This is a genomic window from Deltaproteobacteria bacterium, assembly GCA_016874775.1.
Classification (GTDB): Bacteria; Desulfobacterota; Binatia; order Bin18; family Bin18; genus VGTJ01.
Map to the genome: position 1 here is coordinate 1 of VGTJ01000006.1, position 57,671 is coordinate 57,671.

The window sequence follows — 57,671 nt, forward strand, 5'->3', positions numbered from 1 at the left end:
CCTATGTCGCTCTTAGCTCCATCGCTGCTCGCTCACAAGACCTTCTTTGCTTGCTCCCGCGGAACAAATCGGGTGTCGCTCTTTCCTCCTTCCTGCCTCTCGTGTTTCCTCTTCGTTCATCAGGCCAGCCCAGCACCCTATCAACACGAGTGTCCCTATCCGTGAAAGAAGCAACTGGCGCGTTTGCGGACTGATCCCCTCCGCGGCAATGTGGGGGAAAAAGACCGACGTAATCACAACTGGAACAAAAAGTGACGAGAATACAAATTGATAAGCGAGTTGATAATGCCCAACATGCAAGTAGTCAGTCAGAAAACCAAGCAGTAGTGTATCGCTCCGATTGCGTATGGCGACAAGCACATGCACGACCGCAAATGGCCATCCTTCAGCGATCAAGGCCCGATCCCACCTCACGCGTAAAGGAAATAACCAGAAGTGAGCCACAACGCAAGCAGCAACGACCAGCATCCCGTTCCGCAACAGATTCACGTTCAAAACGGTTTGCAGCGATGGCATCTTCCGCACAGCCAAGAGAAACGCGAGAAGAAATACGGCTTGTACCCACACGCCGATACTCACATTATAGAGTGTTTTCTTGAGCGCCACGAAGAGCGTACCAAACGAGCAATAGAGCGCTTCACACAACGTAAAGAGCGCCGCGATCACCACAGCCTGCCACACCTCGTACGCAAAAAAGAATGCCGCACCGGTTACCACCGCCAGAAACACAACTCCGCTCACCAAGCGAAGCCCTAAAACCGCCCCGAAGTGGATAGCAGCAGAGGCAGGATCAGCGGCTACCCGCCGCATCAACAGCGGCCCAATATGAACCCCCGTCAGCGTCAAGCAAGATTCTGCAAATGAAGTCGCGAAGAAGAAAACGCCAATCTCAGTCGGTGATAAGGATCGGGACAACAGCATAATAATGAAAACGCCGGTCAGCTTATAGAAAACTTGTGCGCAAAGCAGGAGGAACGTATCGCGCTGAAGCCGATCACGCCACAAAGAACGGAGAATATTCAAGACGGTCGATCTCCACACCAGTAAGCGTTATTGACGACGACGTCTAAACTATGGTCCCGAATGTTCCCTGTCAAGTGTCACCATCAACGTCAACCCGTGAAAGATTGATACACTCGCACTGTCACCCTAAGTGAAACGAAGAGTCTTGTAGAGAGATTCTTCACTGCGCTCAGAATGACGCGGCTCGGCGTCTGTAGCGTACAGTGTACGAATGTCCTCAGGTCTGACTGAGTTGTCAGAAGGTCAACATTCATTACGGCTCATCGCTGTTGTTTTGCTGGCTTTCCAATTGCCGTGAGAAACATCACGCTTTTTCCTGTCGCATGCGGAGAGAAAAACTCCGTCACATCGTCATCAAAGAATGTGAGTCCAGTTGCACCGAGCTGTTGGGCATAGGCTGCCAAATAACACTTGCCACCAATGATCGCTCCTTCAAGCTGTGCCGCACGATAGCCGCGATTGCCGAAGCGTTCGAGAATCGATGGTAAATTCGCTAAACAGTAGATGTTCACACTCGCGTCAGCGGGCAGTTCCTGGCCGAGGCCAAGATAGCCCGCTTCTTTACGAAAGCTCCCTTCACGCAACAACCCCAATACGTGCTGACTACGATGGAAGACATACGCTCCCGAAGGGATACCCTCAACTGCATTCACAAGCAGATAGATCTCTGTTAGAGTCGTCCCGAACGGAGTTAAGAAATCGGCTTGGATTCCTTGTGTCGAACGCACAAGCAACGTTGACAGTTGCGCAAACGAGATCGGCTCGCGTGCAAACCTGCGAGTCGAGCCGCGGTGACGAATGACCTGTTCGAGTGGAGCAGCTGGTAGCTCAGCATCACCCAGCGGCGTGAGTGGGAACAGTTTCCCAGTTGGTGACGATTCCGAGAGCTGAAGTACTCCGTCCCGCCACGTACGGACCTCTTCATCGGTCTGCAATGAAGAAGCAGCGTGCATTGCCCGAATCGCAGGATAATCAACTTCATGATCTGACAACGGCACAGTCGCCAGGTTAAGCGGAGAAACTGAGGCAACTGCACCAGCATGCGCTGAAACAGCATAGCCAATCGGCAACAGCGCCAGAGCAACTTCACGATCGGTATCGAGATCGAGCAACTGATTGACGGCGGCATCGACGAAGCCTGTAACAACTTGTGTATGGGTCTTCAGTGCGGCCGCAGCAGCAAGGAAGTTTGCGAGCAAAGTGCCCGCATCCCAAAAACAGTGACGATAGGTCCGCGCTTGATATTTCCACGCGTTACGCCAGTAGGTACTGATACAAATAAGTGTCGCCGGAGCCTGGTTCACATGTTGTTCGTCTCCACCGGCCTGCACCAGAACCCTACGATAATCCCCCTGACGCAAACAGCGCAAGGAAAAGTCATGCGGCCCGAAGTGATAGACACCAGCTGCGAGGTCAGGAAGCTCGCCGCACACAACGTACACATCGATATGGTACAGCGCGCCGGTGTTAGCAGCGGCACGAAAGTAGACTTCACCACCAGGATAAGTGCGGCGTTTGGTAATCCCTGCTGAGAGGTACAGGAGAGATGTCAGTGTAGCGAGGTCAGGAATCTGTTCGCTTTCGCTTTTCGTTGTCCCACGAATGGCTGAGAGCGTTGGTGTCTCTAGCGGTGGAACGTTGATTGGCAACTGCAGAGGATCAAGTGAAGAATAGATCTTGAACGGTAGCGGCTTGTTGTCCCAGTCGAGAAAGTGACGATTGCGGCGAATACTTTCGAGAGAGTGTTTGGTGCTGTTGTGGTAGGTCCACGTGGCGGCGAGTTCATGATTTGGGTTCATACGTCACGCTCCATATTTTTCATCTCATTCCACAAAAGTGGGGGATGGTAGTCCACGATATCGGCGACGGGGAAATGCCATGCTCATCTATGCTCCCGCGGTTGACACATGGGGCAGTACGGTATTGTCTCGTATAATGTAACCGTACACTGCTCTTGTCTTCTTCGTCTTTGTAGTACACTGTTACACAATATTGATCCAAAGAAAGGATACTCAATGCCCGAATTCAATGGGCAATCCATAGTAGTCCGCACCAGCCGTGGGCTTTCGATCGCTGGTACGCGTATCACCGTCTATGCTTTGCTCGATTATTTCCATGCCGGTTGGCCGACAAAACTTATTCAGGATTGGTTTGGTCTTAGTGATGAGCAAATAAAGGGAGTGCTCGCTTATCTAGAGGAGCACCACGATGAGGTCGAGCAGGAGTATCAAGAGGTTCTGCAACAAGCAGAGGCTCATCGCTGCTATTGGGAAGCTCGCACCCGTGAACAGTTGGCGCTTCGCCCTATCGTCCCTGGATCACCAGAACAAGAAGCTCTCCGTGCGAAGCTGCAGGCGTGGAAAACTCAAATTGAACAGTCGTGATCACGTTATTGGTAGATCTTAACGTTGAAGGGCATGCGGTATTGCTGTCGGGAACCTTAGCCGCAGCAGGCTGGTTGGAACTGCTACCGCTGCGGTTTGTTCGCCTTGTCGAGATGAATCTTCCTTATGACAGTACGGATCGAGTTATATGGCGTTTTGCCCAAGCAAACCAGATGTATTTGCTTACCGACAATCGAAATATGGAAGGGGACGACTCCCTTGAACAAACGATCCGTGAAGAGAACCTCGCAACTTCTCTTCCGGTGCTCACAATTAGTCGTAGCGACCAGATGATGAACCAGAGTTATCGTGAAGCCTGTGCAACCCGATTGCTTGAGGTTCTTCTGTATCCTGAACGATACTTCGGAGTCGGACGCTTGTTCATTTGAAGTCGTTAGATATTCGTAATCCCCAATCTGCTCACCCTCACCCTCACCCTAGCCCTCTCCCTCTTTCAGAGGTAGGTTTTTACGCTGAGAAGAGACGATACGTCATTCCCACGCAGGCGGGAATCCAGGAGGAATCAGCACAGGGTGCGGCTTGTAGCCCCTGGATGCCCGCCTGCGCGGGCATGACAAATGCCGACACGCATGCGAGCGGCAAACCCGCGAGAATTGCGGAGTATACGAAAAACCTACCCTTGAAAGGCCCTCTCCCTTCGAGGGAGAGGGAATGAATTTCTTGCTCTCCATGGGGGAAATAGGAAAGCTGCCCCTGCTCGTGTACATTATGCCACATATCGAATTCTTTCTATAGAAATGTCCTCATACGAGTTTGATCTATGCCCACAGTACACATCCTTCCTTCCATTCTCTCCGCAGACTTTCGCTGCTTAGGTCAACAGATCGAAGAAGTCACACACGCCGGAGCCGACGCGATTCATGTCGATGTGATGGACGGACGTTTTGTTCCCAATATCACAATTGGTCCACTGGTTGTTGAGGCCGCACGCAAGAGTACCACGCTCCCGCTTGATGTCCATTTAATGATCGTTGAACCTGAACGATATCTCGCAGACTTTGCTCACGCCGGTGCGGACATCATTCTCGTCCATCAGGAAACCTGTCCGCATCTGCATCGCACGATCGAGCAGATCAAGCAGCTCGGTAAGAAGGCAGGGGTCGTACTCAATCCCGGTACTCCACTCTCCACATTGGAAGAAATTCTCCCTGTGGTGGATCAAGTTCTCATCATGAGCGTCAACCCTGGCTTTGGTGGGCAGAGCTTCATCGAATCAAGCATCGATAAAGTCAAACGACTGCGACGGATGCTTGACGAATGTGGATCTCAGGCATCAATTGAGATTGATGGTGGGATCGACGTGAAAACAGCGCCACGTGTGGTCACTGCTGGTGCGATGCTGCTCGTTGCCGGTTCCGCGGTATTTCGCGCTCCGGGGGGTGCGGGAGAAGGCGTGCGGAGGCTACGAGACAGTCTGAATAGGCAATAGGCTGTTCCTAAATTCAATCACAAGAGCTTGGTATATTGAATCTGTCACCCTGAGTGAAACGAAGGGGCTCTCAGAGAGATTCTTCGCTGCGCTCAGAATGACACATGCACGGAGACGCAACATAGAGTGCACGAATGTTCTATAACCTCTCTTAACTTCTCTTCTTCTGTTTCAGCAAATCACCAAGAGTGAGTCCAAACCCACCGCCCTTCTGCGCTCCCTTGATGTAGGCTTGGGTTTCAGCCTGTTCTTCCTGCGCCATCACCTTCGAGCGCGAGAGGCGAATACGTTTGCCGCCTTCCTCGATACCAACAACGACGACTTTGATTTCTGTCCCTGGGCCGAAATCTTTGCGATGGTCGGTCCCACGTTGGGTGCCCATTTCAGCATTAGGAATCAAACCTGTTTGCCCAGGCCCAAGACGTACGAACACGCCAAACGGTTCGACTCGCTCGACCGTGCCAGTGATGATCGCACCAACTTCTGCCCCTTTCACCTCTTCGCCTGCCGTCGCTCCTTCTGGTGCCAGGGCAAGCGAAATCCGTTTCTTCCCTGGGTCAACCCCAAGCACCATCACCGCAATCTCGGCGCCACCAGCGGCGGACTCTTTGAGTTGGCCCTGTTGACTACGAGGAATTTCACTCATGTGTAGCAACCCATCTACGCCAGGTAACAACTCGACGAACAAACCAAAATCCGTACCGCGGACAATACGGCCTGTGACAATTTGTCGCTCACGCAGTTGACCTGCCACGTTCGCCCACGGGTCTCCTTCAAGCGCTTTCAAACTCAGAGTGATTTTTTTCTTCTGCTCATCGACCTTGAGAATCTTGACCGTCACCTCCTGCCCAACACTCAAGCGATCAGCAGGTTTGCCCACCCGTGAGTGCGACAGTTCCGATATCGGAACAAGTCCCTGAATGCCGCCGAGGTCGACAAACGCACCAAAGTCCGCCAGCGACGTCACCTTTCCTTGCACGACGGCATCAGCAACAAGCCGCTTGCGAGTTTCCTCCGCTTCTTTAGCGGCTTGCTCCTCTAGTAATTGGCGACGTGACAGTACGATGTTCCGTCCGTTCTCTCCATAACGCGTCACGCGAAATTCAAGCACTTGCCCGAGAAATGCATCTGACGACGCCACCCGTCGCGTATCGATTTGCGAAAATGGGCAGAACGCCCGCAGCCCGGCAACCGTGACCTCATAGCCACCTTTGATGACACCAGCCACGCGCCCCTCAACCGGGAGGCCACTCTCTACTGCAGCCTCCAACATCACCCGCGCTTGCGCGCCTTTGAGTAATTTGCGCGATAGTCGAATCTCGCCATCAGTTGAGAGCACGGTTGCTTCAATCTCATCGCCGATAACAACCTGTAGCGTGCCGTCATCGTTCTCTAACTCGGCACGGTTGATCAGGGCTTCCCCTTTCCCCTGTACATCGACGAACACGCTATCAGCACCAATCTGTAGGACACGGCCCTTCACAACTTGTCCGGTCTCTAAGGTTGGCCCAGTCTTTTCACGGGCAAATAACGTGGCAAAATCTTCCTGGTTTGCCACTCCCTGCTCTTCACTCATTGTTCTCTCCCTTTCTCTTGCGTAAACCAACGGGTATAACAGGCGCGCACCACCTCGCGTTGGCGCTGATACTCCGCGAGCAATTGGGTCGGTGCGTCCTCACCTTCATATCCTAACCGCCGAGCCACAGAAAAGAGCTGTTCACCACTGCTCTCCAATGCCTCGACCGGTTGATCCCGTTCAATGCGGAGGCGGTTTTCCAGTGTTCGCAAAAACCGATACCCCTGCGTAAGCAACTGAAAATCCTCAGCAGGGAGTACCCCACAGGCGTGTAGTTCTTCAAGCGCTGGCAACGTCGCCCGCTGTCGTACCGTTGGATACTGTGGGCCATAGCGCAATTGCAGCATTTGTACAAGGAACTCGATATCAACGATTCCGCCGCGCCCGGTCTTGATGTTGAACCGACCCTGACCTTCTTGCGCGAGTTCCTGTTCCATCCGCCCACGAAGACGGTCGATCTCCGCGACTCCCGCACTATCAGTGCCTTTACTGTACACGAAGTGTTCAAGGGTACTTTCAATCTGAGGCCGCAACGTTGCATCACCAGCAACCACTTTTGCTTTGATCAGCGCTTGACGCTCCCAGAGTTCAGAACTGGTCTCATGGTACCGTGTAAACGCAGCGAGTGAAGACACGAGCGAACCGGAGCGTCCTGACGGGCGTAAGCGTGTGTCGATTTTGTACACGTACCCTTCTCGCGTTTGCACTTGCAGCACGGAAATCAATCGCTGCGCCAGCCGCGTAAAACATTCCTGGGCACTGAGCTGATTCGTCTGTTCTTCTCCGGTTGGATCATAGAGAAAGATCAAATCGAGATCAGAATTGTAGTTCAGCTCCCCAGCACCAAGTTTGCCCATGCCAATAATAGCGAGGCGACCAGGCAATGCCGACATCTTGAGCTGTCGTGACAAGGCCGTCTGCGCAATCGTCAGCGCTCCCGACAAACACGTCTCTGCCAATGCGGAGAGTTGTGCACTCGCTACGGTAAAATCGACGAGGCCATTACTATCATGAATGCCGATGCGTAAGAATTCCTCCGTCCGGTATCGTCGCAGAATGTCGAGTTGATCTTCGTAGTCATCGACCTCTTCTAAGCGAGCCTCTAGCTCATGGAACATTTCATCTTGCGTCTTTTGTACGCGAACCAGGTCCGCTCGTACGAGATTATCGAGTAACTCCGGGTGACGAAGAAAAATCTGCGTGAGATACTCACTGGTCCCAAATAACCCAATCAACGTTCGTAACGTCGCTTCATTCTCACGTAACAGCGAGAGGAAACTCGAGCGCGCACCAATGGAGGCCACCAAATGTGCCATCGCAGCAAGTGCACGATCCGGATCGGGTGCGCGAGAGACTTCCTGGAACAGTTTGGGTGCAAGTGCATAGAGCAGCTTACGTCGTTTCGGCGAGGCCGGGGCATGCGACGGGCCATCATGGAGAAGCTTCAGATGTTCGTAGCTTTCCGATAGATTACGGAAGCCGAGTTGTTGTAGATGCCACAGGGCTCGCTCTTCTTGATGTAACTCTTGCAGGAGTGAAGGAATTCCAGGATCGAGCGTTTCCTGCTCTTTTTCCGGGGCATGAAACAATGAGTGAAAGATGTGATGGACAGCGTCGGTGTGGGCATCTAATACCGTGCGGAAGTGGGCGACTTCGTCGGGCCGTTCAGCGTCTAGAGTCGAAGAACGTCCAGAGTCAAAGTTCCGCAGTTTTAAAGAGAGCGCTAGTGGCTCAGCCTCGGGCTGTTTTTGGCCCCTGGACTCTAGCCCCTGGACTCTGGACAGCTCTTTTGCTTTTTGACTTTCCGCAAAGGTGAGCCGTCGGGCTAAGGCACGAATCCCATCTTCGTCACTCGGCAGCGTATGCGTTTGACGATCCTGGACGACTTGCAACTTGTGTTCGACGTGACGGAAAAAACAGTACGCCTCTTGCAAGACATCACGATCAGCGGCCGCGAGGTACTTTCCTTCGACTAAGCGATCAAGAGCAGAAAGGGTACTGCGGTGTCGCACGTGCGGATCTTTCCCCGCATGAATCAACTGCAGCGTCTGCGCAACGAACTCAACCTCACGAATGCCCCCACGTCCAAGTTTCACGTTGAGTGCGCCGTGCTCGTTGCGGAGCCCGCGCTCCACCCGGGCCTTCATTTCTTTGATATCTTCAATGGTAGAGAAATCAAGGTATCGACGAAACACAAAAGGTGACACATCGTGGAGAAATTGTTCACCCAGCACTTTGTCTCCAGCCACCGGACGCGCTTTTAACAAGGCAACGCGTTCCCATGTCTGCCCATAGGACTCATAATACTGCAGCGTGTTCGGTAAAGAGTTCACCACCGGACCATTCATGCCATCGGGGCGTAAGCGCAAGTCAACACGAAACACTCGCCCTCCGGCCACCAAGTCTCCCAGGGTCCGTGTCAGCCGTTGCGCGAGTTGAATGAAAAATGTCCGAGGCTCAGTTTTTCCTTTACTGCCGCCAGTGGTTGTCCCACCATCTCGTTCATACAAATAAATGAGATCAATATCAGAGCTAAAGTTGAGTTCTTCACCACCAAACTTCCCCATCCCAAAGACCACAAACCCAAGTGGTCGCTGGTGCCCCTGCTCTTCAATCACCGCTTCGCCATACTCTGCCCGGAGGCAACTCCGCACATACTCATAGGCAACCTGGACGGCAGCTTCGGCGAGATGGCTCAGGTCTTGAACCGTATCTTCGAGCGTAGCGAAACCTAAAAGATCGCGTGTTCCGATCCGCAAATACTCACGGTTACGATAGATGCGTAGCTCACGAAGAAAATCGTCATTCGCAAGGTCCACAGGCACTTGAGTACGCAAAGTAGCAAGGTGGTTCGTTACCGACTTGCCGCCGGACCCATAATCCGCCAGGAAGGCCTCTTCCCAGGTATCCTCTTGATGGAGGAGCACTCCGGTCAGATATTCACTCGCGCCAAGAAGAAAGAGTAGGTCACGACAGCGTTCTGGTGAACCAATGACCTCAGCTCTCCCGATACCATGTTCAAGCAAACGGCTGACGTTTACCGCCGCAAGAGACGGATCAGGAGCCGCTGCAACCGCGGTCAGAACACACTCCCAGTGAGGTTCGAGCAGAGAACGATATGAAAGCAGGGGTCGGAGAACGGTGGGTGAAAGCGTCATAGAGGTGAGACTATGAGATTGGAGGCTAGCAATGAGAGGAGCAGCTGTTGAAAAGCCTTCCGTTCATCCTTCGACAAGCTCAGGGCGAACGGAAGGGGCTCGGTACTAGTTGAGGATTATTCGTTCGTGCCGAGCTTATCGAAGCACGGCTTTTCTGTGTGAAACAACTCGCATCCTCTCGCCTCAGCGCTATGCCTGTGACTGGGTCGCGCTCATCGCCTGGCACGCTTCGACAAGCCATTTGATGCTGGACATTTCATCATCAACAAACGACTTGAGCAGCTCCTTGCTTTGTTGATCGTCTTTGATCTGGGCAATGACCTCAGTAATAGGCCGCAGGGCCGCCGCCGGATCAGTCAGGCGATTGGCAATCGACTGTAACTTCTCTACGTCCGTTTTCTCACGCGAGGCATAGAACGGCAATTCTTTCTCGCGCCGCTCTTGGGGCACTGTGCACTGAGGAATGCCGCCTAATTCACGCAGCCGCGCTTCTAAGATCTGGGCGTGAAAGTTCTCGCGTTGTTGGACCATACGAATGCCACCCTTTACGCAGTCCTGGTCACTGACTTCAATCCAACGATTGAAGTATTCTGCCGCAAAGTTCTCCGCGCATCGCGCTTCATCTAAAAGGTGCATGATCATTTCACGTTCAGTCGCATGCGCCTTACCGTTGTACATATAGCACTGGCCGTTGCCGTTCCCGTTCTTGACCTCTGCCATCTGCTGCTCAAACAGCTCGTCGGAAATCAGTCCTTTGCGATAGGCCTTTAAGAGCTGTTTCATTTCAAAATCCGCAGTCGCCATAAGACGCTCCTCTCGTAATAAAAATGTAGATACAGGGGACTCCCACCTCAGGAAGAATACGGCAGAAACTACGAAATTGGATGCGGAGTGTCAACGGAGCGAACCACCCCGTGGTCACACTTTAGGCAGACCTTTCCACCCGCTGCCGTTCTTCTAGGCAGGAACGTCCCAGCTAAAAACTAACTCACTGATTCGTCTACAGTTTTTTTTCTCTCCCTCCTGGTATGTGTCTTGCTCTTTGCTTTGCAGGTTGTGAATTCTTTAAAATGGGCAAGTGGAAAATTTTTTCTGAGGGGGGTTATGCATGAAGCGATTTATTGCCGTTCTGAGTGTCAGTTTGACGATAGCCTTGGGAAGCCCGGCTTGGGGTGGAGGTGAAGGAGAGGCTGAATCTTTCAAAGATACTATCCGTGCAATGCAAGAGCGGATTAAACAGCTCGAAAGTGAAGTGAAACAACTGAAAGGAACACCATCCACAACCACCACTACTACCGTAGCGCCAGGAACCTTTGAGGATCGGGTAAAAAAATTGGAAGATGGGCTTGGACTTCTCGGTGGTCTCAAGTTTGGTGGGATGATCTACGGTTCGTATAACTACAACTTCAACAATCCCGATTCACGGAACAACGATCTCCGTATTTTCGACACCAAAGCGAACAACTTTACCTTCGACCTCGCCCAACTCTCTGTTGCGAAAGAGGAAGAAGGTGGGATCGGATTTAAGGTACTGCTCAATTATGGCCGTACTGCCAGAGGTATCGCCTCCGATTGGCGAGGGGATGGGTCGTTCACCAACGGCACCGACAACTTCGAAGTACAAGAAGCCTACATGACCTACACTGCGGGGATCGGCAAAGGTCTCGGCATGAAAGCCGGAAAATTCGTCACCCTGCTTGGCCAGGAAGTCATCGAGTCACCCAATAACTTCAACATTTCGCGCTCGTTCCTGTTTGGCTACGCTATTCCGTTTACCCATACCGGCGCGCTCTTTTCGTATCCGTTCCATAATGCAGTCAGCCTCACCGCTGGTGTCGTGAATGGGTGGGATAACGTCATCGATTCCAACAAGAGCAAGTCGTTCCTCGGTGGGCTCACCTTGAAGCCCTCTGACGCCTTCACCTGGACGTTCAACGGCACGTACGGCGCAGAGCAACCAAACCGCGGTGGCTCAAAGCGCGGCGTCTTCGATACCGTTCTCACCTACAATATGCACGATCACATCACGCTAGCGGCGAACTATGACCGTGGAACCGAAGGGAAGATTGGTCTCGGCGGCGGTAGTGCGGTATGGCAAGGTGTTGCTGGCTATATCAGCGTGGGCGGCGCGCTCTTCCACCCAGATTGGGCACCCTTCTCGATTTCACAACGTCTGGAATGGTTCTCTGATGAAGACGGAGTTCGCACCGGCACTGTCCAAGATTTGTGGGGAACCACCACGACGCTGAAATGGAAACTCACAGAGCGTCTGCAGGCGCGGTTAGAATATCGCCATGACGAGTCCAGCAAGAAAGTGTTCTCACAACGAATTTTCCGCCGCGGAACCGAGTCCATTACGCGGTTCTTAGGAGGCCAGGACACGGTCGCCGCTGAGCTTGCCTACCTGTTCTACTAGAAGGCGGGACTGCGCACGACAACCACCATAACAAGGTGTGGGGCGTGAACCCCACACCACTGAGCAGGAGAAGTCAGTATGAAAAAGATCGAAGCGATCATTAAACCGTTCAAACTCGACGAAGTGAAAGAGTCGCTCACCAAACTCGGCATCCAGGGCATGAGCGTCTCAGAGGTTAAAGGCTTCGGTCGCCAGAAAGGACACACGGAGTTATATCGTGGCGCCGAGTATGTGGTGGACTTTTTGCCCAAGGTCAAGATCGAGATTTTACTGGAAGACGAAAAAGCCGCAGCCGTTACTGACGCGATTGTCGCCGCCGCTCGCACTGGCCGTATCGGCGACGGTAAGATCTTCATTTCTCCTGTTGACGATGCTATTCGTATTCGCACTGGCGAGCGCGGTGAGCAAGCGATTTAGTGCTTGACGGTCGCATACACGACGAGACGGGGAATCTCCAATACGCGGACGGTTCCCTGTCTCTGCTTTCTTCAGACCCCACCCGGTGTTCCTTTCCCTTCATTCCCCAAAGACCTTCTTCTTGTTCTTCCCTATCAGACGCACAGCTGCTTTGCTTCGTTCAGCCCGACTACACCAATCAGCCATCGTCTTTCAGAGAAACTCTGAACTCGTAATCGGTCCTTGTCTCCTGCCTAGACTGTGAGCAGACACTGACTATTTCCTGAGCATCTACAGCCATGCCCGTCCCCTGCTGCTCACTTTCTATTCACTCATTAGTGTCACATCTCGGAGGTGCAAGCTCATCGAGTCATGGCTGTGAGCAGCTCACCAATGATACAAGGACGCCGATTTTATTGCAGATTCTTTTCCACCATCTTCTCGCAAAGCGACAAAATTAATCTGCGGGCACTCTCATTGCACCCTGCCGTACTGCTGAGGCAACGTGCAGTCCGAACCTTGGCGCGGACTTTGCGATGACACAGGACACGAGCATCAGCGCATACGTCTCATCATCAAAGGAAGAAGGAGGAACAGCATGTTCACAGGATCTCGGTTCTTGAGGGTTGGCCCCAGCATAGTTCGAGCAGGAGCCGTGTTATCAACGCTCGTCTACAGCACAGCAGCATGGGCAGAAGAAGAAGCCGCGGCGGCGGCGGCAGCCGCACCACCAGCGATCGATACTGGCGACACAGCCTGGGTTCTCACTGCGTCGGCACTAGTCCTCATGATGACCCTCCCAGGTCTCGCCTTGTTTTATGGAGGGTTGGTTCGCGCCAAAAATATCCTCAATGTTCTCATGCAGTGCTTCATTTCTGCTGGCGTTATCGGTGTCCTGTGGATTCTTGTTGGCTATAGTTTAGCGTTCGGTACTGGTAATGCGTGGATCGGAGACCTCTCGAAGCTTGGCTTAAGTGGCGTTACGCTTGAGTCGGTATCGGCAAACTTTGCGAGTCCGCCGCGGAACATTCCTGAGTATGTCTTCATCATGTTCCAGGCGATGTTTGCGATCATTACCCCGGCCCTCATTCTCGGTGCGATTGCCGAACGGATGAAGTTTGGGGCGTGGACAGTGTTTATCACTATCTGGTTGCTTGTCGTCTATTGCCCGATTGCGCATATGGTATGGTCAGCTGAAGGATGGATCTTCAAATCGAGCGCAATTGACTTCGCCGGTGGGCTCGTCGTGCATATGTCGAGTGGGTTCTCTGCCCTCGTGGCAGCCATCATGCTTGGCAAACGTCGGGGGTTTGGCAAAGATCCGATGCCACCTCACAGCCTGCCATTGTGCCTCATTGGAGCTGGCCTGCTGTGGACAGGATGGTTCGGTTTCAATGCTGGTAGTGCACTGAGCGCCAGCCCACTTGCGACCCTCGCGTTTCTCAACACCGGCACTGCCGCTTCAGCTGCTGTCGTCGTCTGGGCATTGATCGAGTGGCTTCATCGCGGCAATCCTACCGCCCTGGGTGGCGCCACGGCTGCTGTCGCCGGTCTGGTGGCCATTACCCCTGCCTGCGGAAACGTCAGCCCGATGGGAGCAATCTATATTGGCATCGGAGTCGCGATTATCTCGTATGCCGCTTGCACATTCCTCAAGCCCGCGTTTGGGTACGATGACTCACTCGATGTGTTCGGCGTTCATGCCCTCGGTGGTGCATGGGGCGCATTGGCCTCCGGCATCTTCGCCACCACCTTAGGGTCAGGGATTGAAAGCAACATGCAGCAGGTCATGGTGCAATTGAAAGGGATTGTGTTCGTGGCCATCTTTGCGCCAGTCATGACCTTCATTATTCTCTCGATTCTGAAGCTCGTCTTCGGTTCACTACGGGTGTCAGACGAAGAAGAGTTCGGTGGACTCGACCTGTCGCAGCATAGCGAGAGCGCCTACGCCTTTGGCACTGGCGGGGGCTCAGTCCTTTCAGAGATCGGTGCCCACCAGAGCACCTCGATCAGTTCGATTGGCGTGCTGTCGGAATCAACAAAACCTGCGTAAGCCATCTCGCGGGAGCAAACTGCCATCCTGAGCGTAGCGAAGGGTCTGAGAAAGGTTCTTCGCAGCGCTCACCATGACCCAAACGTCGAGTCACACGACAAATAGGTTCCAACGGCCTCCATCTCGATCCAGGCTTCCTCCTCATCCTGACCTGGATCAGTCACTCCAAAAACGTACGACAATGAAGTCGGTTGACACCTCAAGGTGCTGTTATGAACGCATTGCACGATCGACTCGAAACTCTGTTCTCCATCAGCACCGAAATCTGCTCGACCTTACAACTTGATGAAGTCTTGCAACGCGTTGTTGCGCACGCCTGTCGGTTAATGGATGCTCGTATCGCCTCACTGCTCCTCATCGATAAAGACAATAGTGTGCTCCGTCCGGCAGCAACGTACGGTGCGAGCGAAGCCTATCTTGCCCTTCCAGATCGTGACGTAGCAGCGAGCTTCACTGGTGAAGTGATCAAAAGTGGTCGTCCGCTGTACATCCCAGATGTGCGTAAAGAAGACCGCTTTCGCCTCTCCGCACTGGCTCGGCAAGAAGGGCTCTGCACGCTTGTCTCTGTTCCGCTACGCACTAAAAATGACATCATCGGAGCACTGAATATTTATACACCGGAGCTTCGTCATTTTGATGAAAGCGACATTCGTTTACTCACCCTTCTCGCGAGCCAATCAGCGATCGCGATCGAAAACGCGCGTCTTCATGCCGATGAAATGGAGGCCCGCGAACGCTTGCGCCAGTCGGAAAAACTCGCTGCCCTCGGTAAGCTGTCGGCTGGCCTCGCGCACGAACTACGTAACCCGCTCAATACCGTCAGCATGCTCATGTATGCGATGGCCCAAGAACTGCCGCCCGAGAACTCTCTCTGCAACGATCTCCGCATCGTGCAAGGGGAGTTGCGACGTATGTCGTTGCTGATTGAACAGTTCCTTGAATTCGCGCGTCCGCGACCGCCACATTTCCAACGCGATCGCCTTGATGAAATCATGGAAGAGACGCTACTCCTCATCGGCCCAGAAGCACGCACACGTGGAGTCACTATTCATAAAGAGTGGGAAAAAGGCTTGCCACAAGTCTGGGTTGATGGCGCACAGATTAAGCAGGTCTTTCTCAACCTCTTACTGAATGCGCTCCAAGCAATGACACGAGGAGGCACCCTCACTGTCCGCCTCCACGTGAGCGGTGGAAGTCTGTTAGCTTCGATTGCTGATGAAGGCGGAGGTATTCCACCGGAGGTACGAGAGAATTTGTTCGAGCCATTTTTCACAACCAAAGCTGGAGGTACCGGACTCGGATTATCGATCTCGCAACGAATCGTCGAAGGACATAACGGTCGGTTACGGCTCTTTTCACAACCAGATGTTGGAACCACAGCGGTGGTAAGGCTCCCCTTGTAAGCCGTCAGCGGGCAGCTCTCAGCATGCAGTAGAAAAGAAAAACGAAGAGCAAATGCAGATCTCGTTGTCTCGCTGACTGCTGACCGCGGATCGCTGAGAGCATGTGTCTATGACAAAAATTCTTATCGTCGACGACGAACGTAATGTCCACTACTCTTTCCGTCGGGTGTTGGGGAATGAGTATACAGTGACCTCCGCGTTCTCCGGCAAAGAAGCGATCCAATACGTACACGACGACGACTTTCAGCTTGTCTTGCTCGACGTGCGCATGCCCGGAGAAAACGGGCTTGATATACTGCAAGAGATCAAAGCTCTCCACCCAGAACTCCCTGTGATTATGATGACAGCGTTTGCCTCAGCGGAGACCGCAATCCGTTCAACGACCCTCGATGCAGAAGACTACCTCATCAAACCGCTTGATGTAGACAATCTGAAGCAACTCATCACCACGATCTTACAGCGGCGGCAACCAGAGCTTGCCGCCGCGGCGACCACCTTAGAAATGCCGATGGCTGGCACTGTCCCTATGTTAGGCCAGAGTCGCGCCATGCAGGAAGTCTATAAGATCATCGGCAAAAGCGCGGCCCGTGATGTGACCGTCCTCATTACCGGAGAAAGCGGCACCGGCAAGGAACTGATCGCGCGCGCACTGCACACGTATTCGAGTCGCTTCCAGAATCCATTTCTGGCGATTAATTGCGCCGCCATTCCCGACACCTTGTTGGAAAGCGAGCTATTCGGCTATGAGCGTGGCGCGTTCTCTGGCGCAGTCGAAGCACGGCCCGGCAAGTTCGAGCTCGCACAAGGAGGCACGCTGTTTCTCGACGAGATTGGCGATATGCCGATCCTCCTGCAATCGAAATTGCTCCGCGTCTTACAGGAACGCGAGTTGTATCGCTTAGGGGCGCGTGAATCACGTCACGTCGACGTGCGGATCATCGCTGCCACCAACCAAGAGCCTGAACACCTCATCCAGGTCGGTCGTTTCCGTGAGGATCTCTATTACCGCTTAAACGTCGTACGCATCGCCCTGCCGCCGCTGCGCGAACGCGGAGAAGATATTCCCCTGCTTGCCGAGTATTTTCTCAAGAAACATCAACAAACCGATCCACAAGGACCGTCGGGATTCTCCAAAGCCGCCCGCCAACAGCTCCTCGCCTACCCGTGGCCTGGGAATGTGCGTGAGCTGGAAAATGTCATCGCCCAAGCCGTGCTCAACGTCCGTGGCAGTGTCATTGATGTGGAGGATCTCATGCTCACCAGCGATACAGTGCGCACACCACGAAATGCAGGAGAACTCACTGACCCTTCTGCGCTAACAATTGATACCCTCTTTGAGCAAGAAGCAGGCAACGTATTTGCTGCCACCGAACGGTTGCTGATTGCAAAAGCCCTCGAACGCACCCGCCAAAATCAAGTGCAAGCCGCGCGTCTCCTCGGTGTCAGCCGCAATGTGCTTCGTGATCGCATGAAACGGTATCAACTGTTCGATGCTGATTCCGGCGAGGTGCCTCGCCGGGGCGTCTCTACCTGAGGCGTCGTTCCATCGCCTGCTGCTCCAGCAACACTTTGCTGTACCTACTGCCTTCGCCTTAGCCAGCCCTCTCTTTTCCCCTGAGCTACTGCTGCTTGAGAAAATTTAGTTTTTCTACATCAGCCCAGCAGTTACCTATGTTTCCGGTCCGCATGCGTCTTCGGCACAGGTCTTGCTGACCTGTGGATGTCCACTGCGCTTCATCCCACACATACAAATGTCATAAGAAGGAGGTTGTTGTTGCGCATGAGGAAAGATCAGCCAACATCCCCGCGCCCGTTTTCTCGTCGTCAGTTCTTACAAGTATCCGGCCTGACCACATTGATGACTGGCCTCCCTGCAACCTGGGCAGGTCGCGTCTTTGCCTCCGATGCTCCTGAGACACCGCAGATTCGTATAGGCATTATCGCTCTCACTGATTGTTCTTCGATCGTGATGGCTTACGAAAAAGGGTTCTTCAAGCAACATGGCCTCGATGTCACCGTCTCCAAAGAAGCGTCGTGGGCGGTGATTCGCGACAAACTCCAACTTGGTGAAAACCACGCGACTCACATGTTGTATGGTATGCCCTACGCCTCGACTATGGGACTCTTCGGCGCGCCAGTCAAACCGATGATCATTCCCTGGGTCATCAACTACAATGGCCAAGGTATCTCTTTAAGTAAGGACTTAAAGGAGAAAGGCGTTCGCACTCCGAGTGATCTTAAGAAAATGATCGACGAAGAGAAAGCTGCTGGCAAAGAGCCGCGCACGTTTGCCATGACCTTTCCGCCAGGGACGCATGCGATGTGGATTCGCTACTGGTTGGGTTCCGGCGGCATCAACCCCGATAAAGATGTGTCACTCATCACCATCCCACCACCGCAGATGGTCGCTAACATGAAAGTCGGCAAGATGGATGGCTTCTGTGTTGGCGAGCCCTGGAATGCGCGCGCGATCGCCGATGGCATTGGCTTCACCGCCATCACCACCCAGGCCATCTGGCCCAATCACCCGGAGAAAGTGTGTGCGTTCACCGCTGAGTTTGCCGAAAAGAACCCCAAGACGGTGAAAGCGGTATTGAAGGGGCTCCATCAGGCCAGTGAGTTCATCGACAAATTAGAGAATCGCCCTGAAGTAGCAGAAATCGTTTCTCGTCCTGCCTACATCAACTGTCCGAAAGAAATCATCCTTGGCCGCCTGCTGGGTAAGTATGACCACGGCGATGGCAGCGGCGAATACGAGGATAAAGACTACATGCGGTTTTTCGAACGTGGCGTGAATTTTCCCTGGAAATCACACGGAGTGTGGTGGCTGAGCCAGTTCCGGCGCTGGGGGATGGTCAAAGGATCATCAGATTACAAAGGGACGGTTGATAAAGTACACCGCCCGGACATCTATCGCGAAATCGCCAAAGAGATGGGAGTCGTAGCCCCGACAGAAGACACCAAAGCCGAGAAACTGCTCGACGGAGTGGCGTTCGATCCTGCGAAACCAGACGAATACGCTAAGGCGTTCACGGTGAACAACGTCATGGAGGCGTGAAGAAAGGCTGAAGGCCGAAGGCTATAGGCTGAAGAGCTCATACGACAGCGGTTTTCAGTTGGCTTTACTCTGGTCATTATCCTCGTCCCTGTTCGCAGTCTCGGATTTCCCCTCTCCCTGGCAGGGAGAGGGCTAGGGTGAGGGTCGAAAGCTGGAGTTCAGGTATGCAAGTAAAACTTGCGCTAAAAGCCGAGGCTGACGACGAAAAGGAGCACAGTTCATGAGAATTCAACACCTCAAAGCCATAGGATTTCCCCTCATTGGCATCCTCAGTGTAGTAGTATTATGGTCGCTGCTCAGTGCGACAGTCGCACCAGATCTCCCCTCACCAGCGCGCAGTTGGGAGGAGTCGAAACGCTACATCCTGGAACCGTTCTTCAAAGAAGGCGAAATGAACCAAGGGATCGGGCGACTCGCCTATTACAGCCTGATCCGCGTTGCCCAAGGCTATTTTCTCGCGATCTTGATCGGCACCCCACTGGGATTCCTGTTAAGTCTGTCGCGCAATTTTACCCAAGCATTTGATCCACTCATCCAGATTCTCCGCCCGATTTCGCCGCTCGCGTGGTTACCGTTAGGCTTAATCTTGTTCCAAAAATCCGAACCGGCAGCGCTTTTCACCATCGCTGTCTGCGCTATGTGGCCAACGGTGATTAACACCGCCGTCGGTGTCCGCAATATCAATCCGGACTACTTGAACGTCGGTCGCGTTTTGCGCCTGTCACGGTGGCAAATGCTCACCAAGATTATTATTCCAGCTACTATCCCTTATCTCTTCACCGGCTATCGCCTGAGTCTGGGCATCGCCTGGCTGGTGATTGTTGCGGCAGAGATGCTGACTGGCGCGGTCGGTGTCGGCGGCTTCCTCTGGCAGGAGTATAACAGCCTCGTCTATTCCCACATCATTCTCGCCATCGTCACTATTGGTTTAATTGGATACCTACTCGATCGACTCATGGCGATGGCGGAAATGCGTTTCCAACGGGCATAACGTGTATGAATCTTCTTGAACTGAGACACATTGAAAAAAGCTTTACTGGTCGCACCGAGCCGGTCCTCGCTGACATTGACCTGAGCATCCCTGAAGGCCAGTTCACTGCGATTGTCGGCTGCTCAGGCGCAGGTAAAACCACGCTCATCTCGTTACTCGCAGGGCTAACCATACCAGACCGTGGTGAAGTGATCTTCGATGGCAAGCCAGCACTGGAACCAGGGCCAGAACGCGCGATCGTGTTTCAGAATTACTCGTTGTTACCCTGGCTTACCGCGCTTGAAAATGTTGCGCTGGCAGTTTCCGCCGCGTCGCCGCAACTGGGGCGCAAAGAGGTCATAGAACAGGCGCAGTATTTTGTCGATTTAGTAAAGTTATCTGCCGCAGCTGGTAAACGACCGCGGGAACTGTCAGGTGGTATGCGCCAGCGGGTTGCGCTTGCTCGCGCACTGGCGATGGAACCACGTGTGCTGTTACTCGATGAACCTCTCAGCGCGCTCGATGCACTTACCCGTGCGACCATGCAGGATGAACTGGCGCGCATCTGGAGCGAGGCAAAGACTACAGTCATCATGGTCACCAATGACATTGATGAGGCAATCTTGCTCGCAGATTGTGTGTATTCGCTCACTCGCGGACCACGTGCCACTTTGGGCCGTGCCATTCCCGTTACGCTTCCCCGCCCACGAGTACGCAGCGGACTCAGTCTCAAACCTGAATATCAACACGCGCGGCGGGAAATCATTCGATCCTTGGAGGGGATAAAAAAACACGACGTAGAAACCCTGGTCGCCCACGAAAAAGTCCAATCCCTACCCCCTAACCCCCAACCCCTAGTTGCGAACCCCTAACTCCCAGTCTCTCTAACTCCCAATCCCCAGGTCCTATGAGCACATTAATGATCGACATTTGGCAGCTCCGCAAAGTCTACGACACCCCTACCGGCCCAGCAGTGATTGTTGAGGATTTCACTCTCAAAGCCAAAGAAGGCGAATTCATCTGCGTGATTGGTCACTCCGGCTGTGGAAAGTCGACAGTCCTCTCCATCGTGATGGGCCTCAACGAACCAACCTCCGGCAACGTGATCGTCGCTGGCAAAGAGGTAACCGGCCCTGGACGCGACCGTGGTGTCGTCTTTCAAACTGCGGCACTACTCCCGTGGATGACCGTGCGAGAGAACTTGTTGTTAGCCATCGACCAACAAGATGTTCACGCCACAAAGAAAGAACGCGAACAGCTCGCAGATCGTTATCTCACGCAAGTTGGTCTCGAAGGACAAGGTGATCGCATGCCAGATGAACTCTCAGCCGGTATGCGTCAACGTGTCGGTATTGCCCGCGCCTTTGCGGTGGAACCACGCGTGTTGTTGCTTGACGAACCGTTTAGTTTGCTTGACGCGTTTACCCGCATGGAACTGCAGGACCAGCTTATTGACCTGTGGGAACGCACGCGCAAGACGGTCATGATGGTGACACACGATGTCGATGAAGCACTGCTGCTGGCCGATCGCATCGTCATGATGACCAACGGCCCGGCGGCACGTATCGGCGGTATTCTCGACGTACCACTGCCACGCCCACGCAAACGTGAGCGCATTCTCGAAGACCCGGCCTATTATCCGGCGCGCGATCAGCTCCTGACATTTCTCGAAACTGGTGTCTCGCCAACTTCAAGTATGAACAGAAAGGATACGAAAGGTGAAGTGTCCCTGGCGTCTTCTTCCCTTAGCAGCCATGCTGTTCGTCACGATCCCCCCGCCGTTCTTCAGTCACGCTGAAGTCCCCCTGACACAAATTTCACCCAAACTTTCTGTGAGTGGTAGTCTCCGTATTCGCACGGAGTTGTGGAATTGGTTCGAGCCGAAAGGGTCGTTTGATAATGACTACGTCTTCGCGTCGTTCCTTGGACGAGGCGCGCTACAGTGGAAAGACGATTGGTTCGATGTGATGGTCGAAGCACAAAACTCCTCGCTGCTTGGGCTGCCAGATAAAGCCATCGCACCAGCGCCGCAGGGCAATCTCGGTCTTGGGGCGGTTTATTTTGCCCATAACCGCCGCCAACATGATACTGGTATTTTTCTCAAACAAGGCTTTGTCCTCTTCAAGAAGGTTGCTGGACTTGAAGGACTCACCCTCAAAGGTGGACGCTTCGAGTTTTCTGAAGGCAACGAAGTGCTCACTAAAGAGCCAACTCTTGATTGGCTCAAGAATGTGCGGCTCTCGCAACGACTGATCGGGCCATTTGGCTGGTCACATGTTGGCCGTTCATTCGATGGTGGAGTCGCGAGCCTCACATATGGTCCGCTCAATCTCACTGCGATGGCCGCACATCCAACGCAGGGCGGGTTTGATCTTCAGGGAATGAAGCACATGAACGAGATTGATTTGATGTATACCTCGATTAATCTCACCCGTCCTTCGTTTGCTACCAATACAGACGCTCGGCTCTTCTACATTTATTTCAAAGACGATCGCGGGTTACTAAAATCCGACAACCGCCCACTGCCTGCGCGTCAGGCAGATACGCGCCATATCGATGTCCATACGCAAGGTGGGCATATCATTTCCGTGTTTCCCACCAGCGCTGGACCAATCGACACCTTGGCTTGGGGGGCGATTCAGCAAGGAGACTGGGGCAGGCTCGACCACAAGGCTTGGACCTGGAACCTCGAACTCGGCTGGCAACCCAGTATGCTGCCGTGGAAACCGTGGCTGCGCATTGGCTACGGGCGCTCCTCTGGTGATGATAATCCACGCGACGGCGATCACGGCACGTTCTTTCAACTGCTTCCCACCGCGCGCATCTACTCGTTCTCAACCTTCTATAACCTCATGAACAGTGAGGATGGCTTCGTGCAACTGATTCTGCGCCCGATTCCTGGCCTGGTTTCGCGTACTGATTTTCACAACATTCGCGTGGTTGAAGCACGCGACCTCTGGTATCAAGGCGCAGGAGCGACACTCTCTAACCGTAACGTCGGCTTTGGCTTTCCTGGTCGACCAGTCTTCAGGCAGCGCAATCTCTTTCAAGTGGTCGAAACCTCGCTCAGTTATGATGTCAACAAATACATCAACCTCAATCTCTACTACAGCCATCTCTTCGGTGGTGGCGCTGTCCACTCCATTTTCGCCGACGATCACGCTGATTTTGGCTACGTCGAAATGTTGTTCAAACTCTAGGCGCCTCTAGGATAGATTGACACTCGATTCCCTCGGGCTACGATGGCAGGCGTCGGTGGCAACTTGCCAATCAACCAGCGAAAGGGGATGAGTAATGAAGGGATCACCAGAAGTCATTAAAACGCTCAACGATCTATTGCGGGGAGAACTCGCCGCGATTAACCAGTACTTTATGCATGCGTCGCTGTGTAATAAGTGGGGCTATATGCGGATGTATAAGACGATCTACGATGAATCACTCGAAGAGATGAAACATGCTGAACAGCTCATCGATCGGATTCTGTTCCTCGAAGGCTCTCCTACCGTGAGCGATTCCGTGAAAGTGAACATCGGCAAAAACGTGAAAGAGATGTTAGAAAATGATCTTGCCTTAGAAAAAGAAGGACTGCCAGAACTTCGCAAAGCAGTATCGTTCTGCCTGGAACAAGCCGATACTGGCACGCGCGAACTGATCGAGCATATTCTTGTCGGCGCAGAAGAGCACATCCATTGGCTTGAGTCGCAAACCTTTTTGCTGCAACAGGTGGGCTACGAAAATTACTGCGCACAGCAGATTCAGCCTGCGTAGACGGTACCAAAACAGGATAATGGCGATAGGTACAATGAGTGATAACCATAAAGGAGAACGCTCATCAGCACTCGCCTTTATGGATTGATAACGACTTCACGAGTAGGACCACGGAACAGTACTTCCAAGCGGTTCAGCACATCTGTAATCCACCGTGTTGACGAAACTCTACGGTAAGTACAGGTAAGGGTTCATGAGGATACGTAGTGTCGTACGAAAACGTCACGCGACGCATACGGCTCGGTTCGTTCTCATGTCCTACACAAGTGATGAATGGATGTTGTCCCGACGCTTGTGCCGTATGAAACACCTCGACCGCGCTCTTGCCAGAGACAATGACACGACCGTTAGCGAACCCAATCCATTGATCTGCATATCGGGAAAGTAATTGGTCCCGCTGCGCCCAATACTCAGCCTCCTTCGTCTTCCATTGCGGATGAATGCGTCTTGCAATATCAGGAGGCAGACCTGCAATCAAACTTTTCATGCGACACCTCAGTGAATCTCACCCACATCAAGGAATTATGCACCCGGCACATCCGATAGCGAGAGAGAGGATCAGCCAACAAGGGAACAACTCGGTAACAAATCTCATGACATTCAGAGTTCTTTATCATAGGAGAGAGAAACCATCAGAGTCAGTCCTCCGTCCCTCCTGCCTGAAATTTCATCCTCTGCTGCTTGCTACGCAACAGCTCACCACACGGTCTTAACCTCGAACAAAAAAATCTCTCGACTTTCCGCTGCCGCTGTAGACTCAGCATCGTGGCATGGTTCCTGCTGAATAGAAGACAGAGCGTACGATGCGCTGATGCCCAAAGGGAGGAAATTCCCTCATTTCTCCTCCCGTAATTCGGGAGATGGCGTTCCCTCCGTCATCTCCCGCCCTCCTATCAGGCAAAGAAAAGGAGCCATAGGGAGTATGTCCATTGCCCACCGCGAGCGACTAGTTGTGATTGGCAACGGTATGGCTGGTGCCCGAGTTGTCGAAGAAATCCTGCAACGCGATGCCCAACGCTTCACGATCACGATGTTCGGCGCGGAACCGTATGGCAACTATAATCGTATCCTGCTCTCTAACGTCCTGAACGGCTCACAAAAAATCGAAGAAACCATTCTCAATCCGCTAGACTGGTACGCAGAGAATCACATCACGTTACATACTGGCGTGAAAGCGAGGCTGATCGATCGCGTCCGACGCGTTGTTATCGGCAACGCGTTATTTCGTCACGCAACTCCCTACGGCATTGATGGCTGTGATCCCCATGGGAGATTCACCGAGGAACCTTATGATAAGGTCATTATCGCAACTGGCTCGCGTCCGTTTGTTCCTCCCCTGCAAGGCATGGGCAAGCCTGGGACTTTTCTTTTCCGCACGCTCGATGACTGCGAACAGATTGCGCACTATGCGAAACACTGTCGCAAAGCGGTGGTGGTTGGAGGTGGTTTGTTGGGCCTTGAAGCAGCCAGAGGCCTGCTCACCCACGGGGTCGACGTCACGGTCATTGAAGCGCTTCCCCAGCTCATGGCCGCGCAACTCGACCCCGAGTCGGGTGAGTTATTGAAGAAGACAATCGAGCAGATGGGGATTCAAGTCTTGCTGGCCAAACTCTCTTCACAAATTCTCGGCGAAGAACGGGTTACCGGCATTCAGTTCAACGACGGTACGATACTTGATACCGATATGATCGTGGTCAGTACCGGTATCCGCCCGATCACGGAAACTGCCAAAGATTCAGGGCTGACGGTCGAACGCGGCATTGTCTGCGATGACCAACTGCGTACCAATGATCCTGAGATTTTCGCGGTCGGTGAATGTGTCCAGCATCGTGGTATGATCTATGGACTTGTCGATCCGATCTGGCAGCAAGCCAAAACCATTGCGGATGTCCTCACTGACGTGAATCCGCAAGCGACATACCTGGGATCGAAGCTCTCGACTAAACTGAAAGTGATGGGCGTTGAGCTGGCATCAATGGGTGACCCAAGAGCTATCGAGCCTGAAGACGATGTCGTTGTCTATCGCGAACCCTCACGTGGCGTCTACAAACGCATGGTCGTGCGCGATAAGAAACTCATCAGCGCGATTCTTCTCGGCGAAACTGACACCGCTGGTGTATTGGCGCAGATGTTTACCCTTGAAACGGCTGTGCCAGAACGACGCGCGGACTTGCTATTCGGCACCTCGACTGGCGCTCCTATCCTGTCCGTATTCGACCTGCCTGACCAAGCGCAGATCTGTAACTGCAATGGCGTCGCTAAGGGTAAGATCAAAGAAGCAATCATGATCGGCAAATGCAAGTCGATGTCCAAAGTCGGCGCCCACACCAAAGCTGGCACTGGCTGTGGCAGTTGTAAGCCGCTGATTATGCAATTGCTGGAAGTGTATGCCGGTGAAGTGCAGGAAGATCCGACTGAGCACTATTATGTTCCTGGCGTGCCGTTTACCAAGCCGGAATTAATTGCCGCCATCAAAGCCAAGGGACTCAAGAGCGTTAGCGCAGTCTTCCGTGAACTCGCGAGCGGCAAAGAAGATCCCGGTAGCAAGCCGGGACTCGCGTCGCTACTGAAATCGTTGTGGCCGCACGACTACGAAGACGAACGCGATGCGCGCTTCATCAATGACCGCGTGCATGCCAACATTCAACGCGATGCCACGTTCAGTGTGGTGCCGCGCATCTATGGCGGTGTGACCTCAGCCGCAGAGCTGCAGCGTATTGCCGAAGTCGCGGTGAAGTACAACGTACCGCTGGTCAAACTCACTGGTGGTCAACGTATCGACCTTCTAGGAATCAAGAAGGAAGATCTTCCTTCGGTGTGGAAAGATCTCGGCATGCCGAGCGGCCATGCCTACACCAAAGCGTTTCGCACCTGCAAGAGCTGCGTGGGGACTGATTTCTGTCGCTATGGACTTGGTGACTCAATTGCGCTCGCACAAAAAATCGAACGTCGCTTTCAAGGACTCGAATCACCCCACAAGATGAAGCTCGCAACTACTGGCTGTCCACGCAATTGTTCAGAAGCCTACGTCAAAGATCTTGGTGCCGTGGCGATCGAAGGTGGCCAATGGGAAATCTATATCGGCGGCGCAGCCGGTAGTTCAGTACGTAAAGGGGACCTGCTCTGCACGGTCAATACGCATGATGAAGTGCTGAAGTACATGGGTCGCTTCATGCAGTATTACCGCGAGAACGCCAAGTACCTCGAACGCACCTATGGGTTCGTTGAACGTCTCGGTATCGAGCGGTTACGCGACATTCTGATCGAAGACAAAGAAGGCATCTGCGCACGGCTTGATGCAGAAATCAACGCCGCTGTCGCTGCCTATAAAGATCCGTGGCTAGAAGCGGTTGAGCCAGTGCACGCAAGCCAGTTTGCTGAGCCGGTGGTGGTTGCACCAGCAACTCGCTGAAGAGTGGGAGAAAAGGGTAAAGGGGGATGACAAAAACTGAAACGGTGAATCGGTGTAGAAAAAATGAGAGAGATGATGAGTCTACAATCCTTACTAATCAGTGGAGGTCTCATCATGGCCTCACAGCAACTATCGTCAAAACAGGTAGTGAACCTCGGTTCGATTGACTTCATTCCTCTGGGTGAAGGCCGCGCTTACAAAGTCGGGAGTATTGCGGTTACGGTGTTTCGTCCGCGTGATGGTAAACTGTACGCGACGCAAAGCCACTGTCCACATCGCCAAGGCCCGTTGGCGGATGGAATCGTGGGCGCTGGCACCGTCATCTGCCCGTTTCATGCCTGGAAGTTTGATCTCGCCACTGGACATTGCGCCGCCGAGAACGTCACTCTGCGAACCTACCCCGTGTATGAACTCGACGGGCAACTCTTCATAGAAATTGAGTAACTCTTTTTTATGAATGCGCGGAAATCAACTACGGACATCTTCTCCACCCTAGCGCTCGACCGTGCGGCCTGTACTGCGGCGCTGATCGTGGGCGGACTCGTCACACTGTTTATCGCCATCGGCTCGCAGTGGCTTCGACATTTCGACTGGATGCTGCTGCACTACGCAATCGCCTCAGTCTTCGCTTTCGCCGCCAGTACCTATCGCATTGTCTTATGGCTGCGACGTCCACCGACTCAACGCTACTGGCAACAGAACTGGCGTCTGTTCCGCGCCGGTGGCATCAAAAATAGCCTGCAGATTGGCAAGTTACTGTTCAATAGCGTCGGCGCGCAAAAGTTCATCGCGCAACGCAGCCGCTATCGTTGGATCATGCATTTGTGTTTGTCGTGGGGTGGGATGCTCGCCTTCGCCCTCACCTTCCCGTTGGTGTTCGGGTGGGTGCATTTCGAAACCCCTGCCGATGATCTGAATAAATATCACGTCGTGTTCTTCGGCATGAAAGTACAAGAGTTTTCCATTCATTCACTGATCGGATTTATTACCTTCAACATGCTCAACATTGCCGCCGTCATCATGCTGGTCGGCGTGTTGATGGCACTCTATCGTCGTCTGACTGACGGCGGTGCAATTGCGCTCCAGCGTTTCAGCAACGACATCGCTCCTCTTCTTCTCCTCTTGGTGGTTGCGGCCAGTGGCCTCGGGCTCACCATCAGTGCGCATTTCATGAATGGTCGGGGATTTCCGTTTATCGCGGCAACCCACGCAGCCTCAGTGATTATCCTCTTACTCTCATTACCCTTCGGTAAGTTATTCCACATCTTCCAACGGCCAGCTCACATTGGGGTCGGGCTGTACAAACACGCTGGGCAAATGGGTGCACAGGCGCACTGTGGACGCTGCGGGGAAGCCTTCGCTTCGCAAATGCATGTTGACGATCTTAAGCAAGTTTTTGCTGAACTTGGAATGGATGCGCAGCTCGACGGACCGGTGTCGCACTATCAGGAGGTGTGTCCACCGTGTCGGCGACGGTTGCTCGCGCTCAACCAGGGCAAGACGATGACTGCAGTTAAGATGCAGTGGGTAGGAATTGAAGCAGCGCTGAATGGGAGAAACGGAGAGTGGGAGAACGGGAGAGAAAATAGAGAAGAACTTCTTTCACCCATTCCCCCACTCACCCATTCCCCCATTCGTTCTGCTACCGATTCCCACGTGGATACTCCAGCAGCGTAAAGAAAGTAAAAAGAGATGGCACAGCTCCCACTCTCAGAAGAGGCATTCATCGACCGCTACGGTCCCCACCTCAATTACGAACCCGCCGGTGGCTGGCAAGTTAGCACCACGCCAGACCGATTAGTGAAGACGCATTGCTGCTTTTGCGGAGTGCAGTGTGGCATCCAACTCAAAGTGCGCGATGAAAAAGTCGTGGGCTTTGAGCCGTGGTCTGATTTTCCGGTCAATCAAGGCAAGCTGTGCCCGAAAGGGGTCAAGCGCTACCTGCAGAATAATCATCCTGATCGCTTGCTCGCTCCGCTCGTCCGCACCGCAGATGGTTTTCGTGAAGCGGAGTGGGACGAGGTGCTAACCAAAGTGGTCGACAACATGCACCGCATTCAGCAGCAGTATGGCAAAGACGCCTTTGCTCTGCTCGGTGGTGCGTCGCTGACCAATGAAAAAGCCTATCTGATGGGCAAGTTTGCCCGCGTCGCGTTAGGCACTGCCAATATCGACTACAATGGTCGGTTGTGTATGGTCTCGGCCGGCGCAGGCAACAAGATGGCCTTCGGTATCGATCGGGCAGCGAATCCGTGGAGCGATATTCCACTCGCGAAATGCATTATCGTCACTGGCAGTAACGTTGGCGAATGCTTTCCGATTCTCACTAATTATCTCTGGCGTGCGCGTGATAATGGAGCAAAACTGATTGTTATTGACCCGCGCATGACACCGATCGCACGAACAGCGGATCTGTTCTTACCAGTCCGCCCTGGACGCGACAGCGCACTGATGAACGGCATCCTCCATGTCATGATCGAACGCGATTGGCTCGCTCATCAGTTTATTGCTGAACATACAGTGGACTTTGATAAGGTCCAAGAAACGGTCGCTGCCTACACTCCGCAATACACTGCCGAGATCGCTGGTGTACCAGCCGCGAATATCATCAAGGCCGCCGAGATGTGGGGCGAGGCGCCGACGTCGATGTTGCTCCATGCACGCGGTATCGAACATCACACCAAGGGTGTCGAGAATGTCCTTTCCTGCATTAACTTGGTGTTAGCCAGTGGACGTATCGGTCGCCCAGGCTGCGGATATGGCACCATTACCGGCCAAGGCAATGGCCAAGGTGGACGCGAACACGGCCAGCGTTGCAACCAGCTTCCTGGTGGACGTGACATCGAGAACCTGCATCACCGCCAGGAGATTGCTACCTTCTGGGGGATCGAAGAAGCTGAGCTGCCGCAGAAAGGACTCACGGCAGTCGAGATCTTCGACGCCATCAACGAAGGCAAAATCAAAGGACTGTTGTCGATCTCTTTTAATCCGCTGGTGTCGCTACCGAACGCGAGTCTCACCAAGGCGGCTTTAGAAAAACTGGAGTTCTACGCGGCAATCGAACCTTTCATGTCGGAAACCGCGCGGCATGCGGATGTTGTCCTCGCTGGTTCACTGCAAGAAGAAGACGAAGGCACGGTCACCAACGGTGAAGGGCGTGTCATTCGCTTACGGCAATCAGTTAAGCCACCAGCCAATGCTCGGGTCGATTGGGAGATCATTATCGATATCGCCCATCGCTTAGGCAAAAAATCATTCTTTCCGTATCACAAAGCTGAAGACCTGTTCAGTGAATTGACGCGCGCGTCTGCCGGTGGACCGATTGATTACGCAGGGATCACCTACAAACGCATTGAGGACAATAAAGGCGTCTTCTGGCCTTGTCCGAACCCACAACATCCTGGCACGCCACGCTTGTTTGAAGGTGGCAAGTTCGCCCATCCTGATGGCAAAGCACGATTTCACGCCATCCAGTATCGTCCACCTGCCGAAGACATCGACGCGGAGTATCCGATCCTCATGACCAGCGGTCGCGTTGTCTCGCAGTATCTCAGTGGCACCCAGACGCGACGGATTGGCCCATTGGTGGATCAGTATCCATCTCCGCAAGTGGAGATTCATCCAATGTTGGCGCAGAAAATCGGTATCAAATCTGGTGATACTGTCCATGTCGAAAGCCGCCGTGGCGAACTGTATTTGCCTGCACTGGTAGTGAAGACTATTCGGCCAGACACGATTTTCATTCCTTATCACTGGCCAGGTGCTCGCTCAGCCAACCGTGTCACTAATCGTGTTCTTGATCCGATCTCTAAGATTCCTGAGTTTAAGGTGTGTGCGGTACGGATCAACAGAGTAGATTTCGGAATGCGGATTGCGGATTGCGGATTGGCAAAGACGGATAATACCCTCTCCCTCGATGGGAGAGGGTTAGGGAAAGGGTGATTATCTCATGACCATGGAATTCTTTGTTGATCCCTCGCGCTGTATTGGCTGTCAGGCCTGTTTTCATGCCTGCGCGGAGTGCGAAAGTCATCGCGGATTGTCGATGATTCACCTCGACTTTGTTGATCGTTCGAGTTCACCGCAAACGACACCAACCGTCTGCATGCATTGCGAGGATCCGACCTGCGCGAAAGTGTGTCCGGCTGATGCGATCAAACAGACCGCCGAAGGCATAGTGCAATCCGCGCTAAAGCCGCGCTGCATTGGCTGCTCGAACTGTGTGTTGTCTTGTCCGTTTGGTGTACCGCGCTACCTACCCGCGCAAGATCAGATGATGAAATGCGACATGTGTTACGATCGTACGTCGGTTGGGCTCGCGCCAATGTGCGCAACTGTTTGTCCGAGCGGCGCGCTCTATTATGGTCCACGCGAGACAATCGAAAAGAGCCGCCGAGAAACACCAATCAACTCTTTCACCTTTGGCCGTCGCGTGGTCAAGACTAAAGTCAACATGATGGTCGGGAATGGGGCTGAAGAGTTGGACATCGATGTGGCAAGCTTCATGCTGGGGATTAGGGGTTGGCAGGAAAAAGGCTCTGGGATTTAGTAGAAAAAGACAATGGATACACACTCCCATACTTTATCATCTCCGGTTGCATCAAACATGACAAACCAACCCCTAACCCCGAACCCCCACCCCCCAGCTTTTCCCATTCCCTGGGAAGACGAACAAACCGTTACACGCCGTAACTTCATGTCGTTCGTCTTGCTACTTTCGACCACGCTTCTAGCGAGCACTGGCCTCCTTGGGCTCGTCAACTGGTTTCAGCGGCGATCAACTGCGCAGTTTACTCCCGCATTGATCGCTACAGTGAATGATGTACCGATCGCAAGTGCGAAGCTGTTCTCCTATCCAACTGCCCATGACCCGTGCCTGCTCATTCGTCTCGCAGAGAATCAGTTCGTCGCCTACAGTCAGAAGTGCACTCATCTTTCGTGCCCCGTGATTTATCAAGCGCAAAAGAACGAATTTTTCTGCCCGTGTCATGCTGGGCGGTTTGCGGTCGATGACGGACGTGTGCTTGGTGGCCCACCGCAACGGCCGCTTCCGCGCATCCTACTCAATGTGAAAGGCCACGAAGTGTGGGCGACTGGAGTCCACGTATGAGCACCCTGCCGACCACGGGCTATCAGCAACGGAATAACGTCTTTTCTCTAACTGCACTTTCAATGATTGTTTTGCTGTGCTTACAAATTTGGCTCTTTATCGAGGTCACGCATATCTCTTTAGGTGGGGATGGGCATTTTTCCTTACTGGCAACGGTTCTTTCTTTCATGTGCACCGCCGGAAACTGGCAATTGTGGACACTCCTCCATCGTAGAATTGGCGACTTCAGCCGATAAGAACAAAAAGACTTCAGGAGGGTGATCCATGCAAAAGAACGCATTTCAACGTGAACACATCGTCGACCAGATCAAGACCTTCTTTAGTGGTGTCCACGACATCTCAGACTTTTATCTCCGTATGTACACACTGAGCGGTATCTGTCGCACCTGCGATGGTCGCGGCTACGTGAACAGCACTGAAGAGGCCTGCCCAACGTGCCACTCCAGCGGCAGCAGTGACGTATGGCGTAATGCAGCACTAGCAAAGCAACAAGCACAGGAGCGGTAACGAACTTCGTGCGCACAGCGCACGCTACCTACCTGCGCTGCGCCACAATCAATTGCGCGATTCCCCCAGAAAGCGGATGACGCACCACCTGCTGAAACCCAGCCTGCTCAATCATGGCGCGAAATTCAGACGGACTGGGGAGATAGGACACTGACTTCGGTAAGTATGCATACGCCTGACGGTCCGAGAGAAGCCCGCCGACAAACGGCACCACACGGTTAAAGTAAAACTGATGGCCCCAACGCAAGACGACATTGGCAGGAGTATCGACTTCGAGCAGTGCCATTCTGCCGTCGGGCTTCAGTATGCGCGCAGCCTCAGCCAGCGCGACGGGAATCGATACAAAGTTGCGCAACGCAAAGCCTGATAGCACGACTGTCGTCGATGCATCTGGCAAGGGAACGCAGCCAGCATCAGCTTGAACAAACGAAGCCTTGATTCCTCGTCGTCGTGCACCCACCAGCATATTGCCAGCGAAATCCACGCCGATCACCCGAGCACCGGTTTGTGCAGCCAGTTCACTGAGATCTCCAGTCCCACAAGCGAGATCGACAACAACATCTTGTGAAGTTATCGCAACGGTACGAATCGTCTGTCGTCGCCAGCGCTGGTCGAGTTGAAACGAAAATAGACGATTGAGCGCATCGTAGCGCGGCGCGATGCGGTCGAACATCGTCCGTACGTACACCGCCTTGTCGTCAGTAGAAGGAAGAGCTCCTGGTAATTGCAGATTGCGGATTGCGGATTGCGGACTCTCTGGAACAGATTGCGGAGTGTGGATCGTGGATTGTGGGCCAACTTCTGTGGGTTGTTGCTTAGACATGAGTTGTTAGTTGCTGACCTTATTCTTCCTTGCAGTTTTTATCGAGGTTACGGTAATAGCAACGAGTTGGTTAGCCTCGATCAGTAGTTCTCCTACTTCTTTTTTGCCGAGAATTCCTGTTTCAACTAAAAGGTCGAGCCAATAGCCTGACTCATCTGCTTCTTCTTCGACGATCCCCATCTTTGCAATAAACTCAGCCGCAGATCTAGCTCGACATGCAGCTCGGTAGTTTGCCCCAACTGAAGTTCCACAACGAAGTAATTGTCGCCCACTTACGTCGGCAGTTCTACTTCTTGGTAACTTTTCTACAAGCTGAATAATCTACAGCGCGAAAGCCCTCGTGCGTTTCTGCATCTCGCTGGCATTCATCATCCCCTTCTATCTATTTTTTTCATTGTCTTCCCAATCCGCAATCCGCAATCGCCGATCCGCAATTGTTTACACGATCTTCTCACTCGGCGTGGCAATCTTGCGCATCGGCTCGTACCGCGCAGATGGAACTCGTAAGGGATACGGAGTATCACTGTCATCCCAGTGGGGATCTTCGAGACCATCGAACACTTCCCGCAAGCGCTGGCCCCAGGTGCTACGGATCATGTGAAAGTACGGGTTGCTGTCATCAATGCAGACGACCTGATCACTGCGCAATTCCCCTTCACGGTAGACGAGCAGGTCGAGTGGCAAGCCTACAGTAAGGTTCGATTTCAGCGTCGAATCCATCGACACCAGAGCACACTTGGCGGCTGTGTCCAACGGAGTGCTCGGTGCGATCAGCCGATCAAGGACCGGCTTGCCATACTTCGATTCGCCAATCTGAAAGAAACAGGTCTCACGTGTCGCTTCGATAAAATTGCCCGCCGAATAGACGAGGAACATGCGCATGGCCTCGCCTTTGATCTGGCCGCCGATGATCAGTGAAGCGTTAAATTCAATACCAGCGGTCTGCAGCGCCTCACCATCATCGTGCTGCACCCGCCGCACGGTGGCACCGAGCACACGCGCAACGTCAAACATGTTGGTCGCATTCCAGATCGTCAGCGGTTCTGTTTCAGAACCACGCGAGAGCGCCTCGACTTGTAGCAATTCGCGTATCGACTGCGACACTGACAGATTGCCAGCCGACAGCATGACGATGAAACGGTCACCTGGCTTCTCGTAGATCATCATCTTCCGAAACGTGCTGATCTGATCCAAGCCCGCGTTCGTACGCGAGTCAGACAGGAAGACCATCCCAGCATTCACGCGGATGCCAATGCAATAGGTCATAGCGAACAATACCTCTGCTCCAAGATTGGCAGTCTGGAGCTTTTCCCATACAGCGGATTGCCGTTACCGTGCCGTAGTTATTGCCCTCACCCGTACTCGCTGCGCTCGCACTGCCCTCTCCCTGGCAGGGAGAGGGATAGGGTGAGGGTCGAGTGCTGGGAACCGGGGAAGGGACAATCGCAATTGCTCTCTTCGTTAATCTACTCACATCTGCCGTTGATTTTGCGACCCCACCGTAACAGCTCCGCCGATCGGTTGCAAAGCAAAGAAGGTCGCGAAGATGCTATCGCCAACCAGATTGAGCTTGGTCTGAAAGGCATCGAGGAATTCGTGGAGGCCAGTACGCATGATGTTCTCAACTCGGGCATACGCTAACTCCGCTCGTAGTTGGCCAAGAAGCTGTTCAGCCGGATTACAAAAGGCGCCGATCGGTGTACTCGACACCGCATGGAGTGACTCGTCTGCTTTGGTCAGACAGTAATGGAGTGAGCGGGGAAATTCGCGATCAAGCAAAAGGAACTCAGCGATGCGATCTGGGCTCAAATCATGATAGCGCTTGCGATACATTTCCAACGCGCTCATCGAACGTAACACTGCCGCCCACTGAATGTCATCGAACGGTGTCCCGACATCAGCAACCGACGGCAGCAAAAGAAAGTACTTCACATCAACCATACGTGAGGTTTTATCCGCTCGCTCTAACAATTGCCCCATACGGCAGAAATGCCAGCCTTCGCCATGTGACATGGTTGCATTCGTCAGCCCTTCAAACAGATGGCTGGCCATCCGTACCTCGCGGAAGAACTCGTATGGCGCTTCCCGCACGCGCGTGATCGCCTCAGGGTCGCGCATCATCAGGTAAAACATATTCACCTGTTCCCACATCGACGAGGAAATGATTTCTCGCACCGAGCGGGCATTCTCACGCGCCGCGCGCAGGCACGACAAGATTGAGTTCGGGTTCTCACGATCAAACGTCAAAAATTGCACGACGTTTTCTCGGGTCGCTTCCTTATGCCGTTCGGCAAACAGCTCATCATCACCAGTGGTAATGACCAATGGCTTCCATTGCTCGCTCGCCCCCTCAGGCAAATCTAACATCAAGTGCAGGTTGACATCAATGAAGCGGGCGACATTCTCGGCCCGTTCAATGTAGCGACTCAGCCAGTAGAGACTATCAGCAACACGCGATAACATAGATTCCTCAGTTGTACAGTACCCAGGTATCTTTACTGCCCCCACCTTGGGAGGAATTCACCACCAGTGATCCCTTTCTGAGCGCGACGCGCGTCAGCCCACCAGGGAGCACATAAATATCCGAGCCATAGAGAATGTACGGTCGCAGATCGACGTGTCGCCCCTCGAAATGGTCATCGACAATCACCGGCACGCGCGATAACGACAAGGTCGGCTGGGCAATATAATTGCGGGGATTGGCACGGATCAGTTCAGCAAACTGCGCACGGGCGTCAGGAGTAGAGTGCGGACCGACTAACATACCATAGCCACCAGATTCGTTGGCGGCTTTGACCACCAGCTTGTCGAGGTGCTCCAGCACATACGTCCGTTCTTTGTCGTCCCAACAGACATACGTCGGCACATTAGGAATGATACTCTCTTCACCAAGATAGTACTTAATGATCTTGGGAACGTAGGCGTACATCACTTTATCATCGGCAATGCCCGTTCCTGGCGCATTGGCTAAGGCAACGCGCCCAGCTTTGTATACCTCCATCAATCCAGGCACACCCAGCATCGAGTCAGGTCGGAACGTCAGCGGATCAAGAAAATCATCATCAATGCGACGATACAAAACATCAACTTGTTGCAAGCCTTTGGTCGTGCGCATTTTCACTAGACCATCCGATACAACCAGGTCGCGACCTTCAACGAGTTCCACACCCATTTGTTGGGCTAAGAACGAGTGCTCGAAGTACGCCGAGTTGTAAATGCCAGGACTGAGCACAGCTACTGTTGGCGACTGGAGGTAGTCAGCCGCTAGGGCTTGCAGCATCGTCAGCAAGTGACTGGGGTAATCGTCCACTGGGCGAACACGAGAAGCTCCGAACACCTGCGGAAACGTGCGCTTGAGAATCTGCCGACTCTCCAACACGTATGACACCCCAGACGGACAGCGCAGGTTATCCTCCAACACATACATCTGCCCATCACGATCACGCACCAGATCAGTCCCAGTAATATGGCACCAGACCCCTCGTGGTGGCTGGAGTCCAATACAGGCCTGGCGGAACGACCGGGCGGAATAGACGATCTCCTCAGGAATGATTTTATCCTTGAGTACTTTCTGCTCGTGATAAATGTCGTTGATGAACAGATTCAGCGCATAGACGCGCTGCTTGAGGCCACGCTCCAGGCGTTCCCATTCTGCCGCCTCGATAATGCGCGGCACGATATCAAAGGGAAAGATACGTTCTGTCCCGGAATTATCTCCGTAGACATTGAAGGTGATCCCCCGGTGCAACAGCGCACGTTCAGCCGCTTGCTGCCGCTGTATCAACTCGCCCTTAGTGAGGGAATCAATACGCTGTTGGAGCAGACGTGCCCCAGCCCGAGGTTGGCCGTTCTCTGCAAACATTTCGTCATAAAAATCCCCAGTGTCGTACCCGGCAAACGTGACCATAACGACTCCCTCTGTGTAAACCGCAAAATCCCAAAAGGAGAACGCATAGATCGTACCAACAGCAATTCGGAGCGTGCGGTGGAACGATCACCTGTTGCTATGACCAAAAGCTAAGAAAAACCAGGGCCTTCAGCAAGAGTCCCCCTGCAGAGCTCATTAATGCGCGTTGATCCCGCTTAAATCTTCACCACAGAGTGCCGCGTCTTTATGCAGGTGGCGTAGCGTAGGCCCATCGCACGTGACCACTTGTGAACAAAAACAGTGGGCCTCAAATTGCTACGATCTCGCAGCACAACATTACGTTTTTCCAACCAGGTTGTTGTCGGTTGATAACGCCTTGAATTACCAGGAGCTTTTTCGGGGGATGATGCCAGCGCAACCATTATCGACAGAAGACTGCCCAGAGAAACAGCAGGATTGCATACAGGGTTGTTGCTTGAGCAACACTGCGTGGACTTGTGTAAATTTTCAATCTGGAGTCGAGGATGAAAGATTCATTCATTCCGGTGATCCGGCACGGTATTGATTGGCTCGCGCGTGGATTCGCGAAGCTGCAACAACAACGACTTTCGCGGACTGAAGAACTGCGACAATGGACGGCTGAACTAGAACACACCAATTCAAAGCTGGCACAGGAGGTCTACGAACGCAAACGCGCAGAAAAAGACCTGCGTGCCGCTGAAGCGAAATATCGCAGCATTTTCGAACACGCGGTCGATGGTATCTTTCAAACTACGCCAGAAGGCCAATATCTCAGCGTTAATCCAGCTCTGGCTTCGATTTATGGCTATGAAACACCAGAAGAACTGATGGCGAGTTTGACCGACATTAGCGGGCAATTATATGTCGATCCATCACGGCGCGAGGAATTTACCCGCCTTCTGCACGCGCAGAATACGGTGACTGGCTTTGAATCTCGGGTCTATCGGCGCGACGGCAAGGTGATCTGGATCACGGAAACTGCCCGCGCGGTTCGTGATGCCAGCGGCATCCTTCTCTATTACGAAGGCATTGTCGAAGACATCACCGAGCGGAAACACGCTGAGGAAGAGCTGCACAAAGCAAAGCTCGCGGCTGAGGAAGCGACCAAAGCCAAGAGTGAATTTCTCGCTAACATGAGCCATGAGTTGCGTACGCCGTTGAATGGCATCATTGGCATGACCGACTTAGCCCTCGATACCCACCTGACATCAGAGCAACGTGAATATCTCACCATTGTCAAAGACTCCTCGCTGTCGTTATTGGATTTGGTCAACGACATTCTTGATTTCTCCAAGATTGAAGCAGGAAAACTCACGCTTGATCCGGTCAATTTCTCCTTGCGCGACGACCTGGCGATGGCGATCAAAGCGCTAACGCTGCGCGCCCAGAACCAAGGGTTGAAACTCGACTGTCATATTGCCCCGGATGTGCCAGAGACATTGTTCGGTGATCCAGGACGTTTGCGTCAGGTTGTGGTCAACCTGGTCAGCAACGCCATTAAGTTTACCCACGCCGGTGAAGTAACGATAAACGTCTCAGTAGAGTGGCAACTCAAGGATGAGCTGTGTTTGCATTTCGCTGTCACCGATACTGGCATAGGCATCGCCCCAGAGAAGCAGAAGCTGATTTTCGATCCCTTCACGCAAGCTGACGGTTCGACCACCCGAGAGTTTGGTGGTACTGGATTGGGATTAGCAATCTACTCACAACTTGTCGCGATGATGGGCGGAACGATCTGGGTCGAAAGTGCAATCAACCAGGGCAGTACATTTCATTTCACCGCGTGTCTTGGTGTGCGTGATGGTGAGACATCACAACCTGTACAAGTGACAGCAAAACCCAGCATAGCTTCCCAGCCACTGCATATTCTCGTAGTCGAAGACAACCCGGTCAATCAACGCCTGGCGGTCTTGTTACTGAAAAAACGTGGCCACTCCGTCGTTGTCGCCAACAACGGCAAGGAAGCACTGGCCATGCTGGCGAAAGAGACCTTTGCTTTGGTGTTGATGGATGTGCAGATGCCGGTAATGGATGGCTTCGCAACGACGAAGGCGATTCGCCAGCAGGAAGAATCGACCAACAAGCACTTGCCGATTGTCGCACTCACGGCGCATGCGATGCGTGGCGACCAAGAGCGCTGCCTGGCTGCAGGCATGGATGCGTATCTCTCCAAACCGTTGCAAGCGCACCAACTGTTTGCCGTGATTGAGCGATTGTGTTCGTACACTGGTACGTATCAAGGAGATGAGGAGGGCAGTAGGCATGAGGCGACACGCGAGCTGTCGGAAGTTGTCTTTGACCAAGACACAGCTCTCGCGCATGTTGAAGGAGATCACGCACTGTTACGAGAAGTTGTCGGCTTGTTTTTAGTCGAATCACCAGAATTGTTGGCCGCCATGCGCGACTCGATTGCCCGAGGTGACGGACAGATGCTTCAACAAATCGCACATTCCATGAAAGGTGCAGTCAGTAGCTTTGGCGCGTATGCCGCATGTGAGGCCGTACTCAAGTTAGAAGCGCTCGGGCAAGAGGGGAATCTGGGGCAAGCCGAAATAGCATGCGCGGAGCTGGATCGTGAGATCGCTCATCTTACACGGGCATTGGCAGAGTATCGGGAGGCAGTAGAAGCATGAGAAGTTTAGGCAATACCACACGAAATTCCCTCTCCCACCGGGAGAGGGCTAGGGTGAGGGGATAAGAAATTGCGGATTGACGAATGCGAATTGTGGATTAGGGCAGCGACGATCGAGCCTGTCATTTTTCTTATTCCGCAATCGACAATCCACAATCGACAATTAGGGCCCCCTCATCCTGACCTTCTCCCTGAGGGAGAAGGAACCTAATGGCGTACCTGCTAGCAAGTGCGGATCTAACTGCGTCTCATCAACCCATGAATAAAACGCAACTTCTCCTTGACTCCAGGCGAAACCACCTCCGGCGCGACATCCATAGTGCCTTTACTACGATTCAACTCATTGAGCGCAACCCCGAGTTCCTGATAGCGCGTGACCATCGCCTCAAGATCGTGTAGTGGGAGTTGCTCCCTGGCAATGTTCACGTGATAGGCCGTATCGAGCAGGCTGACGATATCGACGTAAACCGCAAAGGTTTCAGCAAAATCTTCCCACGGATGCATAGTTGCGTAGGCGCTCACGAAGTGTGACTGCCAATGGTTAGGCGGTGGCGCGTTGTAATACCTATTGGCCGCGTCCTGATAGCTGGGATTCAGCGGATCACCGAAAATCTGGGCAAAGGCGACATCGCGTTGGTATTTGACCAGCACCTCCCAATAATAATGGCCAATCTCATGGCGAAAATGGCCAAGCAAGGTGCGCTGGGCTTCGCCAAAGGCGACTCTTAATCGTTCGCGTTCGACGTCATCCGCCTCACGAATGTTAATAGTGATGACGCCATTCACATGGCCAGTGTAGACCTCTTCTTTGATGCCGATCGACTGCCAATGTTCGTTGGCCAGCATAATATCTGCCTTGAAGTCAAAGTACAGCGGCGGCCACACGCCGTGGATCTCATTGCTGTAAGGGAGCTGGAGCAGATCTAAGTCATACAACAAGCGACGCTTCGCGACCTCTAAGCGGTACCACTTCTCCCGATTTCCAGGCACGCTCAAGTCAGGAATCGTCCGCGTCAACCGGCAACGCTCACACAACGGAGCCGCTCCAGAAGAGCTGGCGTCTTGCCCTGCACCAGAGACGCACCAGTTGCAGATATTGTACGTGACATAGTTGTAACACTTCACAAGTGGTGCTGCACATGTCGGATTGCCGCAGGAAAAACTATTGGTGGCGGTCGGAAGCAATGGAACAAGAAGGCGACATACCGGACAAAATCCAACGTCGCGACTGCATCGCAAACAGAAGCTGTTGTCGAAGAACAAGGGGTTATCGCAAAGGCAGCGAAAGGTACGCATGGACAAACTCTCGTGCAAAAGGGAGTTGGCTATATTTTTATTCTGCTACTCGATCAATTTACTTTGTGGCGTGTGTTTCTTTTTTTTACTCCTCTCCCGCCAATATGCCTTCAAGATCGCGTCCGCCGTACAGAACACGCTCTATCAAGAGAGACGCTTGCCCTACCCTGTAGAAAATCAAATATCTCTCAAATCCCTTCACGCGCCAGATCCGTAAATTTTGTAAGAGGGGGTGCGTTGTCTCATACTTACGTCCAGCCTCTGGATGCTCGGCCAGGAACGTAAACGCCTTGCGGATATCCCGAACAAACCGTAGCGCTGTCGCTGGCTGCTGCTCCTGGAGATACGTCACGATCTCAGCCATGTCGGTCTCTGCGGCTCGCTCGATCTGGACACGCAAGGTCACGGTTTTTCACGCTTACGTTTGCGCGGAGGTGTCGACTTTCCTCGGGCTAACGTTTCTAGTCGTGCCCAGAAATCTGGGGTGACATCTCGATAGTCACCACGTTCCACCGCTTCCAGTAGCTTCGCTTCGAGTCGTTGTCGAGCAGCATGCTCTTGATCGGCACGAATGAGCGCCCGGACATATTCACTGACAGTATGAAATCCTTGCGAGACTACTCGCTTCTTGACAAAGGCTTCCAGTGTACGTGGGATCGGAACGCTGAGAATTTTAGCATCAGTCAATTCGGTTGGCATGGTTCAAGCATAACAAAGATATGAATTATTCACAATAAATCATAACGCGTGTTTCAAAGGCGAACACCTGACGTCCTACGACCGAGTAACAACACCCTCAACCCGCGTCACCGCCACATTCACTTGCAACTCATGCTGCACCCCACCAAGGATGGTGCCTTTAAGAGGCGTGACGTCACTGTAGTCACGCCCCCAGGCGACGACGATATGCTGATCAGCAGGAATGAGATTGTTGGTCGGATCAAAATCGACCCAGCCAAGTTCAGGGCAGTACACCGACACCCAGGCATGCGATGCAGTGGCACCGATCAGTTCCTTTTGTCCCTCTGGTGGACGGGTCTCTAAATAGCCACTGGCATAGCGTGCAGCGAAGCCAAGTGAGCGTAGGCAGGCGATGGCAAAATGGGCGAAGTCCTGACAGACACCGCGCTTATGCGCTAACACATCACGCACTGGTGTCGCCACCGTGGTAAAACCTGCGTCATAGGTAAACTCAGTAAAAATCCGCTGCATGAGATCGTGCACGGCGGACAAAAACGGGCGATGCGAGGGAAACGACTCAACTGCGTAGCGAACAAATTCAGCATCGCTACGAATCAGCGGAGAATCAAGCTGAAACTGTCGCGCGTCTAAGACATCACGGCTGGTTTCGCCATGCAGGGACTTCTGCGCCTCTTCCCATGTTGGCGAGTGTTCAAGCTGCGGAGGCGTCAGTGGCAAGAGTTCGACTTCACTGTGCGCCGTCACTTGTAACACCGTATGTGACTGTTCAATGGAAAAATACGCGACGCGATTACCAAAGGCATCGTTGCGCTCGTGATAGACCTTAGGTTGTGGCGCCACGTCAATCCCAGCGTCAATGCAGCGCTGGCTCGTCAAGCTGCGCGGAAACAGGCGCGCTTCGTTGTGACAGAGCGAGATTGCCTCACTATACTGATACCGCGTGGTGTGGTTCACCCGATAACGCATCACTGTATGTCCACAAGCTGATGTGGCAGTTCGCTCTGACGAAAATAACTTTCCGTGATCGCATCAGACAGCGAACGCAGTAACTGTCCAAGGCGTGTCAGGAGTTGATCCAACCCTTCGCGCTCTTCCTTCCCCTCAGGCACGGTTAAGAGGGGATCGACTTCTGCCAGACGTAGCAGGGTGAGGGTTTCGAGCACCAGTCGTTCTTCACGACTGCGTTGCGACAAAATAGTTTTCTGCGGCAGTGAGGTCACGTGCTCTTGCAAGCGCACAATTTGATACACCACCGAACGTGGCGCGCCTTCGTCTAACAACAGCAGATCGAGTACTGGCGCGACTTGCGGCGCCGCACGATAGCGCCGTCGATACGTCACTACGTTATCGGTCATGGTCAACAGCGTTTCCCATAAGGTAGTCTCGGAATCCTCAACCGCAAAACAAACCGGACGCAGTAAGCCGAGACCAAACGTCGCTCGTTCTAGACGGCGACCCATATCGAGAAAGCGCCAGCCATAGCCGCGATTCATCCGTTCAGTGGTTAAGCCTGTCAGCGCAGCCAGTCCGAAGATCACTTGCTCTAACCCCGTCATCGCTCCGCTCACATATTGCGGTGGCTCAGCAAACACATGAGCGAGGTTGTTCACCACACGCCAGCAATCATCAGAAAGACGATCGCGCACGGAACGGGCCGCCAGAGTCAAATTTTGCAGCGTATATTGGATGCTCCCAGGTCGACGCCCGTTGTGAATAATATCGAGCAATTCCTCTTCCGGATCAGCCAGACGTTTGTCTGCACCCTCGCCGATGAAACCCGGATAGGTCGTGGTCACATGCGTCAACATGCGCAGCAAGATCGGTAAGAGCGCATCATCAGGAAACGTACTGGCTTCAACCACGCGCTGAAAAATAGCGCGCAGGATCCGCGCGGTCCCTTCTGCGCGTTCTGCATAGCGACCTAACCAAAAGAGATTATCGGCAACCCGACCAGGCACCTCCCCGCGCGAGCGGCTGACATCAACGGTAGCCGATGTCGGTAACAAACTGATCTCACGCTCTGGCTCTGACGCCAGGATCCATGTGTCTTTGCTAATGCCACCTTGCTGATTCGAGACAATCCAGCTCCCCGCACTGGGAGCAACACGCGTCAGCCCCCCAGGCATGGCGACATACGCATCGTTGTAAGCAGTCAAGAAGGCACGCAGCACCATTGCCCGTGGCGCTAATGCCTGCTCGGACAGGACTGGCGTGGTCGATAGCGCCACGCGCTCTTGGCCAACAAACAAATGTGGCTTGGCGTTGATCTGTTCAGCCAGGCGTTGGCGTTCTGCTGAGCTCACGTATTCACCAAAGACCGCCGCGGTAGTGGCATGCGGAAAAATCGGCTTAATCACCAGCCGCTGCAGATTTTCTAAAACGTATGTTCGCTCCTTTTCGCTCCCACACCACCAGGTCGCCACTGACGGTAAACGCAAGTCTTGCCCTAACAAATGACGTGACAGACTAGGCAGAAACGCCATCAGCGCAGGGTTCTCTAGCACACCGCTCCCCAAGGGGTTCACGATGGCCACATGCCCGAGGCGTGTGGCCTGCAGCAACCCCGGTACACCCAACAAGGAATCGGCACGGAGTTCTAGAGGATCACAGAAGGTGTCGTCGACACGACGTAAGATCACATCGACCGGCTGTAGTCCGTCAACCGTACTGAGCCACACGCGACCATCACGAACCGTGAGGTCACCACCTTGCACCAACAGGAACCCGAGATAGTTCGCGAGATAGGCATGCTCAAAGTAGGCCTCGTTTCCTGGCCCAGGAGTTAACAAGACGATGCGCGGATTGTCTCGCCGTTGTGGAGCCAGCTCACCAAGCGTCGTGCGCAGCGCACGGAAAAAGAGTGCGAGTCGATGTACGTGCGAGTCACGGTAGAGGCTCGGAATCACGCGCGACAAGACAATGCGGTTTTCCAGCGCATAGCCAGAACCAGAAGGCGCTTGCGTACGATCACCCATGACCCAGATGCTGCCATCTGGTGCACGGCCAAGGTCGGCAGCGTACAACGGTAAATAAGAATTTCCTGCGGGTCGCACGCCACTGCACGGCAAGAGAAAGCCTGGATGAGCATAGACGATTTCTGGCGGCAATAAGCCACGCGCGATCAACGTGCGGGGACCATACAAGTCCGCCAGAATGAGGTTGAGCAATTCGGCACGCTGGATCAGCCCCCGTTCGATCGTGCTCCATTCCTGACTCGTCACCAGCAGCGGGACAAGATCAAATTCCCACGGACGAGTCATGCCGCGCGGGTCGTCATAGACAGTGTACGTAACACCATTCTCTCGGAGCAGACGTTGAGCCTCAACCTGGCGACGGAGGAGTTCCTGGGTACCGAGCTTCTCCATGGACTGCATCAGATAATCCCAGTGTGGGCGCACTTCACCGGTCATGGAGGACATCTCATCATAGGAACTCATCAATGGAGTGTACCTCGACAGGCCGGCAGCATGCCCGTTACTCTGCGACAGATCAGCACTCATAGTGATACCGCAGATCGAGGGTATGCGGAAACTCGCCGTGCGGTTCCGCTGCTGGCGGCTGCATTGGCCCAGGTGTATGTCCGTGTGGCCAGAAACGGGCTAAGCGTCGTGCCTCGGCTTCGTTGGCATTGACGGGAAAGGTCACATAATTGCGACCACCAGGGTGTGCGACGTGGTAAGTACAACCACCAAGCGAATGTCCAATCCATGAGTCAACGATATCAAAGACCAGCGGACTATGCACTGGCAGGGTTGGATGCAAGCCAGACGGCAATTGCCACGCTTTGTAGCGCACGCCAGCGACATATTCTCCATGCGTGCCAGTTGCTCGCAGTGGTATACGCCGTCCGTTACATGTCACAATATGTCGTGTACCAGTCATGCCGGTCACTTTCACTTGCAGCCGCTCCAGTGACGAATCGACATAACGAGTTGTTCCACCAGCACCAGCCTCTTCGCCAAGCACGTGCCACGGTTCAACCGCCATGCGCAACTCTAGACGCATATCTTGTACTTGAATCTCGCCATAGTGAGGAAAGCGAAACTCAAAGAACGGCGCGAACCATTCGAGCGCAATAGGATAGCCAGCCTGTTGCATCTCGTTGACGACCGCGCGCAGATCTTGCCAGAGAAAATGCGGCAGCATGAAGCGATCCTGCAGAGCCGTCCCCCAACGAACAAGTGGATGCTGATACGGTGTCTGCCAGAAACGTGTGACTATCGCACGCACCAGCAGCATCTGTACGACGCTCATCCGTACATGCGGTGGCATCTCAAACGCACGCATTTCCACCAGCCCTAAACGCCCGCTGGAGGTTTCTGGTGAATAGAGTTTATCAATACAGAACTCCGCGCGATGAGTGTTGCCGGTCACGTCAACCAATAAATTGCGGAACAAGCGATCGACTAACCACGGTGCCAGCGCTTCGCCGCGTGGAGTTTGGCGAAAGGCGAGTTCGAGTTCGTACAGACTTTCATGACGGGCTTCGTCGACACGCGGTGCTTGACTGGTAGGCCCAATGAACAAACCGGAAAAGAAATACGAGAGACTGGGATGATGCTGCCAATAGGTCAGCAGACTTTGCAATAAATCTGGCCGTCGTAAAAACGGACTATCGGCCGGAGTCGCCCCACCTAACGTCATGTGATTGCCACCACCAGTGCCAGTGTGGCGTCCATCGATCATGAATTTCTCTGTACCTAGGCGCGACAAGCGTGCTTCTTCGTGCAGAACTGTCATGTGTTCAACGACTTCCGTCCACGTATGTGCGGAATGAATATTGACCTCAATGACACCTGGGTCGGGAGTGACAGAAAAGTGCTTCAGTCGCCAATCTGCTGGCGGAGGATAGCTTTCAAGAAAGACCGGACAGTTTAGCTCTGCTGCGGTGGATTCAATCGACGAGGTCAGGTCAAGGTAATGCTCCAAGAAACGTAGCGGTGGGAGGAAGATATATAAGCGGCCATCACGCGGTTCGACACACAGGGCGGTGCGCACGGTTTGATTGACATCCTTCTCGGTGCGGGTCTCCAGTACTTGCTCGTGAATGCCGTCATGATGAACGAAATCAGCACGTGAGAAGATGGCGTAGCGTCGTGCGACCTCACCGTGAATATCTTGTAAGGCAGTCCGCGGTGCAAAGGGGGAATGCTCAGGTTCAAGATCGCGTGTTGATGGCTCCGCCCACGGTAAGGAATCCAATGGCAAGCGATAGCCCATGGGCGAATCACCAGGTAACAAGAAGAGATGCTCACGACGAAACGTCCACGCCTTACTGTGCCAACTACCATCACGCGCTTCGCCCTGCCATTTGAGCGGCAAAACATATCCCACAACCTCACCTAACCCGCGGTGCAAAATCGTCGCGAGACGACGACGTTCGGCAGCATCAGCCACGTCATATTGGAGAGGATCGATATTGTCCGGTAGCGTCCCCTCTTTCCACAGATAGTATGCGACATCTTCGTAGCCAGGCAGCGCGTACGCTGGCGGCACTCCAAGACGCTGGGCTAACGCACGGACAAACTGCTGGGCCTGTTTGACAGTAAACGTAGATTTCGTACTTTCCTCGGCCAGCAGCGTCGGATTACGCCACACCGGTTCACCATCCTCACGCCAGAAGCAGTATAACGCCCAGCGCGGTAGGGGTTCGCCCGGATACCATTTCCCTTGCCCATGGTGCAGCACACCGCCCGGCGCAAAGCGATCCTTCAGCCGCTGCAACAGTGCCGTAGCCAGTTGGCGTTTATGCGGACCAAGCGCTGCAGTGGTCCATTCCGCGCCGTCCATATCGTCGATAGAAACGAAGGTCGGTTCGCCACCCATTGTGAGACGCACGTCACCCTCGGTGAGTTCATCATCTACAGCATGTCCAAGCGCGACAATATCCTGCCACTGCTGTTCCGTATACGGTTTGGTCACACGCGGAGCTTCGTGCAAACGCGTGAGCTGCATATCAAAGTGAAACTGCACTTCACACTCATCAGTTGCTCCAGTCACAGGTGCTGCACTAATTGGGTCCGGCGTACAGGCTAACGGAAGGTGACCTTCTCCGGCGAACAATCCTGAGGTGGGATCGAGCCCCAGCCAGCACCAGGAACGAACACCTCAGCCCAGGCATGCAAATCGGTAAAGTCAGCAACTGCACCAGCAGGGCCATCGAGTGGCTTCATATCCGGTTGCAATTGAATCAAATAGCCAGAGACAAAGCGGGCCGCGAACCCGAGGTGACGCAGGATCTGCACCAGCAGCCAGCCAGAATCGCGACACGACCCTTTGCGCAGTGACAACGTTTCCTCACAGGTTTGCACGCCTGGTTCCATGCGAATGATGTATTCGATCTCCTGTTGCAAACGATCATTGAGGGCAACCAAAAATCCTACTGTGGACTGCGGAGACCGATCGACGCTGACAATCCACTCCATCAGTCTTGGCCCGCGCTCTTTAATCTCCAAGTACGGCCCCAACTCTTTTTCCAGTTGCGGCTCGTACTGAAAAGGCACACGCTCGGCATACTGGGCAAGGAAAAAATCGAAGGGATTAATCACCGTCATCTCAGCCACCAGGTCAACCTCGATGGTGAATGCGCGCGTCTTCTCAGGAAAGACAAAATGGGCAAGAAAATTTCCGAACGGGTCTTGCTGCCAATTGATGAAGTGCTGGGCTGGAGTAACCTGCAAAGAATAGGCAGTAACCGGCGTACGACAATGCGGCGCCGGGCGCAGACGAACCAGATGCGGGGAGAGCGCAACCAGTCGATCGTAACGGTACTGAGTCACGTGATGCAATGCGACGTGGATTGCCATAGTCGGTTTTCCTTCCCAGTAATCTTTACAGTACGGACACTATGAAGCGTGGCATACGTACGCAAGATATGTTCCGTGACCTCTCTCTATTCTTGCTGTCATCTTTTCCCCTTTTCGCTGTTGTCTCGTTCCGATCCCGTAAGGTCCTGCCTGTTGTTCGGGCACAGGTGTTGCTGTGACAGCAGGATGGTGGCAGTTTCAACAACCAACACGAGTCGATTACTTTTGGGGGTTCCTACACTGAGTTTCCTCTTTTCGTCATGCCCGCGCAGGCGGGCATCCAGGATCCTCAAGTAGAAGCCGGTAGTTATCTCCCCTGGATTCCCGCTTTCGCGGGAATGACGCTCCCTAGTCTCCTCTCGTCTTCACCTAGAGAAGGTATCTCTGTTGTACTTTTCCATCGCAACAGATGGCACCCCATTTGCTCACCCTTCAGCCAGTGCATGGGACATAGCCATCTGCAAGAGCAAGACAGAGCGCTATCGAGGGAGGCTCACGCATGAACGGTTCTTTAGCAACAGCGTATCCTGAGTATCTGTACCAAATTGCGCGGTTGTTGCGTGATCCTGCGTATCGTGGTGATAACGGACTTCCCAAAGGCAACGGACAAGCGGTGTTATTGATTCCAGGTTTTCTCGCTGGCGATTGGAGTCTCACTCGCATGGCTGGATGGCTTGGTCGCCTCGGCTATCGCACCTACTTCTCAGGCATCGACTGGAACGTCGATTGTCCCAATGCTACTGCCATGAAACTGCAATGGCGCTTAGAGCAGTTGACCAACGAAACCGAAGGGCCACTCGCCGTCATTGGTCATAGTCTCGGTGGGTTGCTGGCACGTTTCCTGGGGGTGAATTTCCCCACCGCCGTGTGTCAGGTTATTGCGCTTGGCTCTCCATTCAACATGAGCAATCCAGACCACGTGCATCCTGCGGTTCAGTCGGCTTTTCAACTGCTTGCCCCACTCCGTCAGCGTGGTAACAGCGAGTTCCGTTCGTGTGGCAGCACCAACTGTACCTGTCATTTTGCCACCACGGCTTTTGATACCCTTCCGACAGCAGTAGCGATGACCTCAATCTATTCCACGGAAGATGAGGTCATCGCGTGGCAAGCCTCGGAAATCACCGACGGCAGCAATATCAGCGTCACTGGGGGTCATCTCAGCTTGATCGTCAATCGTGATGTATACCGAGCAGTGGCAGAAACGTTGGCAAAGCATTGAAACGATGAATGATGAATGATGAACGATGAACGGAAAGCCAGGGAAAAGAAAGGCAAAGATACTCAACTGTCCGCTTTCTTCCGCCGCAGCGAGACAACCTTTCCTTTGGTCTTCGGCGGGGAGCTCGCTGAGGCAACCTCTTCTTGAATAATCTGCTCAGCCGTCAGCCAATCATCAAAATCCTGTCCATGGCTTCTGCCACGCTGTTCGTACAACTCGTAGGCCTTGCGAGCAATCTGGTCGGTTAACACTTCGGTGTTCTGGGGTTGAGCTTCGACTGCTTTCGATTTACGCATTGTTGCCTCCATGCTGCTAAAAGAGGAAATAGCGTTGCGCGAGCGGCAAGACTGCGATTGGTTCGCAGGTGAGAATCTGTCCATCCGCTTTTACCGTATGCGTTTCCGGGTCGACCTCAATCTGCGGCAAAGCCTGATTATGCACGAGGTCCGCTTTACTGATCGTTCGGCAGCCTTCAACTGGCACAATCGTTTTTGCCAAGCCTAATCGCTGGCCAATACCACTTGTCGCTGCGGCTTGTGAAACAAAACTCAATGAGAGTGATGTTCGTGCACGGCCATAATGACCAAACATCGGTCGACCAAAGACCGGCTGTGGCGTCGGAATTGACGCGTTGGGATCACCCATCGCCGCCCAGGCAATAAACCCACCTTTGAGAATCAGGTCAGGTTTGACACCAAAGAACGCGGGACTCCACAAGACCAGATCCGCAAGTTTACCGATCTCGATCGATCCAACATGCGCGGCAACACCATGAGTGAGAGCAGGGTTGATTGTGTATTTGGCGATGTAGCGTTTCACGCGGAAGTTGTCGTTCTCGCCGTGCTCTTCTGTGAGTCGTCCACGCTGGACGCGCATCTTGTGCGCGGTCTGCCAGGTACGCAGAATCACTTCGCCGACGCGACCCATCGCTTGTGAGTCCGATGACATCATGCTGATGGCACCAAGATCGTGGAGAATATCCTCTGCCGCAATCGTCGAGGGTCGAATACGAGATTCGGCGAAGGCAACATCTTCAGGTACGCCTGGATCGAGGTGATGACAGACCATGAGCATGTCGAGATGTTCGTCAATCGTATTGACCGTAAACGGGCGAGTTGGGTTGGTAGACGAGGGCAGCACATTCGGCAGTCCACACACTTTGATAATGTCCGGTGCATGACCACCGCCCGCACCCTCAGTGTGATAGGTGTGAATTGTTCGCCCTTTGATCGCAGCGATAGTAGCTTCGACAAAACCAGCTTCGTTGATCGTGTCGGTGTGAATCGCAACTTGCACGTCATATTCGTCAGCTACCGAAAGCGCACAATCAATCGCTGCTGGCGTCGAGCCCCAGTCTTCATGCAGCTTGAGGCCAATCGCGCCTGCTTCAATTTGCTCACGCAACGCCTCTGGTCGCGAAGCATTGCCTTTGCCGAGAAACCCGAAGTTGAGCGGATACGCTTCCACCGCTTCTAACATGCGCGCCAGGTTCCATGGTCCCGGCGTACAAGTCGTGGCATTGGTGCCGGTTGCGGGGCCTGTACCACCACCAATCATGGTGGTAATGCCCGACGCCAACGCTTCGGTAATCTGCTGCGGACAAATAAAGTGAATATGCGAGTCTACCCCACCAGCAGTGAGGATCTTGCCTTCGCCAGCGAGAATCTCGGTCCCTGGGCCTATGATCAACTCCGGCGTGACCCCATCCATCAGCAATGGATTCCCAGCTTTGCCAATGCCACAGATGCGTCCGTTCTTAATGCCAACATCGGCTTTGACAACGCCCCAATGATCAATAACGACGACGTTAGTAATGACGAGATCCGGCGTTCCCTGGGCAGAGGTATGAACCGCTGATTGACCCATGCCATCGCGAATGACTTTACCGCCACCAAATTTGACTTCATCGCCATAAACCGTGAAATCTTTTTCGATCTGAATGAGCAAGTCAGTATCAGCGAGACGCAGACGATCACCGACAGTGGGGCCAAACATTTCGGCATATTGGCGACGAGGGATTTCGCGGCTCATACATTCTCCTCATAGGTAACACGCTTCAAAAATTCCCTCTCCCTCAGGGAGAGGGCTAGAGCCTGCCCGTACTTGATACGGGGGTGAGGGGATAAGGAATTGCGGATTGACGAATGCGAATTGCGGATTAAGGGAACAACGATCGAACCTGTCACTTTTCTTGTTCCGCAATCGACAATCGACAATTAAGACCCCCTCATCCTGACCTTCTCCCTGAGGGAGAAGGAACCCTCTATCGCAGCTTCCACCTTTTCCCCTTTTCGCCCTTGACCCTCATTGTAGTTATCGTATCGGTTGATGCACGCTGACCAACTTCGTGCCATCAGGAAATGTCCCTTCGACCTGCACTAACTCGATCATATCAGCGACCCCTTCCATCACATCGGCTCGGGTCAGAATGGTCGCGCCGTAGGACATCAGTTCAGCCACCGACTTGCCGTCTCGTATGCCTTCGAGAATTTCAGCCGTGATCAGTGCCATGGCTTCGGGATAATTGAGCTTGAGTCCACGCGCACGACGGTCACGGGCGACCATGGCTGCGACATAGATCATCAACTTTTCTTGTTCATGAGGTGTTAAATGCATAATCATCACACCGAGAGATGTTTCCGAATGACTTCATCCGTCAGTTGAGTCATGTCACCTGAGGCGACAATGGAACCTTTTTCCATAATGGCAAAAGCATCAGCCAGTCGTCGTGCAAAGGGAAGCTTCTGTTCAACCAGGAGCACGGAGAGTTTCTGCTCGCGGTTCAGTCGCTGGATAATATCGCCGATCTCATGGACGATATTTGGTTGTATCCCTTCGGTCGGTTCATCAAGAATCAACAGTTGCGGTTTGGTCACCAGTGCACGACCGATCGCCAGTTGTTGTTGTTGACCACCTGAGAGATCGCCGCCACGTCGACCGAGCATCTGTTGCAACACGGGAAACCACGTGAAGATTTCCGCGGGAATATCACGCCCTTTGTCTGAACGCGCACCCAAGCCGATACGTAAATTTTCTTCGACCGTGAGTTGTGGGAAGATTTCACGTCCTTGTGGCACGTATGCAATACCGGAACGCACGCGGCTTTCTGTCGGACGCTTGGCGAACTCCTGATTGCGAAAGGAAATATTGCCACGCTCAATCGGCAGCAACCCCATAATCGCCTTGAGGAGCGTGGATTTGCCGACACCATTACGTCCCATCACACATACACAGGCGCCTTCGGGAACCTGCAAGGAGACATCCCACAGGATGTGACTTTCTCCGTAGTACTGATTGAGACCGGAAATCTGCAGCATTGTGTCTTCGCCTTTATGCCCCCAGATACACTTCGATGACCTGTGGGTTATTCTGAATGGCCTCCATCGTTCCTTCGGCCAACACGCGACCTTCATGCAGCACGGTAACCTTGCGCGCTAAACGACGGACGAATTCCATATCGTGCTCGACCACCACGACCGTATGCTTTCCCGCCAGTGAGAGGAGCAATTCCGCCGTCCGTTCGGTTTCGTGTGGCGTCATGCCTGCCACCGGTTCATCAACCAACAATAGTTGTGGCTCTTGGATCAACAACATGCCAAGTTCCAACCACTGCTTTTGACCATGTGACAACAATCCGGCACGAGTATGGATCTGTTCAGTTAAGCCAATGGTTGCCAGGGTCGCGTCGATACGACTGCGTTGCTCGCCCGTGAGGCGCGCTACCAAACTGTGCCACAGCCCCTTCGTAGTTTGCATGGCAAGCTCAAGGTTCTCGAAGACTGTGTGTCCTTGGAACACCGTGGGCCGCTGGAACTTGCGGCCAATACCAGCCTGGGCGATTTCGTACTCAGCCATCTGCGTAAGGTCTAATGTATTGCCGAAGAAAACCGTGCCCGCGTCTGGTCGCGTTTTGCCGGTAATGACATCCATGAGTGTGGTTTTCCCGGCGCCATTGGGACCGATGAGGCAGCGCAACTCACCTGTATCGAGGTATAAATTGAGGTCGTTGAGTGCTTTGAACCCATCAAAGCTGACGGTGAGATGTTCAATATAGAGAATGACGCCATGCGAAGCGTCGACTACCCCAGGGTGCAGCACGTGCGCGCCGGTCGCGCTACCCTCGATATGTCGCTCTGGTGTGTTCATCTCCCTCATGCCTTTGCTGGTCGGCTCCATACACGCGCGAGGCTGACCACGCCTCCAGGAAGAAATAACGTCACCACCACAAAGAGCCCGCCGAGAATGTAGAGCCACAAGTCAGGAAACGCGCCGGTGCACCAACTCTTGGTGCCACTGACCAGGAACGCGCCCATGACGGCGCCAATCAGCGTGCCACGCCCACCGACAGCGACCCAGATCGCCATCTCCACTGAGTTCGCCGGTTGCATCTCGCTGGGATTGATAATGCCGACTTGCGGAACATACAGCGCGCCAGCGAGCCCACAGACCGCAGCCGATACCACCCACAGAAACAACTTGTAACTACGCGGATCGTACCCGCAGAACATCACGCGACTCTCGGCATCGCGAATAGCCATCGAGATCCGCCCTAGCTTGGACACCACCAGATAACGACACAATAGATAGACAAGCGTCAGTGCTGCAACCGAAGCAATGTAGAGTCCGAGCTTTGTCGAGGGTTCCTGGAGGGAGAATCCGATGATACGCTTGAAGTCAGTCAAGCCATTGTTGCCACCAAAGCCAGTGTTGTTGCGAAAGAAGAGCAGCATCAGCGCATAGGTCAGCGCTTGCGTGATGATAGAAAAGTAGACACCGCGAATGCGCGAGCGGAAGGCAAAGTAGCCAAACACGTACGCCAGTAACACAGGAACAAACAGTGCCATGAAACAGGCAAAGCCAAAGTTGCTAAAGCCGTACCAGTACCACGGCAGCTCTTTCCAATCGAGAAAGACCATGAAGTCAGGCAACTCGCTGCGATACACGCCTTCGCCAGCCATCGCCCGCATCAAGTGCATGCCCATGGCATAGCCACCCAAGGCAAAGAATACACCGTGACCAAGACTGAGAATGCCTGCATATCCCCAGATCAAATCCATGGCGAGCGCGACTATGGCATAACAGGCAAACTTCCCTAGGAGCGGGATGAGGTAATCAGGAACGTGTATAGCCGACTCACTCGCAGGCAGACGGTTCAACAATGGAATGCCGATCAGGGAGATTCCAACGAGCACCCCAAGGACAAGCCACTCGCGGCGTGAATGGACAGTGAGCGCGGCCTCTCGTATGGAACTACGCCCTGTCGTTGCGAACGCTTGTTTTTGTGCCAGGCTTATCTCACCAGACACACCCCTCACTGAAGAATCGCTCACGCTAGCCCTCCGCCATGCGGCCCTTGAGCGCAAAGAGCCCTTGTGGACGCCGCTGGATAAACAACACGATGAAAATAAGTACGCCGATTTTGCCTAACACCGCGCCCGCCATTGGTTCTAACAGTTTGTTGATCAGCCCGAGCCCAAGTCCGCCCAGTACCGTTCCGGCAATGTTGCCGACACCACCTAGCACGACCACCATGAATGAATCAATGATGTACGACTGCCCGAGTTCTGGTCCGACGTTGCCAATCTGCGACAAGGCCACGCCACCGAGACCAGCAAGCCCCGACCCCAAGCCAAAGGTCCACATATCGATGCGTGCCGTGGCAACGCCCATGCATGCGGCCATTGAGCGATTTTGTGTCACCGCGCGGACGTACAGACCCAACCGCGTCCTCTGTAATAACAACCAGACCGCTATCACCACCAAGACGACGAACATGATAATGGCAAGGCGACTGTACGGCAGCACGATGCCATAGAGCACTTCGACTCCACCCGAGAGCCAGGACGGATTGGCAACCTCGACATTCTGCGCGCCAAAGAGCAGGCGCACACTCTGAATGAGCACTAAGCTGATACCCCAGGTCGCGAGTAAAGTTTCTAATGGTCGCCCGTACAAGAAACGAATCACACTTCGTTCCATCAACATACCGACCGCTGCACACACCAGAAAAGCAGCCGGAATCGCCGCCAGGAGATAATAGTCAAACGACGTCGGCACGTACGCTTGAAACACGCGTTGACTGACGTAGGTCACATAGGCGCCAATCATGAGCATCTCGCCATGCGCCATGTTGATAACACCCATCAACCCGAAAGTGATAGCTAGCCCTAATGCGGCGAGTAACAGGATGCTGCCGAGACTCAACCCGTAGAACAAATTTCCGACTGTACTAATCCAGAATTGCGAGCGTTCAAAGCTCGCAAGGGTATCGGTAACTGCTTGGCGAACCGCCGCATCAGGCTCAGTAAACGAACCATCATCACGTTTCCCTAACAACGCTTCAAGTTGTGACTTCAAGCCCAAATTTCCCGCTGCGCGGATCATAGCGATCGCTTCCAGACGAACCTTCGGCTCTGGACTCGATAGTTGCATCTGCGCCAGCGCCACTTCGAGAATAGTGCGTACGCGGGTGTCAGTTTCTTTTGCCAATGCGGTACGGATCGGCTCGATCGCTTCAGGACGAGGGCGCTTATTCAGCTCTTCGGCTGCGGCAAGACGCACCGCAGGATCCGCAGACTGCAATTGTAGCTGGGCGATAACCGGTAACAACGTACGCCGGATCATGTTGCTTACAACTGGCGTACGCAATTGATCGATAGCAACCGTTGCAGCAGCCCCACTCACCGCTTCTCGTACGCTGGCGCCATCTTCACTAACGATATACAGAGTTCCACTTTCATCAACCCGTAGACGACGATCACGAAAGGCTTCTAACACAGGAAGTGAAGAAACCTCATTTCGTAATCCAATCTCAGCAAGGGTGTGTTCTACCTCAGCTAGGCTAGTTGCTGCCAGGCCTTGGAGTGGTGATGGCGAGTCATCAGCACGAGCGGGTGTGGCTGGAGACGTTATGCTACACAGTGTCCAGAAGGAAAAGAGGAACAGGACAAAAAAATGGGTCATAGGAAAACTACGAGTGCGCTAAAGTGGTTGCCCTCATGAAAATTGACAAGCAAGATCGGTGACCTCTCTTTTATCCCTCACTCTGTCCCTCTCCCGGTGGGAGAGGGAACCTGAATCTGCAGAGCAGACTCTTCCCGAATTTGTTTGTCAAAATTCATTAGGGGTGGCCACGTGGGGTCGCCCCTACCCATACGGCCAGATTTAGAGGAAGGTGGGCGGTGCCCACTCTACGAAGGTGCAGACACCCAACCCTCTACCCCCCAACCTCTATCTCTAATCAGTTCTTATACTTCGGCTCAGTGCAGTTCCCGCACACCCACGGATAGGTCCAGTTCGCTACTTTCTTCGCGCTATCTGGAATAAACGGGCTCCACGCCTGCGCTTTGATTGGTCCTGGGGTTTTCCACACCACCTGGAACTGTCCGTTTTCCTGTACTTCACCGATAAGCACCGGCTTATGCAGATGATGATTCTCTGCATCCATCTGAATCTCAAAACCCGAGGGTGCCTTCACCTTCTGATAGCCGATTGCTTGGCGGACCGCACTGATGTCTGTCGTGCCCGCTTGTTTCACAGCTTGTGCCCACATCTTGATGCCAATGTAGGTTGCTTCCATTGGATCGTTGGTCACGCGCTTATCACCACCTGGCAGATTAT

The 57,671-nt window shown here is 53.5% G+C and carries 47 protein-coding genes and 2 pseudogenes (1 of these 49 running past the window's edge); 24 read left to right on the forward strand and 25 right to left on the reverse strand.

The window, feature by feature from the left end; all coding sequences use genetic code 11:
- Window positions 1-12: 12 nt before the first annotated feature.
- Together FJ147_01500 and FJ147_01505 are read right to left on the reverse strand one after the other, a co-directional pair.
- The gene (locus tag FJ147_01500) at window positions 13-1,044 is read right to left on the reverse strand and encodes a hypothetical protein (protein ID MBM4254553.1); all 1,032 of its coding nucleotides are present in this window, start codon (window positions 1,042-1,044) and stop codon (window positions 13-15) included.
- Between the two features lie 239 nt (window positions 1,045-1,283).
- A complete protein-coding gene (locus FJ147_01505) occupies window positions 1,284-2,822 on the reverse strand; it encodes a SagB/ThcOx family dehydrogenase (GenBank protein ID MBM4254554.1) in 1,539 nt (512 codons plus the stop codon).
- Window positions 2,823-3,038: 216 nt separating this feature from the next.
- Between FJ147_01505 and FJ147_01510 the strand changes: the two genes are divergently transcribed.
- From FJ147_01510 to FJ147_01520, 3 genes are all read left to right on the forward strand, one after another.
- Entirely contained in the window at window positions 3,039-3,407 is a 369-nt protein-coding gene (locus FJ147_01510; protein ID MBM4254555.1) for a DUF433 domain-containing protein, read from the forward strand.
- Complete coding sequence (locus FJ147_01515) at window positions 3,407-3,796, forward strand: ACP S-malonyltransferase (GenBank protein MBM4254556.1); 390 nt, start codon at window positions 3,407-3,409, stop codon at window positions 3,794-3,796. Before FJ147_01510 ends, FJ147_01515 begins: the two co-directional genes overlap by 1 nt.
- Before the next feature lie 392 nt (window positions 3,797-4,188).
- Complete coding sequence (locus FJ147_01520; protein ID MBM4254557.1) at window positions 4,189-4,857, forward strand: ribulose-phosphate 3-epimerase; 669 nt, start codon at window positions 4,189-4,191, stop codon at window positions 4,855-4,857.
- A gap of 151 nt (window positions 4,858-5,008) precedes the next feature.
- On the opposite strand, the gene FJ147_01525 is transcribed toward FJ147_01520, so the two are convergent.
- The 3 genes from FJ147_01525 to FJ147_01535 form a co-directional block, all read right to left on the reverse strand.
- Window positions 5,009-6,433, reverse strand: coding sequence for a S1 RNA-binding domain-containing protein (locus FJ147_01525; protein MBM4254558.1), 1,425 nt, complete (start codon window positions 6,431-6,433; stop codon window positions 5,009-5,011).
- Entirely contained in the window at window positions 6,430-9,591 is a 3,162-nt protein-coding gene (glnE, locus tag FJ147_01530; GenBank protein MBM4254559.1) for a bifunctional [glutamate--ammonia ligase]-adenylyl-L-tyrosine phosphorylase/[glutamate--ammonia-ligase] adenylyltransferase, read from the reverse strand. The genes FJ147_01525 and glnE overlap by 4 nt, the downstream gene beginning before the upstream one ends.
- A 189-nt stretch (window positions 9,592-9,780) precedes the next feature.
- Window positions 9,781-10,395, reverse strand: coding sequence for a hypothetical protein (locus tag FJ147_01535; protein ID MBM4254560.1), 615 nt, complete (start codon window positions 10,393-10,395; stop codon window positions 9,781-9,783).
- Between the two features lie 304 nt (window positions 10,396-10,699).
- On the opposite strand from FJ147_01535, the gene FJ147_01540 reads away from it, so the two are divergent.
- The 11 genes from FJ147_01540 to bfr all read left to right on the forward strand — a co-directional run bounded on the left by FJ147_01540 (window position 10,700) and on the right by bfr (window position 23,655).
- On the forward strand, window positions 10,700-12,007 hold the full coding sequence (locus FJ147_01540) for a porin (GenBank protein ID MBM4254561.1): 1,308 nt from the start codon (window positions 10,700-10,702) through the stop codon (window positions 12,005-12,007).
- Window positions 12,008-12,085: 78 nt separating this feature from the next.
- Window positions 12,086-12,424, forward strand: coding sequence for a P-II family nitrogen regulator (locus FJ147_01545; GenBank protein ID MBM4254562.1), 339 nt, complete (start codon window positions 12,086-12,088; stop codon window positions 12,422-12,424).
- 577 nt (window positions 12,425-13,001) lie between these two features.
- Complete coding sequence (locus tag FJ147_01550; protein MBM4254563.1) at window positions 13,002-14,456, forward strand: ammonium transporter; 1,455 nt, start codon at window positions 13,002-13,004, stop codon at window positions 14,454-14,456.
- Window positions 14,457-14,668: 212 nt separating this feature from the next.
- A complete protein-coding gene (locus tag FJ147_01555) occupies window positions 14,669-15,859 on the forward strand; it encodes a GAF domain-containing protein (protein ID MBM4254564.1) in 1,191 nt (396 codons plus the stop codon).
- Window positions 15,860-15,968: 109 nt separating this feature from the next.
- Window positions 15,969-17,393, forward strand: coding sequence for a sigma-54-dependent Fis family transcriptional regulator (locus FJ147_01560; protein MBM4254565.1), 1,425 nt, complete (start codon window positions 15,969-15,971; stop codon window positions 17,391-17,393).
- A gap of 246 nt (window positions 17,394-17,639) precedes the next feature.
- On the forward strand, window positions 17,640-18,917 hold the full coding sequence (locus FJ147_01565) for an ABC transporter substrate-binding protein (GenBank protein ID MBM4254566.1): 1,278 nt from the start codon (window positions 17,640-17,642) through the stop codon (window positions 18,915-18,917).
- Between the two features lie 220 nt (window positions 18,918-19,137).
- A complete protein-coding gene (gene ntrB / locus FJ147_01570; GenBank protein ID MBM4254567.1) occupies window positions 19,138-19,908 on the forward strand; it encodes a nitrate ABC transporter permease in 771 nt (256 codons plus the stop codon).
- A 5-nt stretch (window positions 19,909-19,913) separates the two neighbouring features.
- Window positions 19,914-20,759 carry an ABC transporter ATP-binding protein gene (locus FJ147_01575; protein ID MBM4254568.1) on the forward strand — a complete coding sequence of 282 codons (846 nt, stop codon included), beginning with the start codon at window positions 19,914-19,916 and terminating at the stop codon, window positions 20,757-20,759.
- Window positions 20,760-20,794: 35 nt separating this feature from the next.
- The gene (locus FJ147_01580) at window positions 20,795-21,685 is read left to right on the forward strand and encodes an ABC transporter ATP-binding protein (protein MBM4254569.1); all 891 of its coding nucleotides are present in this window, start codon (window positions 20,795-20,797) and stop codon (window positions 21,683-21,685) included.
- Window positions 21,606-23,087 (forward strand): hypothetical protein, encoded by a 1,482-nt coding sequence (locus FJ147_01585; GenBank protein ID MBM4254570.1) that lies wholly within the window; start codon window positions 21,606-21,608, stop codon window positions 23,085-23,087. The genes FJ147_01580 and FJ147_01585 overlap by 80 nt, the downstream gene beginning before the upstream one ends.
- A 94-nt stretch (window positions 23,088-23,181) precedes the next feature.
- Window positions 23,182-23,655, forward strand: a complete 474-nt coding sequence (gene bfr, locus FJ147_01590) for a bacterioferritin (GenBank protein MBM4254571.1) — start codon at window positions 23,182-23,184, stop codon at window positions 23,653-23,655.
- A 133-nt stretch (window positions 23,656-23,788) separates the two neighbouring features.
- On the opposite strand, the gene FJ147_01595 is transcribed toward bfr, so the two are convergent.
- On the reverse strand, window positions 23,789-24,142 hold the full coding sequence (locus tag FJ147_01595) for a hypothetical protein (GenBank protein MBM4254572.1): 354 nt from the start codon (window positions 24,140-24,142) through the stop codon (window positions 23,789-23,791).
- A gap of 435 nt (window positions 24,143-24,577) precedes the next feature.
- On the opposite strand from FJ147_01595, the gene FJ147_01600 reads away from it, so the two are divergent.
- From FJ147_01600 to FJ147_01635, 8 genes are all read left to right on the forward strand, one after another.
- Entirely contained in the window at window positions 24,578-27,067 is a 2,490-nt protein-coding gene (locus FJ147_01600) for an NAD(P)/FAD-dependent oxidoreductase (protein MBM4254573.1), read from the forward strand.
- A 114-nt stretch (window positions 27,068-27,181) separates the two neighbouring features.
- Window positions 27,182-27,511, forward strand: coding sequence for a Rieske (2Fe-2S) protein (locus tag FJ147_01605; GenBank protein ID MBM4254574.1), 330 nt, complete (start codon window positions 27,182-27,184; stop codon window positions 27,509-27,511).
- Between the two features lie 9 nt (window positions 27,512-27,520).
- Window positions 27,521-28,744: an MFS transporter gene (locus tag FJ147_01610; GenBank protein MBM4254575.1), complete on the forward strand. Its 1,224-nt coding sequence runs from the start codon at window positions 27,521-27,523 to the stop codon at window positions 28,742-28,744.
- A gap of 15 nt (window positions 28,745-28,759) precedes the next feature.
- Window positions 28,760-31,009: a molybdopterin oxidoreductase family protein gene (locus FJ147_01615; protein MBM4254576.1), complete on the forward strand. Its 2,250-nt coding sequence runs from the start codon at window positions 28,760-28,762 to the stop codon at window positions 31,007-31,009.
- 7 nt (window positions 31,010-31,016) lie between these two features.
- A complete protein-coding gene (locus tag FJ147_01620; GenBank protein MBM4254577.1) occupies window positions 31,017-31,616 on the forward strand; it encodes a 4Fe-4S dicluster domain-containing protein in 600 nt (199 codons plus the stop codon).
- Between the two features lie 12 nt (window positions 31,617-31,628).
- Window positions 31,629-32,177 (forward strand): ubiquinol-cytochrome c reductase iron-sulfur subunit, encoded by a 549-nt coding sequence (locus FJ147_01625; GenBank protein ID MBM4254578.1) that lies wholly within the window; start codon window positions 31,629-31,631, stop codon window positions 32,175-32,177.
- Complete coding sequence (locus FJ147_01630; protein MBM4254579.1) at window positions 32,174-32,413, forward strand: hypothetical protein; 240 nt, start codon at window positions 32,174-32,176, stop codon at window positions 32,411-32,413. Before FJ147_01625 ends, FJ147_01630 begins: the two co-directional genes overlap by 4 nt.
- Before the next feature lie 28 nt (window positions 32,414-32,441).
- A complete protein-coding gene (locus FJ147_01635; GenBank protein ID MBM4254580.1) occupies window positions 32,442-32,684 on the forward strand; it encodes a hypothetical protein in 243 nt (80 codons plus the stop codon).
- A 28-nt stretch (window positions 32,685-32,712) separates the two neighbouring features.
- Here the strand turns inward: FJ147_01635 and FJ147_01640 are convergent, their stop codons facing one another.
- The 5 genes and pseudogenes from FJ147_01640 to FJ147_01660 all read right to left on the reverse strand — a co-directional run bounded on the left by FJ147_01640 (window position 32,713) and on the right by FJ147_01660 (window position 37,414).
- Window positions 32,713-33,507 carry a ubiquinone/menaquinone biosynthesis methyltransferase gene (locus tag FJ147_01640; GenBank protein ID MBM4254581.1) on the reverse strand — a complete coding sequence of 265 codons (795 nt, stop codon included), beginning with the start codon at window positions 33,505-33,507 and terminating at the stop codon, window positions 32,713-32,715.
- 6 nt (window positions 33,508-33,513) lie between these two features.
- Window positions 33,514-33,876: pseudogene (locus FJ147_01645) on the reverse strand (four helix bundle protein).
- A 69-nt stretch (window positions 33,877-33,945) separates the two neighbouring features.
- A complete protein-coding gene (locus tag FJ147_01650) occupies window positions 33,946-34,773 on the reverse strand; it encodes a peptidase (GenBank protein MBM4254582.1) in 828 nt (275 codons plus the stop codon).
- Window positions 34,774-34,977: 204 nt separating this feature from the next.
- Entirely contained in the window at window positions 34,978-35,970 is a 993-nt protein-coding gene (locus tag FJ147_01655) for an alpha-E domain-containing protein (protein ID MBM4254583.1), read from the reverse strand.
- Window positions 35,971-35,977: 7 nt separating this feature from the next.
- The gene (locus tag FJ147_01660; protein ID MBM4254584.1) at window positions 35,978-37,414 is read right to left on the reverse strand and encodes a circularly permuted type 2 ATP-grasp protein; all 1,437 of its coding nucleotides are present in this window, start codon (window positions 37,412-37,414) and stop codon (window positions 35,978-35,980) included.
- 485 nt (window positions 37,415-37,899) lie between these two features.
- Between FJ147_01660 and FJ147_01665 the strand changes: the two genes are divergently transcribed.
- Window positions 37,900-40,029 (forward strand): response regulator, encoded by a 2,130-nt coding sequence (locus FJ147_01665; protein ID MBM4254585.1) that lies wholly within the window; start codon window positions 37,900-37,902, stop codon window positions 40,027-40,029.
- A gap of 236 nt (window positions 40,030-40,265) precedes the next feature.
- Here the strand turns inward: FJ147_01665 and FJ147_01670 are convergent, their stop codons facing one another.
- From FJ147_01670 to FJ147_01695, 6 genes and pseudogenes are all read right to left on the reverse strand, one after another.
- Window positions 40,266-41,324 carry a hypothetical protein gene (locus FJ147_01670; protein ID MBM4254586.1) on the reverse strand — a complete coding sequence of 353 codons (1,059 nt, stop codon included), beginning with the start codon at window positions 41,322-41,324 and terminating at the stop codon, window positions 40,266-40,268.
- A gap of 85 nt (window positions 41,325-41,409) precedes the next feature.
- Window positions 41,410-41,730 (reverse strand): type II toxin-antitoxin system RelE/ParE family toxin, encoded by a 321-nt coding sequence (locus FJ147_01675; GenBank protein ID MBM4254587.1) that lies wholly within the window; start codon window positions 41,728-41,730, stop codon window positions 41,410-41,412.
- Window positions 41,727-42,023 (reverse strand): hypothetical protein, encoded by a 297-nt coding sequence (locus FJ147_01680; protein MBM4254588.1) that lies wholly within the window; start codon window positions 42,021-42,023, stop codon window positions 41,727-41,729. Before FJ147_01680 ends, FJ147_01675 begins: the two co-directional genes overlap by 4 nt.
- 75 nt (window positions 42,024-42,098) lie before the next feature.
- Window positions 42,099-42,992 (reverse strand): transglutaminase family protein, encoded by an 894-nt coding sequence (locus FJ147_01685; GenBank protein MBM4254589.1) that lies wholly within the window; start codon window positions 42,990-42,992, stop codon window positions 42,099-42,101.
- Entirely contained in the window at window positions 42,992-45,463 is a 2,472-nt protein-coding gene (locus FJ147_01690) for a hypothetical protein (protein ID MBM4254590.1), read from the reverse strand. The genes FJ147_01685 and FJ147_01690 overlap by 1 nt, the downstream gene beginning before the upstream one ends.
- A 52-nt stretch (window positions 45,464-45,515) precedes the next feature.
- A pseudogene (locus FJ147_01695) lies at window positions 45,516-48,832 on the reverse strand (transglutaminase family protein).
- Window positions 48,833-49,331: 499 nt separating this feature from the next.
- On the opposite strand from FJ147_01695, the gene FJ147_01700 reads away from it, so the two are divergent.
- Complete coding sequence (locus FJ147_01700; protein MBM4254591.1) at window positions 49,332-50,051, forward strand: hypothetical protein; 720 nt, start codon at window positions 49,332-49,334, stop codon at window positions 50,049-50,051.
- Window positions 50,052-50,113: 62 nt separating this feature from the next.
- Here the strand turns inward: FJ147_01700 and FJ147_01705 are convergent, their stop codons facing one another.
- The 8 genes from FJ147_01705 to urtA form a co-directional block, all read right to left on the reverse strand.
- Window positions 50,114-50,431 (reverse strand): DUF2934 domain-containing protein, encoded by a 318-nt coding sequence (locus tag FJ147_01705; GenBank protein MBM4254592.1) that lies wholly within the window; start codon window positions 50,429-50,431, stop codon window positions 50,114-50,116.
- On the reverse strand, window positions 50,364-52,082 hold the full coding sequence (ureC, locus tag FJ147_01710; GenBank protein MBM4254593.1) for an urease subunit alpha: 1,719 nt from the start codon (window positions 52,080-52,082) through the stop codon (window positions 50,364-50,366). Before ureC ends, FJ147_01705 begins: the two co-directional genes overlap by 68 nt.
- Window positions 52,083-52,364: 282 nt before the next feature.
- A complete protein-coding gene (locus FJ147_01715) occupies window positions 52,365-52,667 on the reverse strand; it encodes an urease subunit gamma (protein MBM4254594.1) in 303 nt (100 codons plus the stop codon).
- Window positions 52,668-52,672: 5 nt separating this feature from the next.
- Entirely contained in the window at window positions 52,673-53,368 is a 696-nt protein-coding gene (urtE, locus tag FJ147_01720; GenBank protein MBM4254595.1) for an urea ABC transporter ATP-binding subunit UrtE, read from the reverse strand.
- A 13-nt stretch (window positions 53,369-53,381) separates the two neighbouring features.
- Window positions 53,382-54,206, reverse strand: a complete 825-nt coding sequence (gene urtD, locus FJ147_01725; protein MBM4254596.1) for an urea ABC transporter ATP-binding protein UrtD — start codon at window positions 54,204-54,206, stop codon at window positions 53,382-53,384.
- Window positions 54,203-55,297 carry an urea ABC transporter permease subunit UrtC gene (gene urtC, locus FJ147_01730; GenBank protein ID MBM4254597.1) on the reverse strand — a complete coding sequence of 365 codons (1,095 nt, stop codon included), beginning with the start codon at window positions 55,295-55,297 and terminating at the stop codon, window positions 54,203-54,205. Before urtC ends, urtD begins: the two co-directional genes overlap by 4 nt.
- A gap of 85 nt (window positions 55,298-55,382) precedes the next feature.
- On the reverse strand, window positions 55,383-57,014 hold the full coding sequence (gene urtB, locus FJ147_01735; protein ID MBM4254598.1) for an urea ABC transporter permease subunit UrtB: 1,632 nt from the start codon (window positions 57,012-57,014) through the stop codon (window positions 55,383-55,385).
- Between the two features lie 277 nt (window positions 57,015-57,291).
- A protein-coding gene (urtA, locus tag FJ147_01740; GenBank protein ID MBM4254599.1) for an urea ABC transporter substrate-binding protein crosses the window boundary here: on the reverse strand, window positions 57,292-57,671 show its 3' portion. 901 nt of this gene lie beyond the right edge of the window; the window shows 380 of its 1,281 coding nt (coding positions 902-1,281); the start codon falls outside the window, past its right edge; its stop codon occupies window positions 57,292-57,294.

Bases quoted from the DNA above. Each gene is read 5' to 3' on its own strand.
- FJ147_01505 (MBM4254554.1), bottom strand. From the start codon at position 2,822: ATGAACCCAAATCATGAACTCGCCGCCACGTGGACCTACCACAACAGC.
- FJ147_01510 (MBM4254555.1), top strand. From the start codon at position 3,039: ATGCCCGAATTCAATGGGCAATCCATAGTAGTCCGCACCAGCCGTGGG.
- FJ147_01520 (MBM4254557.1), top strand. From the start codon at position 4,189: ATGCCCACAGTACACATCCTTCCTTCCATTCTCTCCGCAGACTTTCGC.
- FJ147_01525 (MBM4254558.1), bottom strand. From the start codon at position 6,433: ATGAGTGAAGAGCAGGGAGTGGCAAACCAGGAAGATTTTGCCACGTTA.
- glnE (MBM4254559.1), bottom strand. From the start codon at position 9,591: ATGACGCTTTCACCCACCGTTCTCCGACCCCTGCTTTCATATCGTTCT.
- FJ147_01535 (MBM4254560.1), bottom strand. From the start codon at position 10,395: ATGGCGACTGCGGATTTTGAAATGAAACAGCTCTTAAAGGCCTATCGC.
- FJ147_01540 (MBM4254561.1), top strand. From the start codon at position 10,700: ATGAAGCGATTTATTGCCGTTCTGAGTGTCAGTTTGACGATAGCCTTG.
- FJ147_01545 (MBM4254562.1), top strand. From the start codon at position 12,086: ATGAAAAAGATCGAAGCGATCATTAAACCGTTCAAACTCGACGAAGTG.
- FJ147_01550 (MBM4254563.1), top strand. From the start codon at position 13,002: ATGTTCACAGGATCTCGGTTCTTGAGGGTTGGCCCCAGCATAGTTCGA.
- FJ147_01555 (MBM4254564.1), top strand. From the start codon at position 14,669: ATGAACGCATTGCACGATCGACTCGAAACTCTGTTCTCCATCAGCACC.
- FJ147_01560 (MBM4254565.1), top strand. From the start codon at position 15,969: ATGACAAAAATTCTTATCGTCGACGACGAACGTAATGTCCACTACTCT.
- FJ147_01565 (MBM4254566.1), top strand. From the start codon at position 17,640: ATGAGGAAAGATCAGCCAACATCCCCGCGCCCGTTTTCTCGTCGTCAG.
- ntrB (MBM4254567.1), top strand. From the start codon at position 19,138: ATGAGAATTCAACACCTCAAAGCCATAGGATTTCCCCTCATTGGCATC.
- FJ147_01575 (MBM4254568.1), top strand. From the start codon at position 19,914: ATGAATCTTCTTGAACTGAGACACATTGAAAAAAGCTTTACTGGTCGC.
- FJ147_01580 (MBM4254569.1), top strand. From the start codon at position 20,795: ATGAGCACATTAATGATCGACATTTGGCAGCTCCGCAAAGTCTACGAC.
- bfr (MBM4254571.1), top strand. From the start codon at position 23,182: ATGAAGGGATCACCAGAAGTCATTAAAACGCTCAACGATCTATTGCGG.
- FJ147_01595 (MBM4254572.1), bottom strand. From the start codon at position 24,142: ATGAAAAGTTTGATTGCAGGTCTGCCTCCTGATATTGCAAGACGCATT.
- FJ147_01600 (MBM4254573.1), top strand. From the start codon at position 24,578: ATGTCCATTGCCCACCGCGAGCGACTAGTTGTGATTGGCAACGGTATG.
- FJ147_01605 (MBM4254574.1), top strand. From the start codon at position 27,182: ATGGCCTCACAGCAACTATCGTCAAAACAGGTAGTGAACCTCGGTTCG.
- FJ147_01610 (MBM4254575.1), top strand. From the start codon at position 27,521: ATGAATGCGCGGAAATCAACTACGGACATCTTCTCCACCCTAGCGCTC.
- FJ147_01615 (MBM4254576.1), top strand. From the start codon at position 28,760: ATGGCACAGCTCCCACTCTCAGAAGAGGCATTCATCGACCGCTACGGT.
- FJ147_01620 (MBM4254577.1), top strand. From the start codon at position 31,017: ATGACCATGGAATTCTTTGTTGATCCCTCGCGCTGTATTGGCTGTCAG.
- FJ147_01625 (MBM4254578.1), top strand. From the start codon at position 31,629: ATGGATACACACTCCCATACTTTATCATCTCCGGTTGCATCAAACATG.
- FJ147_01630 (MBM4254579.1), top strand. From the start codon at position 32,174: ATGAGCACCCTGCCGACCACGGGCTATCAGCAACGGAATAACGTCTTT.
- FJ147_01635 (MBM4254580.1), top strand. From the start codon at position 32,442: ATGCAAAAGAACGCATTTCAACGTGAACACATCGTCGACCAGATCAAG.
- FJ147_01640 (MBM4254581.1), bottom strand. From the start codon at position 33,507: ATGTCTAAGCAACAACCCACAGAAGTTGGCCCACAATCCACGATCCAC.
- FJ147_01650 (MBM4254582.1), bottom strand. From the start codon at position 34,773: ATGACCTATTGCATTGGCATCCGCGTGAATGCTGGGATGGTCTTCCTG.
- FJ147_01655 (MBM4254583.1), bottom strand. From the start codon at position 35,970: ATGTTATCGCGTGTTGCTGATAGTCTCTACTGGCTGAGTCGCTACATT.
- FJ147_01660 (MBM4254584.1), bottom strand. From the start codon at position 37,414: ATGGTCACGTTTGCCGGGTACGACACTGGGGATTTTTATGACGAAATG.
- FJ147_01665 (MBM4254585.1), top strand. From the start codon at position 37,900: ATGAAAGATTCATTCATTCCGGTGATCCGGCACGGTATTGATTGGCTC.
- FJ147_01670 (MBM4254586.1), bottom strand. From the start codon at position 41,324: ATGCGTACCTTTCGCTGCCTTTGCGATAACCCCTTGTTCTTCGACAAC.
- FJ147_01680 (MBM4254588.1), bottom strand. From the start codon at position 42,023: ATGCCAACCGAATTGACTGATGCTAAAATTCTCAGCGTTCCGATCCCA.
- FJ147_01685 (MBM4254589.1), bottom strand. From the start codon at position 42,992: ATGCGTTATCGGGTGAACCACACCACGCGGTATCAGTATAGTGAGGCA.
- FJ147_01690 (MBM4254590.1), bottom strand. From the start codon at position 45,463: ATGAGTTCCTATGATGAGATGTCCTCCATGACCGGTGAAGTGCGCCCA.
- FJ147_01700 (MBM4254591.1), top strand. From the start codon at position 49,332: ATGAACGGTTCTTTAGCAACAGCGTATCCTGAGTATCTGTACCAAATT.
- FJ147_01705 (MBM4254592.1), bottom strand. From the start codon at position 50,431: ATGGACAGATTCTCACCTGCGAACCAATCGCAGTCTTGCCGCTCGCGC.
- ureC (MBM4254593.1), bottom strand. From the start codon at position 52,082: ATGAGCCGCGAAATCCCTCGTCGCCAATATGCCGAAATGTTTGGCCCC.
- FJ147_01715 (MBM4254594.1), bottom strand. From the start codon at position 52,667: ATGCATTTAACACCTCATGAACAAGAAAAGTTGATGATCTATGTCGCA.
- urtE (MBM4254595.1), bottom strand. From the start codon at position 53,368: ATGCTGCAGATTTCCGGTCTCAATCAGTACTACGGAGAAAGTCACATC.
- urtD (MBM4254596.1), bottom strand. From the start codon at position 54,206: ATGAGGGAGATGAACACACCAGAGCGACATATCGAGGGTAGCGCGACC.
- urtB (MBM4254598.1), bottom strand. From the start codon at position 57,014: ATGACCCATTTTTTTGTCCTGTTCCTCTTTTCCTTCTGGACACTGTGT.